Source organism: Acidocella sp. C78 (assembly GCF_907164655.1).
This window is the reverse complement of record NZ_CAJQZK010000071.1, coordinates 1-57,671: the sequence shown is the minus strand read 5'-3', so window position 1 is coordinate 57,671 and position 57,671 is coordinate 1. Positions and strand designations below refer to the sequence as shown.

Here is a 57,671-nt window from a genome sequence, read left to right as displayed (position 1 = left end):
CCGCTTCAACGTCTGACCCGGCCCGCGCCTGATGGCGCTGGTCTCGATCCTGCTGCCCTACGCGTTCGACGCCGCCTTCACCTATGAGGTGCGCGCGGGCGCGCCGGCGCCGGGTGCCGTGGTGACCGTGCCGCTCGGCCGGCGCATCGTGCATGGCGTGGTGTGGGACGACGCGCCGGAGCCGGACATCGCGCCGGGCCGGCTGAGGCCGGTTCAGGCGCTTGTCGCCACCCCTGCCCTGCCGGGAACGCTGCGCCGCTTCATCGACTGGGTCGCGCAGTACACGATGGCGCCGCGCGGCGAGGTGCTCGCCCTCGCCCTGAAAACCGGGCTGCTCGACCCGCCCGCCCCCCGCGCCGGCTGGGCGGCGGGCGCCGCACCGGCCGGGCGGATCACCGCGGCACGGCAGCGCGTGCTGGATGCGCTGGCGACACTCGACCGCCCGAGCACCGCCGAACTCGCCGCCGCCGCCGGCGTCGGCGCCGCCGTGGTGCGCGGCCTTGCCGATGCCGGGATGCTGCGCCCCGCGGCGCGGGAGCGGCCCGTTGCGGCGCCCGATCCCGACCACGCGCCGCCCGCGCTGTCGGCGGCGCAGGAGGACGCCGCATCCGCCCTGCGCGCCTCGGTCGCGGCGCGGCGGTTCGAGGTCACGCTGCTCGAAGGGGTGACCGGCGCGGGGAAGACCGAAGTGTTCTGCGAGGCCATCGCGGCCTGCCTGCGGGAGGGGCGGCAGGCGCTGGTGCTGGTGCCGGAAATCGCGCTTTCCGCCCAGTTCGCCGCGCGCTTCGCCGCCCGGTTCGGCGCGGCGCCGACGCTGTGGCATTCCGGCCTGACGCCGGCGACCCGCCGCGCCAGTTACCACGCGGTCGCGAGCGGCGCGGCGAGGCTGGTGCTCGGCGCCCGCTCGGCGCTGTTCCTCCCTTCGCCGATCCCGGGCTGATCGTGGTCGATGAGGAGCACGAGGCCGCCTACAAGCAGGAGGACGGCGTGACCTATCACGCGCGCGACATGGCGGTGGTGCGCGGGCGGATCGCCGGCTGCGCCGTCATCCTCGCCTCCGCCACGCCGAGCCTCGAATCGGCGGTGAACGCCGAAACCGGGCGCTACCGCCACATCACCCTCGCCGCCCGGCATGGCGGCGCGCGGCTGCCGGCGATCGAGGCGATCGACCTGCGCGCCGCCCCGCCGGCGCGCGGGCGATTTCTCTCTCCGGTGCTGGCCGAAGCGCTGGAGGCCACGCTGGACGGCGGCGGCCAGGCGATGCTGTTCCTCAACCGCCGCGGCTATGCGCCGCTCACCCTCTGCCGTGGCTGCGGGCACCGGCTCACCTGCCCGAACTGCACCGCCTGGCTCGTGGAACACCGCCGGCCGGGCCATCTGCTCTGCCATCATTGCGGCCACGCGGCGCAGGTGCCCGCCAAATGCCCCGAATGCGCGGCGGAGCAGAGTTTCGTTCCGATCGGCCCCGGCGTGGAGCGCATCGCCGAGGAAGTCGCCGAGCTGTTCCCCGCCGCCCGCACCATTCTGATGGCGAGCGACGCGATCACCACCGCCGAACAGGCCGAGGCGGCGCTGCGCGCGATCGTCGCCCACGAGATCGATCTCGTGATCGGCACGCAGATGATCGCCAAGGGCTGGCACTTTCCCGACCTCGTGCTGGTCGGCGTGGTCGATGCCGATCTCGGCCTTGGCGGCGGCGATCTGCGCGCCGGCGAGCGCAGCGCGCAGCTGCTGCACCAGGTCGCCGGCCGCGCCGGGCGCGGGCGGCTGCCCGGGCGGGTGCTGCTGCAGACCTACGCGCCGGAGCATCCGGTGATGCGCGCGCTGGTCGGCAACGATCTCGCCGGGTTCCGCCGCGCCGAGGCGGAGCTGCGCGCGCCGGGAAACTGGCCGCCCTTCGGCAGGCTCGCCGCGCTGATCGTCAGCGCCGACGAGGCCGGCATCGCGGATGCGGCCGCGGCCGCCCTCGCCCGCACCCAGCCGCAGGCGGGCGTGCAGGTGCTCGGTCCCGCGCCCGCGCCCTTCGCCATGCTGCGCGGCCGGCACCGCCGCCGCCTGCTGCTGCGCGCCGCGCGCGGGGTTGCGGTGCAGACGGTGCTGCGCGACTGGCTGGCCCGCGCCCGCGCCGGGGGGCTGCCCCGCGCCGCACGGGTCGATATCGACGTCGATCCGATCTCATTCCTGTGAGCGCATGCGTTGCGCGGCATGGGGTCGTATGCTACTGGCGCGCATCGCTTGAAAAAGCGCACGGAAAGGTGTGTCCGCATTCCGGCTGACGGGGCGTGGCGAATCAATCCGGGGTTGAAACGCAAGAACTGAGATCGAAGGCAGGGTCATACTGGTGTCGTCCGCCGTTTCCGCATCGCCGCAAGCCATTTCCCCCCAGCAGGATCGTGCGTCCGGCCTGTCCGTCCGCTATGCGCGGGCGCTGTACGAGCTGGCCGATGAACGCAAGGTTCTCGACGCCGTCGTCTCCGAAATGGCGGCGCTCGGCCAGCTCTTCGCCGAAGACCCGTCGCTGCGCCGCCTGATCGGCAGCCGCGCGATCGACATGCGCGAGGCCGGGCGGGCGATGGAGGCGGTGCTCGCCAGCCAGGGCGTATCCGACCTCGTCCGCAATTTCATCGGCACCGCCATCGCCAATCGCCGCCTTGCCGAGCTGCCGGCGCTGCTCGCGGGTTTCGCGGCCTATGTCGCCGGGAAGCGCGGCGTGGTCGCGGCCGACATCGCCTCGGCGCATCCGCTCACCGACACCCAGCGCGCCCAGCTCACCGCCCGCCTCGCCGAGGCCGGCTACGGGCGCGTCACCATCCGTGAAACGGTCGACCCCTCGCTGCTGGGCGGGTTGACCGTGCGGATCGGATCGAAGCTTTACGACACCAGTTTGAAATCGCGCCTGCAACGCCTGCGCCATGTGATGAAGGGAGCCGCCTGATATGGAGATCCGCCCCGCCGAAATCTCCGAGATCCTCAAGAAGCAGATCGCGAGCTTCGACACCGAGACGGATGTGGCCGAGACCGGCCAGGTCCTGTCCGTCGGTGACGGCATCGCGCGCGTGTTCGGCCTGGCCAATGTGATGGCCGGCGAGATGGTCGAGTTCCCGAACGCCGGCGTTCAGGGCATGGCGCTGAACCTCGAGAACGACAATGTCGGCGTCGTCGTGTTCGGCGACGACAAGGCGATCCGCGAGGGCGACACCGTCACCCGGACCCGCCGCATCGTCGACGTGCCGGTTGGCAAGGGGCTGCTCGGCCGCGTGGTCGACGCGCTTGGCAACCCGATCGACGGCAAGGGCCCGATCGAGGCGACCGAGCGCCGCCTGGTCGAGACCAAGGCGCCGGGCATCATTCCGCGCAAGTCGGTCCATGAGCCGATGCAGACCGGCATCAAGTCGATCGACGCGCTGATCCCGATCGGCCGCGGCCAGCGCGAGCTGGTCATCGGCGACCGCCAGACCGGCAAGACCGCGATCATCGTCGACACCTTCATCAACCAGAAGCCGCTGAACGCGCAGGATGACGAGAGCAAGAAGCTCTACTGCATCTATGTCGCGGTCGGGCAGAAGCGCTCCACCGTGGCGCAGCTGGTGCGGACGCTGGAGGAAAACGGCGCGATGGAATACTCCATCGTCATCGCCGCGACCGCCTCCGAGCCGGCGCCGATGCAGTTCCTCGCCCCCTATACGGGGTGCGCGATGGGCGAGTATTTCCGCGACAACGGGATGCACGCGCTGATCGTGTTCGACGATCTGTCGAAGCAGGCGGTGGCGTATCGCCAGATGTCGCTGCTGCTGCGCCGCCCGCCGGGACGCGAAGCCTATCCGGGCGACGTGTTCTACCTGCATTCGCGCCTGCTGGAGCGCGCGGCGAAGATGTCCGACGAGTTCGGCGCCGGCTCGCTGACCGCGCTGCCGGTCATCGAGACCCAGGCGGGCGACATTTCGGCCTATATTCCGACCAACGTGATCTCGATCACCGACGGGCAGATCTTCCTTGAGACCGAACTGTTCTTCAAGGGTATCCGCCCGGCGGTGAATGTCGGCAACTCGGTCTCGCGCGTCGGCTCCGCCGCGCAGATCAAGGCGATGAAGCAGGTCGCCGGCAAGATCAAGCTCGACCTCGCGCAGTATCGCGAGATGGCGGCCTTCGCGCAGTTCGCCTCGGATCTCGACGCCTCGACCCAGAAGCTGCTCGCCCGCGGCGCGCGCCTGACCGAGCTGCTGAAGCAGCCCCAGTTCAAGCCGCTGCCGGTCGAGGAGCAGGTCGTGTCGATCTTCGTTGGCACCCGCGGCTATCTCGACGAGGTGCCGGTGAACCGCATCGGCGATTTCGAGGCGCAGCTGATCTCGGAGATGAAGGCGCGCTCGCCGGAGATTCTCGACTCGATCCGCAACGATCGCGAGATCAAGAAGGAGACCGAGGCGAAGCTCATCGAGTTCGTCAAGTCCTTCGCGTCCAGCTTCGCGTAAGGGGCGCTCGGCACAGATGGCCAGCCTGAAAGCCCTCAGGAACCGGATCTCCAGCGTCAAGTCGACGCAGAAGATCACCAAGGCGATGAAGATGGTCGCCGCCGCCAAGCTGCGCCGCGCCCAGGCGCAGGCCGAGGCGGCGCGGCCCTACGCCACGAGGATGGCCGCGATGATGGGCGCCCTCGCCGAGGGCGCGGCGGACAACCCCAACGCGCCGGCGCTGCTCGTCGGCAACGGGGCGGACCGCACGCATCTCATCGTTGTCGTCACCGCCGATCGCGGCCTTGCCGGCCCGTTCAACTCCTCGATCAACCGCGCCGCCCGGGCGCGGGTGCGCAAGCTCGAGGCGGAGGGCAAGCGGGTCCGTCTGTTCACGGTGGGCCGCAAGGGGCGCGATTTCTTCCGCCGCGACATGCGCGAGAAGATCATCGGCGAGGCGAATTTCGTCGGCAAGAAGACGATCGAGTTCGCCGACGCCGAGGCGATCGCGCAGCAGATCGTCGCCGCGTTCGAGGGCGGCGCGTTCGATATCTGCACGCTGATGTTCAACCGCTTCGTCTCGGTGATGTCGCAGGTGCCGAGCGAAACGCCGCTGATCCCGGCGAGCGCCGGCCAGGCCGCGAACGACAATGCCGGGGCGGGCCAGCACGCCGGCTATTACGAGATCGAGCCGGATGACGGCACGCTGCTCGACCGTCTGCTGCCGCGCAATCTCGCGGTGCAGATCTACAGCGCGCTGCTCGAATCCGCCGCCGGCGAACAGGGCGCGCGCATGACCGCGATGGACAATGCGACGCGCAATGCGGGCGAGATGATCAACCGTCTCACGCTGAACTACAACCGCACCCGTCAGGCGAATATCACCAAGGAACTGATCGAGATCATTTCCGGCGCGGAAGCGCTCTGAGGTCTAGGGAATTACGCATATGGCAAAGAACGTTACCGGCCGCATCACGCAGATCATGGGCCCCGTGGTCGACGTGCAGTTCGAGGGCGAGCTGCCCTACATCCTCAACGCGCTGGAAACCAAGGTGGGCGACCGCCGGCTGGTGCTCGAAGTGGCGCAGGAAATCGGCGAGCGCACCGTTCGCTGCATCGCGATGGACAGCACCGACGGCCTCGCGCGCGGCGATGAGGTGCGCGACACCGGCGAGGCGATCGCCGTGCCGGTCGGCCCCGAAACCCTCGGCCGCATCCTCAACGTGATCGGCGAGCCGATCGACGAGCGCGGGCCGATTCCGACCACCCGCACCGCGCCGATCCACCGCCAGGCGCCGAGCTTCGACGAGCAGGCGACCTCGGCCGAGATCCTCGTCACCGGCATCAAGGTCGTCGACCTGCTCGCGCCGTACCTGAAGGGCGGCAAGATCGGCCTGTTCGGCGGCGCCGGCGTGGGCAAGACCGTGCTCATCCAGGAGCTGATCAACAACATCGCCAAGGGCCACGGCGGCGTTTCGGTGTTCGCCGGGGTTGGCGAGCGCACCCGCGAGGGCAACGACCTTTATCACGAGATGATCGATGCCGGCGTGATCAAGCTGGGCGACAACACCACCGAGGGCTCCAAGGTGGCGCTGGTCTATGGCCAGATGAACGAGCCGCCGGGGGCGCGCATGCGCGTCGGCCTCTCCGGCCTGACCATGGCGGAATATTTCCGCGACGAGGAAGGCCAGGACGTGCTGTTCTTCGTCGACAACATCTTCCGCTTCACCCAGGCGGGCGCCGAGGTTTCGGCGCTGCTCGGCCGCATTCCCTCCGCGGTGGGCTACCAGCCGACGCTCGCGACCGACATGGGCGCGCTGCAGGAGCGCATCACCTCGACCAAGAAGGGCTCGATCACCTCGGTCCAGGCCATCTACGTTCCCGCCGACGACCTCACCGACCCGGCGCCGGCGACCTCGTTCTCGCATCTTGACGCGACGACGACGCTGAACCGCGCCATCGCGGAAAAGGGCATCTATCCGGCGGTCGACCCGCTGGACAGCACCTCCCGCGCGCTCGACCCGCGCATCGTCGGCGAGGAGCACTACAACGTCGCCCGCGAGGTGCAGCGCATCCTGCAGAGCTACAAGTCGTTGCAGGACATCATCGCGATCCTGGGCATGGACGAGCTTTCGGAAGACGACAAGCTCACCGTCGCCCGCGCCCGCAAGATCGAGCGCTTCCTCTCGCAGCCGTTCCATGTCGCCGAAGTGTTCACCGGCTCGCCGGGCATTTTCGTCGCGGTGGAGGACACGGTGCGCAGCTTCAAGGCGATCTGCGCCGGCGAATACGACCACCTGCCGGAAGCGGCCTTCTACATGGTCGGCACCATCGAGGACGCGGTGAAGAAGGCCGAGTCCCTGAACGCGACGGCCTGATCCCATGACCGTCGCGCTCGAAATCATCAGCCCGGAGCGGCTCCTGCTCGCCCGCCCGGTCAGCATGGTGGTGATCCCCGGCACCGAGGGCGACCTCGGTGTCCTGCCGGGCCATTCGCAGATGATCACCTCGCTGCGCGGCGGCCTGATCGATCTCTACGAGGACGAGAAGCTGGTCGACCGGTTCTTCGTCTCCGGCGGCTTCGCCCAGATCACCGAGGAACGCTGCACCGTTCTCGCCGACGCGATCGTGAAGCTGGCCGAACTCGACCCGCTGAAGGCCGCTGACGAACTCGCGGCGGCCGAGGCGGCCTGGCGCGAGGCCGACGAGGCGGACGAGGCCGGCTGGCGCGCCGCCTCCGACCGGCTGATCACCGCGCAGGCGCGGGTCGACGCGCTCGCCGCCCAAAACGCCTGATTTCCCGCGCGCCCCGGTTTCCCGCCTGGCGGCGATCGGGTATCCTGTATTCACGTTCCTGAGACCGGCGCACGGTTTCAGGAACGGAAGACACCGACCCGCGCAGGAGTGCCGCGATGCCCGCCACCGCCCCGGTTCCGCACGACCGCCCCAACCGCTCCTGGCTCGAACGGCTCTGGTCGTCGATCGCCGAACACGGGCGGGTGTTCGTCAATCTTCCCAACGACGATCTTCCCTCGCGCGAGCGCGCCGAATTGCTGGCGGATGCGCTGCTCGGCGGCCGGGGCGAGGCCTCGGGCGCGGCACTCGCCGCAGCACTGCTCGGCGCGCTGCGCCGGCTCGCCCCGCATGACCGGCTGGTCTTCTGCGATTTTCTCGCCACCGGCTTCGAGCCCGATCCCGAACGCCTGCACCGCGCCGCCCGCGCCTATCTCGACACGCCGGACGCCGCCACCGCCGCCGCGCTGGCCACCGCCGCCGAGCCGCCGCGGCAGGAATTGCTGCGGCGGATGAACATGGCGCCCGGCGGCACCGGCGCGCTGGTGGACATGCGGCGGGAAGTGCTGGCCGCGCTGCCGAAGCAGCCGAGCCTCGCGCCGCTCGATTCGGATTTGCGGCATCTGTTCGCCTCGTGGTTCAACCGCGGCTTCCTCGAACTCCGCCGGATCGACTGGCGCACGCCGGCCTTCGTGCTGGAAAAGCTCATCGCCTATGAGGCGGTGCATGAGATCCAGGGCTGGGACGATCTGCGCCGCCGCCTCGCGCCGGATCGGCGCTGCTTCGCCTTCTTCCACCCGGCTTTGCCCGACGAGCCGCTGATCTTCGTCGAGGTCGCGCTGGTCAAGGGGCTGGCGGAAGCGATCGGGCCGCTGCTCGCCCCCGCAGCCGACGACGATGCGGCCGAGCACGCCCAGCAGGACGCCGCATCGCGGGCGAATACCGCGATCTTCTATTCGATCTCGAATTGCCAGGAAGGGTTGCGCGGCATTTCATTCGGCAATTTCCTGATCAAGCAGGTCGTCGCCGAGTTGCAGGCGGAACTGCCCAACCTGCGGAAATTCTCCACCCTGTCGCCGGTTCCGGGCCTGCGCCGGGCGATTCGCGCCGTGCTGGATTCGCCCCCTGCCCCGCTGCTCGCCAGCGAGGAACGCGAGGCGATCGGCCGCGCGATCGGCGCCGCTCCGATCGGCGATGCCACCGGCGAGGGCGACGCCAATCTGCTGAAATCGGTGCTGGAGGATCGGCCCTGGTGGACCGATTCCGGCCTTGCGGCGGCGCTGCGCGGACCGCTGCTGCGGCTCGCGGCGCTCTATCTCACTGGCGCCTGGCGCGAAAGCGGCATTCCGGCCGCCGGCCGCGCCGATCCGGTGGCGCGGTTCCATCTCGGCAACGGCGCGCGGCTCGAACGGATCAACTGGCTCGGCAACACCAGCAGCCGCGGCATTTCGGAATCCTTCGGCGTGATGGTGAATTACCTCTACGACCCGGATGCGATCGAGGCGCGCCACGAAGCCTATCTGCGTGACGGCACGGTGGCCCGGGCCACGGCGGTCGACCAGTTGCTGGCGCCGCCGAGCCAGTCCTGGCTCGCCCGCCGCACCCGCGGCCTGATCGCCGCCGAGGGGTAGGGGCGCATCCGGCCGGCCAACCGGATGGTGCTCTAGGCGTGGAGCGGCGAAATCGCCTATAGGGAGGCGATGTTCGATACGATGTCCATCGATTTCGCCGCCCTCGATCAGGCCATCGGCCGCGCGCATGCGCGGCTGTCGGCCGAGCAGCGGGCTGACGGCCACTATGTCTATGAGCTTGAGGCGGACGCGACGATCCCCGCGGAATATGTCCTGCTCGAACATTTCCTCGACCGGATCGACCCCGCGCTTGAGGCGCGGATCGGTGTGTTCCTGCGCGGCATCCAGGGAGATTCGCCGCAGAACCCCGGCGGCTGGCCGCTGTTTCATGACGGGGCGATGGATCTCTCGGCCAGCGTGAAGGCCTATTTCGCGCTGAAGGCGATCGGCGACGACCCCGAGGCGCCGCATATGCGCCGCGCCCGCGAGGCGATCCTCGCCCGTGGCGGGGCGGCGCGCACCAATGTCTTCACCCGCATCCAGCTCGCTTTGTTCGGCGCCGTGCCCTGGCGGGCCTGCCCGGTCATGCCGGTCGAGATCATGCTGCTGCCGGACTGGTTTCCGATCACGATCTGGAAGATCAGCTACTGGTCGCGCACCGTCATCGCACCGCTGCTGGTGCTGCTCACCGAGCGCCCGGTCGCCCGCAACCCGCGCAATGTGCGGATCGACGAGCTGTTCGTCACCCCGCCGGACGAGGTGACCGACTATATTCGCGGCCCCTATCGCTCGAACTGGGGCTATCTGTTCAAGGCGATCGATTCGGCGCTGCGCCCGCTGGAGCGGCATTTCCCCGCCCGCTCCCGCAAACGCGCGATCCAGGCGGCGATCGACTTCATCACCCCGCGCCTGAACGGCGAGGACGGGCTCGGCGCCATCTACCCGGCCATGGCCAACACGGTGATGATGTATCACACGCTCGGCTACAGCCCCGAGCATCCGGATTACGCGACGGCCTGGGCCTCGGTCCGCAAGCTGGTCACCGACGCGTCCTATCGATTCGAGGGGGCAAGCTACGTGCAGCCTTGCCTGTCGCCGGTCTGGGACACATCGCTCGCCGCCCACGCGCTGGCCGAGGCCGGCAGCGCCGGCGATGCGGACCTCGCCGCCGCCTGCGACTGGCTGATCCCCCGCCAGGTTCTCGACGTGAAGGGGGACTGGGCCTATCGCAAGCCGGACGCCCCGCCCGGCGGCTGGGCCTTCCAGTACAACAATGCCCATTACCCCGACGTGGACGACACCGCCGTGGTCGGCATGATCCTCGACCGCAACGGCGATCCCGCCCATCGCGAGGCGGTGGAACGCGCCCGGCAGTGGATTCTCGGCATGCAGAGCCGCTCCGGCGGCTGGGGCGCCTTCGATTCGGACAACGAGTTCCACTACCTGAACCACATTCCCTTCGCCGATCATGGCGCCCTGCTCGACCCGCCGACGGCGGATGTCACCGCGCGGTGCGTCTCCTTCCTCGCCCAGCTCGGCCATGAAGAGGACCGCCCGGCGATCGATCGCGGCGTCGGCTATCTGCGCCGCGAGCAGGAGAAGGACGGTTCCTGGTTCGGCCGCTGGGGCACCAATTACATCTATGGCACGTGGTCATCGCTCTGCGCGCTGAACGCCGCCGGCGTGCCGAGGGACGACCCGATGATGGTTCGCGCCGTCGAATGGCTGCTCGCCCGCCAGCGCGCCGATGGCGGCTGGGGCGAGGATTGCGAGTCCTATGCCCACGCGAAGCCTGGCGAATATCACGAGAGCCTGCCCTCGCAGACCGCCTGGGCGCTGCTCGGCCTGATGGCCGCCGGCTACGCGACGCACGAGGCCGTGGCCCGCGGCATCGCCTGGCTGCAATCGGTGCAGGAGGAGGACGGCTCCTGGACCGAACAGCCTTATAACGCGGTCGGGTTTCCGCGCGTGTTCTACCTGCGCTATCATGGCTATCCGCGGTTCTTTCCGCTGATGGCGATGGCGCGGTATCGCAACCTCGCCCGCGGCAACAGCCGGCAGGTGCAGTTCGGATTCTGAGCTGCCCGCCCGGCGCTTGCCCGCACTGCGCTTGCGCAACCTGCACTTGCCCATCCGGCGCTTGCCCGACTCAGCGCGGCCGTGGCAGGAGAAGAATCCACCGTGCGGATGTGGCGGAACGGTAGACGTAGCAGACTTAAAATCTGTTGTCCGACAGGACGTGGGGGTTCAAGTCCCCCCATCCGCACCAAAATAAGATAATAAAAACAATGCTTTATGCCGTTGTCCCAAAATCTTTTGACTTTGGGACTTATTTTATGGGACAATCTCGGGACACTGAGCGATTTCCGGGACACTGATAATGGCGACGATCACAAATCGGGACGGCAGATGGCAGGCTAAGATCAGGCGACAGGGCTACCCGCCACAGAGCCGTACTTTCATGCGCCAGGCAGACGCCGAGGCATGGGCGCGTAAGGTGGAGCGCGAAATGGACACCGGCGCTTGGCGGGACACCAGCGAAGCCGAGAGGGTAACACTCGGGGAAGGTCTATCACGCTGGCGTGATGAGGTGCTGCCTGATCTGGCTCCGAGCAGCCAGATCGCTGACGGCAATCGAATCTCGCTGCTCCTGCGGTATCCTATCGCCAAGATATCGCTGGCGCGGCTCAGGTCGGCTGACCTCGCGGATTTCATTCGGGAAAGGCGGGCCGAAGGCGTATCAGCAAATACCGTCCGGCTTGATCTTGCTCAGATAAGCCGAGTTTTTCGCACGGCCCAGGAATCCTGGGCAATGGAAGGCTTACCAAATCCTGTAAGAGCACTCGGACGGAGCAAGCCCCGCGTTTCAGGCGGACGAGAAAGGCGGCTGGGGCCTGGCGAAGAAGAACGGCTGCTGGAAGCGGCAGGCCCGGCGTTCAGTCAGGTCATCCGGTTCGCTTTGGCTACATGTGCCAGGCGCGGGGAGATCGCGGGACTGACATGGAAACATGTAAACATGTCAAATCGGACGATGCGGCTGGTCGATACAAAAAATGGAACGGACAGATCGGTGCCACTTTCAACAGCGGCGATGGCTGTCTTAGAAAATCTTCCACGGCACATCGACGGCTCTGTCTTTGGGATGACAGAGATGCAGATCACGAAGATCATGAGGCGTGTGACAAAAAATGCGGGCATCGACGGCCTGACTTTTCATGACCTCCGCCATGAGGCCATCTCACGTCTATTTGAGCGGACTAGGCTGACTGAGCGCCAAATCGCTCAAATCAGCGGTCATAAAACTGCGCAGATGCTGTGGCGTTATGCACATCTTCGGGTTGATGATCTGGTCGAGGCGATCGGGTAGAAGGCCGACACCGACGGCAAAACGTAATACTAATAATAAGCATTACTTGTTCTTGGCGGCCTCAGTGATAAACACGATTTTGCAGGCTGCTAGATGAAGGGCGTAGGCTGCGATGTAATCTGGTACGGCTTTTGGCTTTGCACCCTGACCATGAGAAGCGTCATTATCCCTGATCTTCGGCAAGCCACTTTGTAATGTCGCAACTAGCTGGTCGAAGCTATTGTCAAGATAATCAGGCCAAAGCCTATTTCCCTTGGCTACCTTGACCCGACTTGAACAGCGACCTGAAAATAGTCCAATGAAAACAGCCATGTATTGTGGGCGCGTGGTTTCTTAGCACCACACCCTGCGGCTTTCGGGAGGATTTGGATCAGGAAGCGGATGCGTCTCGCACGTTGGCTGGCAGGGCGACGCCGGCGGCCTTGAAGATCGGCCCGATCGAGTTGGTTGCTGGGGTGCGCAGGACGATCTGCTGCCCGCGCTTGCTGATGGTGACCTCCTGGAGGCGGTCGAGATCACGCAGGAGATCGGCCCATTCGACGCGCTTGCCGGCCCGGCGGAGTTTTTCGTCGAGCGCCTGGTGCAGGATCAGCGCGAGGAACGAGCAGAAGACGTGGCCGCGGATGGCGGCGTCGGAGGAATGGTAGATTGGCCGGGTGCGCATTGTCGCCTTCGCGACACGGAACAGCCGTTCGACATTCTGCAGGTCCCGGTAGCGGATCACCGCCTGCAGCGGTGAAATCCGGGCGTTGGAGCGCAGCACGAAGACGCCGTCGAAGCGGGCTTCCTCGGCGAGCTTGCCGGCGTCGATCTCGAACAGCTTGTGCTTGCGGCCGGGCTTTGCGTCACTGACCGGGCGCAGGAAGCGGCGATAGGCGGAGTTGCCGATCAGCGCCTTATCGCCGCGCGTCAGCTGACGATCGAGGGCGGCGACCACCTTGCGCCTGGTCTCGGCCTCTTCGATGGCCACCGCCTCGTTGCGGCAGACGATATAGCGCTTGCCCGCGACCTTGACCTCCTTGATGAAGAGCTGGGTCTCGTCGCCACCGGCGCGCTCGAGGCAGAGCGGGGTGTAGGGGCGCTCATCGGCCAGCACCACCTCGCCGCGGACGATGCGGTCGGTGCGTTCCCTTGCGCCGAGCACGTATTCCAGCCCGCGCTCCTCCAGCGCGGCGATCGTCGCGGCACTGATCATGCCGCGATCGGCGACGACGCAGACCCGGCCGATGCCGAAGCGCGACCGCAGGCGGTCGATCACCGGCACCAGCACCGAGACATCGGCGGTGTTTCCTGGCCACATCTCGGTGCAGATTGGCCTTCCGTCCTGATCGATCACCACGCCGAGGATCATCTGCGCGAGCTGTGGGCGGTAATCCTTGGAGTGGCCCCGCGCGCCCAGCGTCTCGCCGCCGGCACCTTCGAAATACAGCGAGGTGGTGTCCATGAACACGACCGAGAGGTCGGTGAACAGATCATGCCGTCGGGCGAAGAGACGCTCTTCCACCAGATCCTTCACCGTCCGTGGCGCAAAGGGCGTGGCATCCCCCTGTTCCTCGTCCGGCAGCTCTTCGCCGAGCCAGGCCATGGCGCGGTAGAGGTGATGCAGGCCGAGCTCCTCGGTGCCGGGAATGTCGTAATCCTCGAGCCATTTGTCGCAGGCGCGATCCGAGCCCGAGACCATGATCCGGTGGAGCACGGTGGCGAACACCGCGCGCTCGACCGGGAACTCGAACTGCCGCCCGGCCAGCAGCTCCTCGAACACAGCAGCGATCCCGCTCTCCTGCCACAGTCGGCCGAACAACAGCGGCGCGCCGATCCGCTTGCAGCTCAGCCCGTCCGGATTGCCTGCCGCCAGCTGGGCCAGGACCGAGGCACGGTCGGCATAGCGCGCGATCGAGGCGGCGAGGCGGTCGAGACCTCCATCGGCCAGGACGACTTCCTTCCGGCCCAGGTTCTTGATGATGCGCTGCTTGCTGCGCCCGTCCTCACGGACGCTCTCGACCAGATAAAGGTAGCTGTAGCCGTTGATTCGCTTCTCGCGCACGAACATGCCGAATTGGCAGCCGAAAACCAATCATAAATCAAGTTAAAAGAAGCAATTTACGCAATTATTTAGCACCACGTTTTTGCAAAATCCCGACGTGCCTACGAAAATCTCGAGTGAAATCAAAGATCTCAACTTACGATACCGTATCGTTCCGGGTTTGACTGTTTAAGTCGGGCTTGACAAGATCAGAGATTCGAGCCCCCTTGCTGTAATCCCATCCTTTTTGATCAAAAATAGCTTTAAACGTGCTTTCCAAAGCATTGGCGGCCATAGAAACAGCTTGGCGGTATTCTCCCGCCCGATAATATTGGTGGGCAGATAAGAACTCCTGCATCGGCCCATCAAAACCTCTGCTAGAAAGCAAAGCCAGGGCAGGTTTAACCACCTCGGCATGGACGAACTGGCTATCCACGCGAATAAGATTACCACCTTCGACCTGATATCCTACCCCAGCCTGTCGAAGCCGGTAGTTTATCTCGTTGATGGCATCTTCAGCGGAAACTGAAACACTCCATAGTTGTCGAAAAGACCTAAATTCGCCGCCTCCAGCAATCCGGATAGATTTGGCGATCAATTCAAGAAGGTCGAGCCATTCTTCAGTGGTGCAATTTCGCATAAAAAGCAAAATACGCTCGCCTGCGAAGCGTTCGTGGGCGAGGCGGTCCACACCCATCTCACGCCGGTATATGGTTTCGATTTGCAACCAAAATTCGTTGTCTTTGTCAAAATTTATCAGGTTGTCGCCGGACTTACCAACAAAGCCTATGGCTTGAAGTGCGATCTGCTCAGTTTGAACCCGGAGCTTTGGGGGGATGATGGTGTACTGATACACATCAGCCTGGCCCGACCTAGCCGCGTCGGCTTGACGCTTGGAGAACAAATCAACGATTAGCATGAACCGCCTCTGTTTCTGGTCTGATTATTTGGGTTTTCGAAAATTCAAAATCCAAATTAGATATAAAAAATTTACCAGTATTCCAACCCATGACAAGAACAGACTTTCATATTTGCAAACTGCGGCTCACGAAATACGGTCCCACCAAAAGCGACTGGCGGCCATTCACTCTCCCTATCTGTGAACCGCCGCGCCACCCGCATAATTAAAATCGAATGGAAATGTAGTGTCCCGCCAATTCGACAGAAAAAGTGGACATGACAAGCCCGACCATAATCCAAACTGTGGCAGCCACAGTCAGACTAAGGCCACCCGTAGAAACTCCTTCCATGGTTTTCAAAAGATTATGGTCGGCTTTGTCCCGTTCCGATTTTTCATTTTCTATCTTCTTTTTAAGGCCATCTTTTGCAATCTCAATTTCGCTTCTGACCTTATCGACATCTATGATCGACTGGTTGATCCAGTCCAGAAGTAGGTCTAGTCGATGATCGACAGACGCACCTACTGGGAAGCCTTTCCCCAGCACAGCTCGACCAGACGCCGTCGCACCTCCGAATGCTGCGCCCCCAGCCATAACGATAATGTCTCGGCGCCATCTCGGGTAATTTTTGACTCTACTGAGAAACGACCGCCACCCGCCAATTTGACCGAAACTGCTGCGGGTCTGGCGGACACCCCAAAATACAGATGCCACACCGATTATCTGCAAAACTCCACCACCAATTCGATATGCTGGCTCCATACCGTTAAGCCGGAAAATTACGCCCAATGTAATGGCCGGAGGAATGATAGTCGTCCATTCCCACTTAAAATTCGGGCCGAGAAAACGGAGCCAATCGATCACATAGCGGCGCAGGCACCTTAAAAATGATCGGAAGCTTAAATCTGAAGCCACTGTAGTCTCCGATATGGCCGTCTCACTCGAAGAAATCCTCGTCAATACGCTTGATGTGCAAAGTATCCTCGATCCGGCATCCGACATTATGTCTGATCATCAACATCGCTAGTTGATCGCCGTCGATCAGAACGATGCGCTTGCTCAAAAATTCGACTGTTTCACGAGCGGATGATGAGAAGCCTGATGTCGTGACAAAAATACCCTTAGTGGCGCGATGTCTGTCGAGACTGCCGAAAAAATCCCTGATCGAACCTGAGCCGACGTTATTTCCCGCCGCGTACCGCTTTGCCTGTATATAAACGCGGTCAAGCCCAAGAGCATCCTGGTCGATCACGCCGTCAATACCGTCATCGCCGCTTCGGCCTATGGCGCGTCCAGCATCCTCAACCGAACCACCGAAGCCCATGGCAAGTAACAGATCAACTATAACCCGCTCGAAAAATTCGGGATGGGATTTGCGTATCCGGTCAAGTAGGTCTTGTGCCAAAGCGGCATCGATTTGTTTATGTGCGGCCCGCATGATGTCGTCGGGAGTGCCTACTACTTCCGGCGCGGACATTGCGACTGGGATCGACTCAACCAATCCCATTGTTGGCCGCTCACGAAACTGGCGGAATTCGTCGAATTGATCGAGGAAAGTGTTGTCGATCGTCGCCGGATGGGCATCAAGTGCCTCTCGACCGCGTGCGGTGATACGAAAGTGCCCTCGCCGGGTTGCCTCCACGAGGCCAGCCTTTGCTAGATATGTCTTGGCCCAATGAACGCGATTTGCAAACAAAGTCTGCCGGCCTGATGGGAGGAGTTCGGTTCGCTCTGCCTCCGTCAAACCCAGATGGTCCGCAAGTTGATCTATGACGCCACGAATGGCGACCTCACCCCCATTTGAGATAGTCAAAACGGGCAGCATCAGCGATTGATAATCCGGTATCGGCATGCAACGAACATGCCGGAGGTATACCGGTTCGGCAAGGTCCAGATAACGTCGATAGTTAGATGATTATTTAGGCTGCCTTACTCGCCCTATGTGACGGCTTACTGCCCAGCACCTGCCTGAGCGTCCCCGCGCTGATCGAGATACCCAGCGCTTTCATCTCAGCGACGATTTCCTTGCGCGACCAGCCGGCAGCGACATACCGCCGAAGCTGATCAGCGTATGGCGCGAGAAGTTGTTTGCGCCCCCGGCGTTTTGGCTGCGCTGCTTTCAGCTTTTCATCAAGCAGAGCCATCGCAGCTTTGATATCATAATCCAGCATCTCACTCATGACAAAAGACTCCTTTTAAGGTCTTTATATTATATAGTGAGCGCTCAGCCATACGATCAAGATAATCATCAAATGCGGAAAACCCCATTTTCTCTGATAGCCCTCTGTGGCGGTCGGCTATCTATCCTGTTGTGCTACCTATAACTTTATATTTTTTTCTCACGCATGACGCACCTGTGGTGATTTTGGCTGACCTACATGCGCGGGATGACTATATAATGACTGGTGCCACCCCAAAGAATGTCATCCCGCTATGATTAGCTATTCACACATCTCTAGCGTCACCTACTATCTGGATTCGTCACGCCAGCCAGATCGCCAGATGGGCTATTATGCCGACGCTGCCAGCGAGCCACCTGGTAAATGGTGGTCGCCCGGAAATTGGCAGGCTGCCGATGGAGCCATTGTCGATCCCCTCGCGTTGGAAAGGCTGGCTGGATATCGCGATACCGAAACCGGGCGGACTCTACCAGGTCAGCGCGCTAGCGATGCTAGGGTGGCGACAGATTACAGCTTCAGCACGCCGAAAGCTTTATCCGCCCTATGGGCTGTGTCTGACGATGCCGGCAGAGCGAAGCTTGAAGCGCTGGTCGAGGACAGTGTGCGGAGCGCTTTGGAGATCATCCATGACAAAGGGATGATCGAAGCGCGCAGGGGAAAAGCGGGCAAAAAGCGCGAGGCAGTTGCAGCCCCCGTCGCAGCTATTTTTATGCACCATACCACGAGAGAGGGCGACCCCCAGCTACACGCCCATGTCGTCATGATGAACGTGGCGATGCGCGCTGATGGCACGGTCGGAGCGGTAAATAATGAACGGTTTTTGGACGTTCGAAAGTTGATGGATGCGGTGTATACGCGCGACCTCGCGCACAGCCTTGAACGCCTTGGAGTGCGGGTTGAGCCGTCACCAGAGCATGGTTTTAAGATCGTCGGACAGCCAGATGATTTGATTGACCTATGGAGCAAGCGCCGTCAGCAAATCGTCGCAGCGGCAGCAGACCGGGGAATCCAGACCAAAGATGACGCCAGACAGGCTCAGGCGATAGCTTTGCAGACACGCCAAAAGAAGTCTGACGTGCAGACACTTGATCAGCTTGAAGAGCGCTGGCTGAGCGAAAAGTGGGGTGCCGACAGGGCCTTGATGATCGCAATGACGGAAGGCTCGATGCCTGACAAAAAATACGATCCGTCATGGGCTGATCTCGATAAACCTGCCGTCAAAAGGACGGCGGATGAGGAAATCGCCGGTCAGGTGAAAGCCATGACGGCGGCATTAAAAGAACTGTCGGAGAGCCGGTCATGGTGGAGGCGCGACCAGCTAGGGGAGATGGTCATCCGGCACGGCACTGGTATCACATGCAGCGGGAATGAAGGCCGCATGATCAACATGCTGATCGAGAGGGGCGATCTCATTCAAGTAGAGCGCGATGGCAAGCGTTTGATGACCAGCAAGGCGATCTTGGAAGCCGAAAAGGCCATCGTCGGAATCACCAAAGAACGCGGGGTCGAGAAAGATTTCTTTAGTGCCAGAGCCATTGCGGCGGCTATGGCTGATGACCGGCTTTCTGATGAACAGCGCGGCGCGCTGGCTGATATGATCAGCGGTGGTGGTATCGTCGCTACTCAAGGCGGCGCGGGGGTAGGGAAAACTACCGCCAGTGCTGGTATAAAAAGAGCATGTGAAGCTGATAATAAACGCCTAATTCTTGCGTCGCCCGAGTGGCGAGCGGCAGGCGTTTTATCAAAAGAACTTGAGAGCCAAGAAAAATATAGCGTTGATAAAATAATATCTGGATTAAAATCAGGTAAAATATCAGTCGATAAAAATACAGTTATACTTATCGACGAAGCTGGGAAAATGCATCGCGATCAAGCCGCCGAACTTTTTAATTTAACCCGTGATAGCGGGGCCAAAATTATATTGGTAGGCGACACCCGCCAAATGTCAGCCGTGCGCGCTGGTGATCCGCTCGATCTGGTGGCGAAAGCGAATCCGGCATCGGAGATTCGCACGATCAGACGGCAGAGAGTTGACTGGATGAGGCAAGCTTCCATGGACGCTCAGAACGGCGACATGGATAAAATGCTTACAGCATATAAAACTCATGGCAAAATAAAAATTGACGATACAAAAATAAACGCCGTTGCCGAATTGACGATGGCATATAAAGACTGTGGTGGTGATGCAGTAGCGCTGGCAGCGACAAATTTTGACGTCTCTTGGATCAACGAAATGCTTCGAGAAACAGCGAGAGATATTGGAATTGTGACAGGACCGGATGTTTTTATTACTGCTATACCAAGGGGCAAAGGGGCAAAACCCGTGAAACTGGCTCTTGCTACTGGTGACAGGCTGATTTGTGGTTCAGCTTTGGAAATCGGCGGCAACCGGGTCGAGAATGGCACGATTTTCGAAAAAGTGTCGGTAAATGGTAAAAATATCAGCCTGACCACGGATGAGGGCAAGGTCTACCGGACATCGCTGGCTGATCTCGCAAAAGCTGGGCCGAAAAATACACCTCCGGCTATCCAGCATGCTTTTTGTTTGACCGATATGTCATCGCAAGGTTCGACCTGGAGCAGGACATTGTGGATGCCAACAGCAGAAACAGCGCGAGCAGCATACGTCGCCGCCACACGTCATAGAGATGATCTACAGATTTTTGTGGCGAAAGAGGCGATTAAAGATTTCGCTGATGACGAATTGAGCGTCGGACGTCGTGATGGGCTGATCGAACATGAAAGAGAAGATAAACGCAGCGACGATCAGATTCTAGAACAGCTAGGCCGAAGCCTTGCTCGCCAGGACGAACCGAGGAACGCGCTGGACGTCATAGGCATCAAACCGACAGAGATTCAGCCGCCTGTGAAAGAGGCTACCATCTCAAAGCAACAGGCGGGGGGGCAGCACACGAAAGATATGGGTCGGCCAAGTCCCATGGCGGCACAGTTTATCGATCATGCACGCCAGCCAGCGCCGGCGACAAGTCAGCAAAAAGAGGCTCTTGGGGCGGATGCTCATGGGCTTCCCGTGCAGACACAGGAGCCGGTGCAGGCGTCGAAGCCGGTAATAGCTCGACCAAAAATAAAGGTGAAAAAATCGCGGGGAGTCGGTCGAGAAATTGACTTCGGACCATCCCTATAATAATCGAAAAAAATATAACATCGCTATAATAAGATAAAATAAAAAATATAAGATAAAATTTAACTCTTAATTTTTATCTAATTTTTATTCGAGATATTTTTTATATTTTTATAATCCTTTTATATTTTCACGATTTTTATTTTTCAGCGGATATTTTTAATGGTCTTGGGCAAATAGCGCGTTTATATCCTCATCTTTTATCTCATCGCCCCGCGCCGGCTTATCATCCCCCGCCGTCTGATCTGGCTGATCACAGGAGGTGTCCCCCCCCGCCTGTTGCTTTGTCTGATCAGACTCAGATGAGATTGGTTCCCCCTCCCTATAGGAATCTATATAGCCTGGGGGAACCACTTCCGGTTCGGGGTCGGGCTGTGGCTCCGGGGCCGCAGGCCGATGATCATCGAGGTCGGCCACGCCATGGATATCTTCCCAATATACGCGCAGCCGTTCGATAATAGCCCGGTCTGTCATCACCGGCATATTTAGCCGGCGCATTTCCGATTGAATCAACCGTTTTGTTGGCTTCCTGCCGCTGTGCAGAATGATATCGAGCACCCTTTTGAATCTCTTATCAGCGGCTTCCTTCGCTTTTTCATTATGACCGTCGACTGTCCACGACCTGGGATTATCGCAATAGGTAACATCATCGATCCCATAATCGGTCAGATCGACCGGCAAACCTCCCCAGATTTCGACATTAAGCGGTTCGCCGTCATGCCGGACGGCTCTTGTGCGGCCTATCGCCTGGACGACTGTCTCACGATAGCGAGCAAGCACCCAGGCACGGATATTCTGATCTGCTGGCAGAGGCGCACGGCATAGAACATCAAAACCAGCGCCCTCATCGATCCAGACATTTTTTTCGCTTGCGTCATCCCCGGTCGGCCAGTGCGGCCATTTTTCAGGATCAGCGCCGGCACGGATCGCCGTCAGCCGAGCGGTCGAATATTCGGTGCGCCAGCCAGACGGCGACAGAATCGGCCCGCCCACAATCGCTAAATGCCGTCCGGACCATTCATCATGCGCTCGATCATCCAGTCCAAAATGTCCGATCTCTGCATGACATTCCGTCAGTTTATCAGACAATTTTTGATTTTGCTCAATATCCTCACGCCATGGCTTGTGCGTTATGATCGCCCGAGGTGCACGATTTTCTTTTAGAAAATCTGGAACGATATTACTTGCTATTTCTGTAATACGACTTTTCGACCTGTTTTCGTGGTCTTGCTGTTTACTGCTTTTGGCCTCGGAGCGGCCACGCCCAAAAAGAGTATTAGGATATCTTTTTACGGTTATCCTTTGTTTGACGTGTATCTCCTCGATATGTCCGCCGACAGCCTCGATGATCGACCGGGTTTCCAGCGGCAACGTCGCATCAAGGATAATCGCGGGATTCCCGTCAGCGATCCATTCACCGACTTGCGTCAGTGCGACGACATGCAACTCGCCCTCGGCGACATAACCGCCGCCATTCGATAGAGTATGCAAAATGGCACTGGCAGCGCGGTATGGGACAGCTTTCGGCGTCAGACCGTCCCATAACGGCTTTTCCCATGGCGCGGTCCCGCCCTGCCATGATCCCGCCGTCTTGTTTCTTATCTCTTTCATCTGGTCGCGCAGCCAGTCTGGCACAGGCCGTGTGCCCCCCTGTCCGGCAGCCCCGCCAAGATATTCCGCAAGGGCTTGGCACATCTCGACCGCGATCGTCATGCCGGCAATTTCGGTGGCGATCCTGTCAGCTTCCTTGTCCGTCAAATCCGGCGATTGGATTGCATGAAGCTGTAGCACTCTTTCAGCGGAAGCATCGCGCCATGCAGCAATGTTTTTCAGTGATACCGATATCTGTTCACCAAGCGGCACAGATTCGTCGATAATGACGAGCCTTTCGACATTATCAAAACCGCGATTCCACATCGCCATCGTCTCACTGAAACTCTGGGATGGTAGACCAATGACTTGCGCATGTAATGCCGTTTCTTGGTGATCAAGCCATAGACATGGTTTGACGTCTTTTATCTCATGCTCAGCAATTTTATGAGACCTGAACCAGCCTTTGATTTTTTCCCGCTTTTCATTTTTTTCATGATCAAAAATGCCTCGGCCTAGCCGATCCAGCGCCCTTTTCATGCCATGCTCGCAATGCGACCGGCACACCGTAGGCTGCGGCAGGTGGTGCATCTCAGAAATGCCGGCGACCAGCCCGTGCTTCCAACAGGTCCAAGGCTGTTGATCGCGCTGGCCTTTTTCTGGATTTTCTGGCGACCTACCATGGTAGTGCAGCAAGCCCGGCACAGCCTCGGCATACGCCGAGATTTGCTCATGATCGCGACATACGACAGCGACACCTAAGCCAGATTCGACCGCCATCGGGATCATCCTGCGGATGGCTGCGGTTTTCCCGGTTCCGGTGGTGATCTGTGCTGCCATCGGCGGCAGGTCCATCCTGACAATGCGGCGACCCTGACGATTTTCGTCAGACCGTTGTGCGAGGATTTGTATCCATCCGGTGTGAACCGCCTGCCGGTACGGCAAGGAGGCGTGCATAAGAGCGCTGCTACGAGCTGATTCATGGTAAGGGGCGGCGGGCGGATGGAGATTATCACGGGGGTAGAGCGCCGGCGCCGCTGGCGGGATGAGGACAAGCTTCGGATTGTGGCGGAGGCTGAGGCGCCGGGTGCGGTGTTTGCGCTGGTTGCGCGGCGGCACGCGATTTCGAGAGGGCAATTGTGGAAGTGGCGCGGTCAGGTTCGGCGTGGTGAGTTGGTGCCGGTGCCGATGGTACCGGAATTCATTCCGGTGCGGGTAATGGCGAGTGCGGCACTGTCGATGCCGCGGGCGGCAGGCAAGTCAGCTTCGGTGAACGACGCGAGCGTTGATCCGATGTCGCAGAGGCGAGCCACGCGATGCGATGCGAGCCGGATCGAGATCGTGCTGCCGGACGGGACGTGTGTTCGGGTTGATGATGGAGTTGGGGTTGCCGCCTTGCGTCGGGTGCTGACGGCGGTGCGGCGGTGATCCCGGTCTCGGCCGGTGTGCGGGTCTGGCTGGCGTCGGGGCATACGGATATGCGCCGCGGGATGAAGGGGCTCGCGTTGCAAGTGCAAGAAGGTCTGGGACGGGAGCCGTTCTGCGGGGATGTTTTTTTCTTTCGCGGACGCGGCGGGTCGCTGGTCAAGGCGATCTGGCACGACGGCGTGGGGATGTCGCTGTATTCGAAACGCCTTGATCGAGGGCGGTTTATCTGGCCGCAGACTGCGGACGGCGTTGTGTCCCTCACCGCTGGTCAGATCGGTTATCTTCTGGAGGGGATCGACTGGCGAAATCCACAACAAACCTGGCGGCCGCAAGCGGCCGGGTAGGCGCGAAGATTCTGGGGAAAATCCTGGTCCAGAGCGGATTTCTGTAGCGAAACCCTGGAAATTCGTGATTCTATACGGGGCATGGATCTCGATCCTTCGACCCTGCCGAATGATATCGCTGCGCTGAAGGCGATCATTCTGGGCGACCGTGCTCGGCGGTCCGATACCGCAGCGTATATCGCGCATCTGAAGCTGCAGATCGAGAAGCTCAAGCGTGCGCTCTACGGCCCCAAGGCGGAACGCACGGCGCGGCTGCTTGATCAGATGGAACTGGAACTCGAAGATCTCGAGACCACCGCGACCGAGGACGAACTCCGCGCCGAGCAGGTGGCCGCGAAGGCCAAAACCACGACTGTCGCCGGCTTCACTCGCAACCGCCCATCACGCCAACCCTTCCCCGAACACCTGCCACGCGAGCGGGTTGTGCTGCCAGGTCCGACCCAGTGCGCCTGCTGCGGTGGATCGCGGCTCGCCAAGCTCGGGGAGACGGTGACCGAGACACTGGAATCCATCCCCCGCCAATACAAGGTGATCCAGCATGTGCGGGAGAAATTCACCTGCCGCGATTGTGAGAAGATCAGCCAGGAACCAGCACCCTTCCACACCATTCCACGCGCTTTTGCCGGTCCCGGCCTGCTCGCGATGATCGCCTACGATAAATTCGGCCAGCATCAGCCGCTGAACCGTCAATCTGAACGGTTCGCACTGGAAGGCATCCACCTCAGCGTCTCGACCCTGGCCGATCTGATTGGTGCTACCTGCGTGGCGCTGGAGCCGGTGTTCAAGCACATCGAGACGATGGTGTTCGCGGGTGCGCGCCTGCATGGCGACGACACCACCGTGCCGGTGATGGCACGAGGGCAGACCGATACGGCGCGCGTGTGGGTTTATGTGCGTGATGATCGGCCGTTCGGCGGATCGGGTTCCCCCAGCGCGGTGTTCTACTATTCACGTGACCGCGCCGGCGTTCATCCGCAAACCCATCTCGCCGGATACCGCGGCATATTCCAGGCCGATGCCTATGGCGGCTACAACAAGCTCTACGAGTTGAACCGATCTCCTGGACCGATCATCGAGGCGGCGTGCTGGTCGCACGCCCGACGAAAATTCTTCGAGCTGGCCGATATCGCGCGGAACGCGAAGCGCAAGGCCCAGGGTAAGACCCCCGCCTTCGTGGCGCCGATGGCCTTGGCCGCGGTGCAGCGCATCGACGCGCTGTTCGAGATCGAGCGGGAGATCAACGGTCAGTCACCCGCTGAACGCCTGGCGGTGCGCCAGCAACTCGGCGCCCCGCTCGTCGCTGAACTCGAGATCTGGATGCGCGCCGAGCGCGCCAAACTCTCACGCCACAACGATGTGGCGAAGGCGATCGACTATATGCTGAACCGTTGGTCATCATTTACCCGGTTCCTGACCGACGGGCGGATTTGTCTCAGCAATAACGCGGCCGAACGTGCCCTACGCACCCTTGCTCTGGGCAGAAAATCCTGGCTATTCGCCGGCTCCGATCGCGGTGGTCAAAGGGCCGCCATGTTGTACAGCCTGATCACGACGGCAAAGATGAACAACGTCGACCCACAGGCATGGCTCGCCGACATCCTCGCGCGCATCGCCAGTCATCCAGTCGCCAGCATCGAGAAATTGATGCCATGGAACTGGACACCGCAATCCTGGGCCCTGGCCGCCTGATCGTGCAGACCAATAAAATCCACCACGTCTTCACGATTGACCGTGTCGCCAGGGACCTCGGCGAGGATGAGGAGTGGCTCGCGGACATCGCCAATGAGATGGAACCCGAAGACGGCCTGATCTGGGTTTACAACCTCAGCGACGGCGGCGTCATAGCCTTCACCGACTTTGGTATCGAAAATCTGCGCGAGCTCATCCTGATCCACCGAGATAGAGCCAAATAGACTCGTCCGCGGCTCTGACCGGATGGGTACGAGGATTTCAGCCTGTCTTTCAGAAAATAAAGACACATACTCTCGCAGAAGCCAGCCGATTCTTGATGAAGCTTTATCGACCGGCATGGTCTCGATTGGTAAACGACGAAGCCTGCCAGTGGATCGAAAGGCCCTATTTTTTGGTGGTGGCAGGGGCCTGGTGCCAAACCGCGACATGATGACCGGCGCGCTCATGCTGCACCTTTTTCATCATGAAAGTCGCGCTCCCACAGCCACCGGAAATTCACCAGCGATTCTAGGGCTTCATCGCCGGCATCACCGAAAGCCCGGTCAGCCGTAATCGCGGCGGCCCGCTCAAAGCCGCCCTCATTTTTTGATCTGAAAGAATGGCGGGGCGAAAGATATGTGAGTGCTTCGCGCACTTCATCTTCGACCGCACCGAAATACCTGAGCATGACGGCCATGAGCCAGTCGTGCTCTGATTTCCACAAAGGACCATAAGCACGGTAAGCGTGATGTTCTAGGCGCTGCCATGCCGCCGCAAGGTCATCCAGCGTGGCGATGTCGTCTGGATCGAGATCGACATGTCTGACCGATACAGCAGCCTTTTCGGCTATTTCAGCCATGACCTGCTCAACCAGTAAGGCGGTTTTTAGGCATGTCTCCCCGCTCCAAGAAAGGGGGGTCACACGAGGATATGACCCGTCATCAGCCCGATATTTTGGCTTGGCGTTCTGGAAACCTGGCAGACGGTAAGCGCCGGTAGCGCCCGGATCAGCCCGGAATATCGCGATTAGACGACGACGAACTTCGAGCCTGATCACATCATCGACATGATCGACGGCCAGCGCCGCCTGGCATTTTCCAGGGCTTGTCTGCTGCGTGTAGCAAGGCCGCCAGCCATGCTCGATCATGGACTCGATCGCACCTGGCTGTAGGTCATCTAGCTGGAAGATCGTCCTGCTAGCCGATCTCGGCCTTGCGATAGGCGACCAGCCCTGCGCCAAAGCTGAGAAACCGAAGCGGAGAAGGATATCTATGACATCGCCCGGTGTGATCACGTCAGGCAGACCGGCACGTTTGCTGATATTAAAGCCGCTGGCGCTTGTCGGGTCACGCAGCGTGACGGAATAGCCGTCAGCTTGCATACCGGCGTGGAAATGGCTGAAAGCGGCTTTGAGATCGTATATTTTTGTCATTTGGAGCCTCGTTTTTCTGAGGCCCGGCACGATGGAAAAACTTGAAACGGGTGGGGAAAATCGCTAAATATAAAGAAGAAGTTCTGCCAAGGGCTTTTCCGTATTTAGCGATTTTCCCGTCCCGGTGCTGCTTTTCGTAGCGCCGGGACTTTCTTTATGCAGCAGCCTGACGATTTTCGCGTGGCAGTCTAGGACGACCACGACCACGGCTTTGATATATCGGCCTCGCCTTTACTCCTTCAGCTTTGGCTGTGAGATATTCGCGAACGGTGATCATCGACCAAAAGTATTTGGTGCCATCCATATTAAGCGGCGGAGGCACAGACCCAGTCTCGATCCCGCCCCTATGTATGCGAATACGCAGTGCGGCAGGCGTGACACCGAGAATCGGCGCTAAATCAGTCAGTGATAGCAGTCTGAGGTCTGATAATTCAGAAGGAATAGCTTTCGACATTTTGGTGCTCATTGGCATGCGTCGGCCTGCGTCAGCCGTAGTCTCCATGCCTGTCCCGGCGCGCATCTCGCCGGTTAGATCAGGGTAGCGGTGGGATTCTGCCGCGCATGCCTGATCAAAACGTTTGCACCGACCCGTTCACCGGGACTTCTTCATTATGCCCACATCCTAGGTAGGGACATGAAATTGCACGATCAAGTTTTTTATGTCAGCGCGCGGCAACAAATTGTTTGGGACAAATCCGGGACAATGGGACGTTATATTCTGAAATAGGAAGACGAAGTATTATCGTTTAATCGTCTGTTTTATATGTGTTTTTTTGAAAAAGTTTTTATCAAAAAAGGCTAAAATTCAGACTTAAAATCTGTTGTCCGACAGGACGTGCGGGTTCAAGTCCCGCCATCCGCATTTGATAAACAGAGCATCATCCGATCAGATGACTCCATCTGATCGGATGATGCTCTATGATGTTGATATTCAGAGCATCTTTATCCGATCAGATGAGTCCATCTGATCGGATGATGCTCTATGATGTTGATATTCAGAGCATCTTTATCCGATCAGATGAGTCCATCTGATCGGATGATGCTCTGAGGCCGTCTCCCGAGGCGGCGGCGGCACCCGCCGCTTCGGGCTGGCTTACTCGGCCTGGGCCGAAGCCTCGCTGCGGGTGGCGCCCACGCGGGAGGCGAGCGATGCGGCCATGAACGCGTCGAGATCGCCGTTCAGCACCGCGTCCGGATTTCCGCTTTCCACATTGGTCCGCAGATCCTTGACGAGCTGGTAGGGGGCGAGAACGTAGGAGCGGATCTGGTGCCCCCAGCCGATATCGCGCTTCGCACTTTCCGACGCCGCGGCGACCTCCTCACGCTTTTGCAGTTCCATCTCGTAGAGGCGGGATTTCAGCATCTCCATCGCGGTGGCGCGGTTGCGATGCTGGCTGCGGTCGTTCTGGCAGGCGACGACGATGCCGGAGGGCACGTGGGTGATGCGGATCGCGCTCTCGGTCTTGTTGACGTGCTGGCCGCCGGCGCCGGAGGCGCGGAACGTGTCCACCCTCAGGTCGGCCGGGTTGATCTCGACCTCGATCGACTCATCGACGACCGGATAGACCCAGACGCTGGCGAAGCTGGTCTGCCGCCGCGCATTGGCATCGAAGGGCGAGATCCGCACCAGGCGATGCACACCGGCCTCGGTTTTCAGCCAGCCATAGGCGTTCATGCCCGAGACCTGGATGGTGGCGGACTTGATGCCCGCCTGCTCGCCCTCGGATTCCTCGAGCATCGTGACCTTGTAGCCGTGCTGCTCGGCCCAGCGCGTGTACATGCGCAGCAGCATCTCGGCCCAGTCCTGCGCCTCGGTGCCGCCGGCGCCGGCATTCACCTCGATATAGCAGTCATTGCCGTCGGCCTCGCCGGCGAGCAGGCTCTCGATCTCGCGGCGCTTGGCCTCTTCGGAGATGCGGCGCAGCGCCGCCTCGGCCTCGGCCAGCACCGATTGATCGCCTTCCGCCTCGGCCAGTTCGGCGAGGGTGAGCGCATCCTCGGTGTCGCGCTCGATCGTGTATACCGCCTCGGTCTGGGTCGCGAGGCGGTTGCGCTCGCGCAGCATCGCCTGGGCGGCGTCGGCCTTGTCCCACAGCGTCGGGTCTTCGGCGCGGGCGTTCAGTTCCTCGAGTTTGCGAAGGGCTGCATCCCAGTCAAAGATGCCTCCTCAGCAGGGCCACGCTTTGCGTGATCTGCTCGGCGAGCGATTGGGTTTCGGCAGACATGGTCTCTTCTCTTCCGGTTCTGTCGGGATGATTTCAGGCCTCGGTCAATACAGCGCGCCCAGCGATTTGTCGACGTTTCCCGGCGCCGCCGGGGTGGCGCCGCCCGGCGTCGGGCTGAAATCGCGCGCGCCGGACGCTGAGGACGCCGGCGTGATGGCGCCGCCGAGATCCAGCGGATCGTCGGCGACGAGCCCGGGATTGGACTGCGCGCCCGGCACCTGGCCCTGCTTGAAGGCCTCGCTCACGGTCTCGTTGCGGAAGGTCACATTCTGCAGCGACACGCCCTGCGGCGGGGTGAACGGGATGACCGGCTGGCCCTTGAGCGCGACCTTCATGTACTGGTTCCAGGCCGGGCCGCAGACATTGCCGCCGGTCTGGTTGTGACCGAGATCCTGCGGCTTGTCGAAGCCGATCCAGCAGCCCGTCACCATTTGCGGCACGAAGCCGATGAACCAGGCGTCGTTGAAATTGTTGGTCGTGCCGGTCTTGCCGGCGATCGGCCGGTTCAGCCCCTTCACCGCGGGCACGCCGGTGCCGTGCTCGGTCACGTTCCGCATCATCATGATGACCTGGTAGACGCTGTCCGGATCGGCGAGGCGGAGGCCGGGGCGGTTGAGGACGGGCGGCTGGCCGGCCGAGCCGTCCATGCAGTTCGCACAGGACTGGTCCGGCGCCTGATAGAGGATGTGCCCGTCCGGCGCGGTCACGCTGTCGATCAGCGAGGGCTGTACCTGGCGGCCGTATTCGTCGAGCGCGGCATAGCCGCGGACCATGCGCCAGAGCGTGGTGTCGAGCGCGCCGATCGCCGCCGGATAGATCAGCGGTGCGTGCTTGACCACGCGGAATTTCTCGAAATTGGCGATGACATTGGCGAGCCCGACCCGGCGCACCAGATGCAGCGTCGCGAGGTTGAGCGATTCCTGGAGTGCGTAGAAGACCGGCACGGGGCCCAGGAAATCGTTCTCGTAATTGCCCGGCCGGTAGACCTGCCCATCGGCGAGGCGCTGGACGAAGGGGGCGTCGAGAATGGTCGAATCGGGCTGCACGCCCGCCTGCATCGCGGTCAGGTAATCGAACGGCTTGACGCTGGAGCCGGGCTGGCGGTGCGCCTGGATCGCCCGGTTATAGGGGCTGAGGCGGTTGCTCCAGCCGCCGACCATGGCGAGCACGCGGCCGGTCTGCGGATCGAGGCTGAGCATCGCCCCTTCGACCTTGGGGATCTGTTCGAGCGAGACGGTGCCGCCCTTGTCGGGTTTCGGCGCGATCATGATCACATCGCCGGGCCGGAGCATCTGCGCCATGTCGCGCAGCAGCGGCCCGGGATGGCCGTGGATCATCGGCCGGCCCCACTGGATCGCGGCGAGGCTGAGCGTGCCGGTATGCGGGGTTTCCACCCCACCGCTGCCGAGCCAGCTGATCTTCGCGCGCAGGCGGGTTTCGCTGATGACGACGCCGAGCCGCCAGCGGCCGATCAGCCCCTTCGGCGTCGGCTGCCGCGACAGGGCCTGCGCCCAGTCGGATGCGACCGCATCGGGGTCGATCTGCGCGACGGGGCCGCGATAGACGCCGAACTGGTGATCGTAGGAGACCAGCCGGTCGCGCATCGCGCGGGTCGCCGCCGCCTGCAATGCGGGGTTGAGGCTGGTGCGGACGATCAGCCCGCCTTCCATCGCCATCTTGCGGCCGAACATGCGGACGAGCTGGGCATCGACCGCATCGACGAAATATCCCGCGCCCGGAATCGCCGCCGGGCCTGACGCGGCTTTCGGGATCAGGGGCGCGGCCAGCGCCTCGCGCGCCTGGGACGCGGTGATGAAACCGTCCGCCCGCATCTGCCCGATCACCCAGTTCCGCCGGTCGCGGGCACGCTGCGGATGCAGGAAGGGGTTGTAGTTGGTCGGCGCCTTCGGCAGGCCACCGAGCATCGCCGCTTCCGCGACGCTGAGCTGCGACACCGGCTTGTCGAAATAGGCCTGCGCGGCGGCGGCGACGCCCCAGCTATCCTGGCCGAGGAAGATCTCGTTCAAATAGAGCGTGAGGATCTGCTTCTTGCTCATCGCCCGGTTGACGCGGACGGCGAGGATCGCCTCCTTGATCTTGCGGGTGAAGTCGATCCGGTTGTCAAGCAGCATGTTCTTGACCACCTGCATGGTGATGGTCGAGGCGCCGAGCGGGCGCTCATGGCTGCCGAGGCGCGTCACGTCGACCACGCCGGCGCGGACGATGGCGAGCGGGTCGATTCCCGGCTCGGTCCAGAAATTCTTGTCCTCCGCGGCGATGAACGCATCCGCGACCAGCGGGGGATGCGGTCATACGGCACATAAATCCGGTGCTGGGTGCCGAGCGCGCCGATCAGGCGGAAATTGCCGGCATAGATCCGGGTTTCGAGCGGCGGCTCGTAGTGGCGCAGCCGGTCGACGCCGGGCAGGCCATTGCTGAAATACAGGAACAATCCGCCGCCGACGACCGCGCCGCCGACCACGCCGAGCAGCGCCAGCCGGTAGAGCCAGCGGACGATCAGCCCACCGGCAAATCCGGCCAGCCCGGGACGCTGCTTCTTCGGCGCGCCGCGCGCGGCCGCTTTCGGGGGCGCCTGGCGGCCACGGCGCCGGGATTCGGATTTCGATAGCCGCTCACCGGCTTTCAGAGGTCGGGACATGGCGGCTCCATAGCACCCAATCGGCCAGATCGCGAATAATCAGGACGCCACACCACCGTTAAATCTCGTCAACGCGGCGTTCGTGTTTCGGCGGTGCGGCGAGATGCGCGGCAGAAACACGCCAGCCTCGCCTTGCCTATCCCCTCACCCTTGGCTATACGGCGCGTGAGCGGAGTGTAGCTCAGCCTGGTAGAGCACTGTGTTCGGGACGCAGGGGCCGGAGGTTCGAATCCTCTCACTCCGACCATCAATCTGAAGGTTTGGCCGAAATTGCTACGGTGATTTTGTGACAAGTGGCCTTTGGCATTGACGTCATCTGTCACGGGTGGTCGCCAGGCGGGCATCGGGCATATTGATCCGATCAAATGACGTTCCAGCGCGCCGAAGGCGCCGTTTCGGCGCCTCTACACATCGCGCCGATCTTGTATTCCTCATCCCCCCCCTCCCCCGAGGCGATCGCGGTTCGCACTGAGGGCGGGGCAGACACCGCCGATTCGCGGCAGGCGAGGACCCGCCACCGGAGCGGGCGGACAGACCGGGCGTCGTCGCGGCGAGACGCAGGGGGACGAGACGCAGGACGCGGCGGAAAGCGGGCATGCGCACGTTCAACGCCGCCAGGCGAACCGCCGGATCGCGGCTTACGTCGCCAGCCATGCCCGATCATCGTTCAGGCACAGTTGCAGAAACGGCGCAGGCGCGCCGCCGAACTGCGATCTGATCAATTCCGGGTGATCCGCCAGCAGCCGACCGCGAAGCCCCCAATAGTCGATGAAGCTTGTCACGGAGAGATCACCCATGACCCACCAGCTATAGGCCTGGCTCGGCTCGGATGGCGGGTTGGCAAGGACCAGGCCGGAGCCGTTGATCGGCCGGTAGGGGCCGAACAGGGATGGCGCGACCATGCCATACAATCCGGTTGGCCCCACCGGCCCGCCCTGCTCGAACACGCTCGCCTGCGTCGACCAGAAGACATAGTATCGCCCGCCATATGCGACGGCATGAGGACGCTCGAGCTCGTTGCACACCCCATCCGCCGTGATCAATGGATTCAGCAGGGTCCAGCGTTTCATCGAGCGATCTTCCGATCGGGCGATGCCGATCATGCCATTGTTCTTGTGCGATGACGGCTTGTACGATGCGGCGAACAGCACGTATTCGCCGCCATCCGCCGGGTCGCGGAAATATCCCGGGTCGCGAAACGCCTTCAGCTCGCCGGGCGCGCCCTCCGCCTGATCGACAAGGGTGTAAATCCTGTCATCGCTGACGACGAATTCACGGGGCGCCGACCATTGGCGGATGCGAGGATACGCGCCCGACAAGTCGAGCGTTCCGCTGGTGCAGAAGAGCCTCTGCTCGACAGTCAGGCGCGCCTCGCCAGATCGGCCGGCGGCGGTGAAGAACAAGGTGACACAGCCGCTCTCCTCATCGAGGATTGCCGATCCGGACCAGTCGCGGCTGCCCGGCGCGAAGCCGTCCTCGAATACCGGGCCGCCATCGTGCCATGTTCCGTCACGCAGGATCAGCAGACGTATTCGGGCATGACCATGGCGCTCGATGGGATCGGGAAAGCGGGGGGCGGCCAACGCGAACCATAACGTCGCTCCCTCAAGCTTGACCGCCACACCATCGCGCCGGGCCAGCGGCCACATGTCCCACACATCCAGGCCGGGCAAAACCGGCACAACATCCTGCGCCCCGATGCAGGGCGGCACCATGTCCTCCCGCAGGGCGACGGCCGCGACATGCTCAGGACGCCATAGGCTCGGCCCGCGCGCCGTTTCGACTATTTCAGTAAAAGACATGTTGTCTCCATTCCAACGGCTCAGGGCAGGACACCCGGACGAACCAACATCGTGGCTCCTGCTGCAAGGAACATCAGCACGCCGCCGAGCAACAACGCGTCGGACGCGTGATTGTGGAAGAGCGTGCTGTAGACTGAAGTTTTTACTTGGGAATGACCTGAACGTGGCGGATAGCCTCGCGTAGCGCTGATTTCTTGCGAGCGTTTTGTGTCCATAAATGGGGCTTGCGGTGCGACTCGATCTGTGATTCGCTCGGGTTATGTTCATCGATGTGGTTCCGAATGGCCGATCGGCGCCGGCCGTGCTGTTGCGGGAGAGTTTCCGCGAGGGGCGGAAGGTTCACAAGCGTACCATCGCCAATCTGAGCCAGATGCCGCCCGCGTTGATCGATGGCCTACGAGCGCTGCTCGCGGGTGGCGCGGTGGTTGGTGGTGCCGATCAGGCGCTGGAGATCCGGCGTTCGCTGCCGCATGGTCATGTGGCGGCGGCACTCGGGATGATGCGCAAGCTCGGGATACCCCGCCTGCTGGGCCGGAGGGCGTCGCGCGAGCGCAGTCTCGCCCTGGCGCTGATCGCCGGCCGGGTGATCGCGCCGGGATCGAAGCTCTCGACCCTGCGCGGCCTGAACCCGGAGACCGCAACATCGAGCCTCGGGCAGATGCTTGATCTCGGTGTCATTGAAGAGCGCGAGATCTATGCGGCGCTGGACTGGCTGGGCACGCAGCAGGGGCGGATCGAACGGGAGTTTGCAAGGCGCCATCTGCGCGACGGCACGCTGGTGCTCTACGACGTCAGTTCATCCTACCTCGAAGGCCGGCATTGCGAACTGGCACACCACGGATACAGCCGGGATCACCGGCCCGATCGGCCGCAGATCGTCTATGGTCTGCTGTGCGATCGCGAGGGGCGGCCGATCGCAGTGGAAGTGTTCGAAGGCAACACCGCCGATCCGGCGACGATCGCCGCCCAGGTGGAGAAACTCAAGCGCCGGTTCCATCTCGAGCGCGTCGTCCTGGTGGGTGATCGCGGAATGATCACCACGGCGCGGATCCGCGAGACGATCAAGCCGGCGGGGCTGGACTGGATCAGCTGCCTGCGCGCGGGGCAGATCCAGGATCTTGCCGAGGGACCGCTGCAGATGTCGCTGTTCGACGAGCGCGATATCGCCGCGATCACGTCGCCCGATTATCCGGGCGAGCGGCTGATCGCCTGTCGCAACGCCGCCCTGGCGACCGAACGACGGCGCAAGCGCGAGGCGCTGCTCGTGGCCACCGAGACGGAACTGGCGCGGATCCGGGATGCGACACGGCGCAAACGCGCTCCTCTTCATGGCGAGGCCGCGATCGGGCTGGCGGTGGGGGCGGTGATCAACCAGCGCAAGATGGCCAAGCATTTCGATCTCACCATCACCGCCAGCCGCTTCGATTTCCAGCGCAACGCCGCCAGCATCGCGCGCGAGGCGGCCCTCGACGGCATCTATGTCATCCGCACCAGTGTGAGCGCGGACGTCATGAGCGAGACCGAAGCCGTGTCAGCCTACAAGGATCTCTCACGGGTGGAACGGGCGTTCCGGTCCCTCAAATCGGTCGATCTCGCGATCCGCCCGGTGCATCACTGGCTCTCGCCGCGGGTGCGTGCCCACGTCTTCCTCTGCATGATGGCCTATTACGTCGAATGGCATCTGCGCGACGCCCTCAAGCCCCTGCTGTTCCAGGATCACGACCGGCCAGGCGCGGAAACTGAACGCTCATCGCCGGTTGCCCCCGCATCGATATCCCCGGCCGCCGATCGCAAGCGCGGGCGACGCCGCAACGACCAGAACCTGCCGATTTCGAGCTTCACCGACCTGATGGCGCATCTCGCCACACAGACCCTCAACACCGCCTCCCTACCCAAGGCGCCGAACGCCACCTTCACCGCTCTGGCAAACCCCACGTCGCTGCAAACCACCGCCTTCGCCCTGATCGGGATCGACCCCATGCGTGTCCAGTAAGCGGCAAAATCAGATCTCGAAGTTCACCGATAAATACAGGGAATTTGCTTTCGAATCAGTGAAAACTTCAGAGTAGATCAGGGGCATGGTGATACTGAACAGGATCATCGGAATGACGATGAACATGTTGAAGATGCCCATGTAGACGCCCGTTCGGGCGGAGGGGATCGAATCTGTCAGCATGACATAGGGGTTTCCCATGATGCTTCCCCAGCCCAGGCCAACGCCGATGACGGCGACGAACAGCCAGTCACGATCATGGATCAGCGGGATGGCGAGCATCGTCAGACCCGCAGCGACCAGACACAGCGCATGAACCTTGTCAGGGCCGAATCGGCGGCTGACGGGCACCATCGCATAGGCAGCAGCGGCCGCGATCAGATTGTAGAATGCGCCAATGTCGCCATTGGTCAGAACCGCACTGCGAAATCCGTCGGATGCAACGATATTCGTATGATATACGGTTTCGGATATCGAATAGATGACGTAGCCCCAGTAGCAGCTCATCGCGTACCATTGGAACAGACTCATCATTCCCATGCGCCGCATCGGGGCGGGCATTTCCCGGATGGCGCTGAAGATTTCGCCGAGAGTCGACTGCTTCGGCTCGACCGGTGGAGCCGGCAATTCGGGGACGGCGAGGACCGACCAGAGAATGGTGGAAATCGAGACCACCGCCCCGATCACGAACACGACATGGGTAACAACCGGTATCCCATTCGCGGCCACCGCGTTTCGGCCGACGCCAAGCGCCACCAGGACGGCCGGCGCCGCATAGGCCAGGGTTTGCGCGAGACCCGTGAAGGAACTTTGAGTGAGAAAGCCCAATTCGCGCTGGCCCGCCGACAGGCGGTCGGAAACGTAGGCGCGATACGGCTCCATCGTGACATTGTTGGCAGCGACCAAAATCCAGAGCAGCGCCGCGGCCACGCCGATCGATCCGCTATAGGGCATCGCGAACAGGCACAGGCTGCACGCCAGAGCACCCGCAATGAAATACGGCACACGGCGCCCCCATCTGGTGCGCGTCCGATCGGAGAGCGCGCCGATGACAGGCTGCACGAGCAAGCCCGTTACCGGCCCCGCGAGATTGAGCAGCGGCAGGACCGCCTGGCTGGCGCCGAGATAACTGTAAATCGGTCCCATATTTCCCTGCTGCAATCCAAAACTGAACTGCAGACCGAAAAAGCCGAGATTCATCAATAAAATTCGCCAAAATGACAGAATTGGCTTTGGCTTCTCGTGTTGTGCGATTTCGGTCACCACTCTCGTTCCACCCGCTGCGCCCCTTCCTTCCTGTTAGTCTATGACATAAACACTCGACGCTTGCAATCGATTGCACTAGGGTTTGTTCTGTTGGGGGAAATGAGAAACGCCATGGAAGAAACGCACGAGATCGTTGTTGCCGATATCGGCGGCACACATGCGCGCTTCGCGCGCGCGCAACTGTGCGCACGGGGGGTTGCATCGGTTTCATCGCCGGTCACGCTGCGGACGAGCGATTTCGCATCGCTTGATCTCTGCTGGAAGGAATTTGCCAACCGTCAGGATACGCCGCTGCCGAAGGACGCGAGCATCGCCGTCGCCTCGCCGGTGTCGGCGGATGTCATGAAATTGACTAACAGCTCCTGGCTGATCCGCCGCGCGCATCTGCGCGACGAGCTTGGCCTTGAGACTGTTATTCTTCTCAACGATTTTTCAGCCATCGGCCATGCTGTTGCACACCTGCCGCAAGAGGGATTTTCGCATCTCTCAGGCCCGCCGAGGCCCCTTCCGGAAAGCGGGGTGATCAGCGTTATCGGTCCGGGGACGGGGCTTGGCGTGTCGTGTATTCTTCGCAAAGACGGCCACAGCTTCATCATCGGCAGCGAGGGAGGGCATATCGATTTTGCGCCGCTCGACCTGTTCGAGGATTTTCTGCTGACAAGGCTCCGCAGCCGATATCCCCGCGTCTCCGTCGAGCGCGTTGTGTCGGGGCCGGGACTGTCGAACATCTATCAATCCCTCGCCGAGATGGAACGGTGTCCGGTGCGGTTTGCCGATGATCGGCGTCTCTGGACCACGGCACTGAGCGGCACCGACAGACTGGCCTCCGAGGCGCTGGCGCGGTTCTGCCGATGCCTCGGGGCTGTCGCGGGTGATCTCGCACTGGCGCACGGGGCGGCGGCGGTCGTCATCGCCGGCGGGGTCGGCGCGCGCCTTGCCGATTATCTGCCGAAATCGGGGTTCGCCGCGCGCTTTGCCGCGAAAGGGCGGTTTGAACCAATCATGGCGGATATGCCTGTGAAGCTTCTCATCCACCCGCAGCCGGGGCTGTATGGCGCCGCGATGGCCTATCTAGAGCATCATCCGATCAGATGGAGTCATCTGATCGGATAAAATGGATCGGAAAGTGCTCTGGTGTCCCGAACCTGAAATCCACCGGATTTCAGATTCGGGACACTATTGAACGTCAAGCCATAGTTTCGCCAGCGTTCCGGCATCGTCGTGGCTGTCGATCGCGCGCCACATCGCCTGGGCTTTGGCTGGCTCACCGGCTTCCTTGAACGCGATCCCCATCTCAAGCTCGGCCTGGGCGGGTTGAGACAGCCGACCTGAGCGGATCGCCTCTGCCATGAGACGCAGGCCCGCTTTGTCGCCGCCCTCGACACTGTTCCATCCGATGTAGAACAACGCCTGTTCATCGTGAGACTTCCGGGCTTGCGCGACTGCCGCGGCCTGCCCCGCGCCCTGGTCGGCGACACGCTTCTTGACCAGGGCCATGAGGCGCTTCTGACGGTCCAGATCGGCGCCGGCGCCCATCACCCCACTGGCGAAACCGTGGGTGATGATGGCCAGCGCCTCGTTGTTCAGCCCCGCCTGCAACGCCTCCTGGGTTGCAAGCATATAGGCGGGTTCGGTTGCCGGAACCCCTGCGGCCTGCTGCAGCCTGAAGAAATCGAGCGCCAGGCGGTCGGCATAAACCGGCCTGGTCCGCAAGACGCCGAGCAACTGCGTCCAGTTCGCCTGCGTGGGATAGGCCTGCACCATCAGGGACAGGGCGCGGACATACCCGTCATTGTCCCTGGTCGTGGCATAGCAATAGGCGACCATCTGCAAATCGGTGAGTGAGCCATGCGGCCCGACCGCCTGGCTGAGCGGCGCGCACTCGTTCAACTTGAAATAGGATTGCAGCAATAATTGGTGATAGCGCGGGTCCCTGGACAGATGCGTCTTGATGACACCTGCGGCATGGGCGTAGTCGCCGGCCGCGTAGTAGGAACTCGCCTCCGCCTCGGCGACGACCGTGAGCCTTGGGCCTGACAATTGGCCGCTGGCCAGGAGCCCCGCATAGTCGGCGGCGGCGGCGGCATGGTCGCCGCGGGCCGCATCGATCGCGGCGCGTATCTGCAGGATCGTGAAGCTTTCCTCTGCCGTCTTCCCTGACACTGCCTCGGCTTTTGCCACATCACCGAGCGCCGCGGCGTAGCGGTGCGCGCTCAGGGCCTGCTCGGCGGCCCGCAGCGGGATGGCAATTTGCGGGCGAAGCGCCGCATATGCTGGCGCGGCCATCAGCATGGCGATGCCCAGCGCGAGAGTCCTGCGAAGCGCCTTCATTCACCTCTCCTATTGCGCAAACTGTTCGTTTCCAACGATACCGATCTTGGTCACGTCGTCACGCTCGGCGATCGCCATGACGGCGATGACATCACCGTAGCTCGCGAGCTTGTTCGGGTTGACGTGAACCTCCGGCTGGTCGGAAGCGGCGGCGATCTGCTTGAATTTTGCGTCCAGCGCCGTGAGGTTCGGCACTAACACACCGTTCCAGTAGATCGTTCCGTCGAAATCGATGTCCACCTGAACGACCGGCGGCGGAGAGGTGGGCGGCGGCGGGGCCCCGTTGGGCAGGTTCAGATTGACGGAATGCAACTGGATGGGAATCGTGATGATCAGCATGATCAGCAACACCAGCATCACATCGATCAACGGCGTGGTGTTGATGTCCACCATTTCTTCGGGCTCGTCGCCCGAGCCGAGATTCATCGCCATGGCTAGCTCCCCGCGTTAGGTTCTGGACTCAACTGATCCAAGATGTGACGGCGAGGACGAGGCAGATACCTGCGAGGAAATTTCGTGCGGTTTTGTCGTAGCGTGTGGCGATGGCGCGCCAGTCCTTGAGCCTGCAGAAGGCGCGTTCGATGAGATTGCGCTTTCTGTAGGCGACGGGGTCGAAGGGCGGAATGGCGCGGCGGTTGGGCATGGGCGAGATCACGGGCCTGGTGCCTTGGCGGGTGAGGAAGGCGCGCAGGTCATCGGCGTCGTAGGCTTTGTCGGCGATCAGCTCTTCTGGCCCGACTTGAACAGCGACCTGAAAATAGTCCAATGAAAACAGCCATGTATTGTGGGCGCGTGGTTTCTTAGCACCACACCCTGCGGCTTTCGGGAGGATTTGGATCAGGAAGCGGATGCGTCTCGCACGTTGGCTGGCAGGGCGACGCCGGCGGCCTTGAAGATCGGCCCGATCGAGTTGGTTGCTGGGGTGCGCAGGACGATCTGCTGCCCGCGCTTGCTGATGGTGACCTCCTGGAGGCGGTCGAGATCACGCAGGAGATCGGCCCATTCGACGCGCTTGCCGGCCCGGCGGAGTTTTTCGTCGAGCGCCTGGTGCAGGATCAGCGCGAGGAACGAGCAGAAGACGTGGCCGCGGATGGCGGCGTCGGAGGAATGGTAGATTGGCCGGGTGCGCATTGTCGCCTTCGCGACACGGAACAGCCGTTCGACATTCTGCAGGTCCCGGTAGCGGATCACCGCCTGCAGCGGTGAAATCCGGGCGTTGGAGCGCAGCACGAAGACGCCGTCGAAGCGGGCTTCCTCGGCGAGCTTGCCGGCGTCGATCTCGAACAGCTTGTGCTTGCGGCCGGGCTTTGCGTCACTGACCGGGCGCAGGAAGCGGCGATAGGCGGAGTTGCCGATCAGCGCCTTATCGCCGCGCGTCAGCTGACGATCGAGGGCGGCGACCACCTTGCGCCTGGTCTCGGCCTCTTCGATGGCCACCGCCTCGTTGCGGCAGACGATATAGCGCTTGCCCGCGACCTTGACCTCCTTGATGAAGAGCTGGGTCTCGTCGCCACCGGCGCGCTCGAGGCAGAGCGGGGTGTAGGGGCGCTCATCGGCCAGCACCACCTCGCGGACGATGCGGTCGGTGCGTTCCCTTGCGCCGAGCACGTATTCCAGCCCGCGCTCCTCCAGCGCGGCGATCGTCGCGGCACTGATCATGCCGCGATCGGCGACGACGCAGACCCGGCCGATGCCGAAGCGCGACCGCAGGCGGTCGATCACCGGCACCAGCACCGAGACATCGGCGGTGTTTCCTGGCCACATCTCGGTGCAGATTGGCCTTCCGTCCTGATCGATCACCACGCCGAGGATCATCTGCGCGAGCTGTGGGCGGTAATCCTTGGAGTGGCCCCGCGCGCCCAGCGTCTCGCCGCCGGCACCTTCGAAATACAGCGAGGTGGTGTCCATGAACACGACCGAGAGGTCGGTGAACAGATCATGCCGTCGGGCGAAGAGACGCTCTTCCACCAGATCCTTCACCGTCCGTGGCGCAAAGGGCGTGGCATCCCCCTGTTCCTCGTCCGGCAGCTCTTCGCCGAGCCAGGCCATGGCGCGGTAGAGGTGATGCAGGCCGAGCTCCTCGGTGCCGGGAATGTCGTAATCCTCGAGCCATTTGTCGCAGGCGCGATCCGAGCCCGAGACCATGATCCGGTGGAGCACGGTGGCGAACACCGCGCGCTCGACCGGGAACTCGAACTGCCGCCCGGCCAGCAGCTCCTCGAACACAGCAGCGATCCCGCTCTCCTGCCACAGTCGGCCGAACAACAGCGGCGCGCCGATCCGCTTGCAGCTCAGCCCGTCCGGATTGCCTGCCGCCAGCTGGGCCAGGACCGAGGCACGGTCGGCATAGCGCGCGATCGAGGCGGCGAGGCGGTCGAGACCTCCATCGGCCAGGACGACTTCCTTCCGGCCCAGGTTCTTGATGATGCGCTGCTTGCTGCGCCCGTCCTCACGGACGCTCTCGACCAGATAAAGGTAGCTGTAGCCGTTGATTCGCTTCTCGCGCACGAACATGCCGAATTGGCAGCCGAAAACCAATCATAAATCAAGTTAAAAGAAGCAATTTACGCAATTATTTAGCACCACGTTTTTGCAAAATCCCGACGTGCCTACGAAAATCTCGAGTGAAATCAAAGATCTCAACTTACGATACCGTATCGTTCCGGGTTTGACTGTTTAAGTCGGGTCTGGTGGCGGTATTGTGGGCAGAAGCGCCCTGGCGCCGCTGATGTCGGAGGCCTGTCCCGGCGTCAGGAGGAGTGCGGCGATGCGCCCCTGCTCATCCGCGACGGCGTGGATCTTGGTCGTCCGTCCACCCTCGACCGGCCGATAGCCTGGCTTTGCGCCCCCCTTTACCGCCCGCGGCCGCGCGATGTGCCCGAACCGAGGTGCTGTCCACCATGGCGATGCGCGGCGGATACGCGCAGGCGACCAGGGCCGCAAAGATCTCCTGCCAGAGGCCACGCTGGCTCCAGCGGTTGAACCGGTTGAACACCGTGGTTCGTGGCCCATAGGCCTCAGGAAGCGCTCGCCATCGCAAGCCCTCGCGAAAGCGATGCAGGATGCCGCTCAGCACCCGGCGGTCATCAACCCGAGGCTTGCCGCCAAGCTTCGGCAGCAATGGTTCGATCGCAGCCCATTGCGTGTCGTTCAGCCAGAAAAGTTCCGCCATGTTCCAAGTCCTCCAAACAGACTTGAATCAGACGCTCCGTAGTCATGGCAATAGGTACAGAACCTAGAGCCAGTGGGGTCGGTCACGAAATTCACCTTCGTGATTCCCACCTGCTGGCAGATAAACAAGACCTGCCCGACCGATTTGTATTGCGCATTTCTATCGCCACGGATCACGATGGCCGGCTGTGGATTTTCGCGCGCGATTTTGATCATGTCCCGACGCAGCGTCGCCACATCGGGGATCAGTTGCTGGTTCCAGTAAATCCCGCCCTTGCGATCGACCGAAATGTTGATGTTTTCCGGCCTGGTTTGCAGCGGCTGATTTTTTTCATGCGGGAGCTGAACGGGAATGGTGTGCGTGACCACCGGAATGGTGATGAGAAAGATGATCAGCAGCACCAGCATCACGTCAACGAGGGGGGTGGTGTTGATGGTGGAGACGAGGTCGTCGTCTCCATCACCGCCAAGCTGCATTGCCATGGCTGTTACGCCACCTGCTCGGCGGCATCGCTGCTCAGCAGCACGAAGAGCATCTTTTTGGCGAATTTGCGCACGAGATCCATCGACCTCTTGTTGCGGCGCACGAGGAAATTGTACCCAAGCACGGCCGGAACCGCGACCGCGAGACCGATGGCGGTCATGATCAGCGCCTCGCCCACGGGGCCGGCCACCTTGTCGATGCTCGCCTGGCCGGCGATGCCGATAGCGGTGAGCGCGTGATAGATGCCCCAGACCGTGCCGAAAAGCCCGACGAACGGCGCTGTCGAGCCGACCGTGCCCAGCAGCGCCAGCCCGTCTTGCAGGCGGCTTTGCACACCGGCCACGCCATCCTCGATCGACGAGGTCGCGAAGCTGTGCAGATCGATTTTACCAAGCAGGCCCGGATGTTTCTCGAGCGACTCGATGCCGGTCTGGGCGACGTAGTGAAAGGCCGTGCCTTTCCTCATTGTCGCGGTCGCGACGCGGACGGAGCCGGCATTCCAGAAGCCCGCATCGACCGCCTTCGCGTCGCGAAACAGTCGCGATTGGGCGATCCCCTTGGTGATCAGCACGTACCAGCTGCTCATCGACATCACGACCAGGATGAGCAAGGTGCCGCGCGCGACAAAATCACCATGGGCCCACAATGCACCGAGCCCATAAGGATTTGCTATGCTGATGATTCGGGGCTGGCGGGCGGGCGGCGGTGCTACGGGCGGCGCGGCCTGGGCGCCATTGGCAGTGGCGGCAGAGGACGCAGGCGCGGGCGTGCTGGCTGCCGCCGGCGCGGCGGCGGCAGAGGACGCAGGTGCGGGCGTATTGGCTGCCGCAGGCGCGGCAGCGGCAGGCGCGGGAGACGGGCTGGGCGCGGAGCTTTGGGCGTGTGCCACGGACAGCCCGGAGCAGAGGAGAAACATCGCCGCAAGTCGGAAAAGATTCTGTTTGTTTGACATCGTCGTCACCTAAACTTGACTGTTAAAATAAGGTCCGGACACGCCGGGGATCAATTCGCCCTGAATTCAAAGGGGGCTCGCACCAGAACAGTCTTCCCCTGGCCGTGACAGGACAGCATGCTGACGCCTTGCAGGGCGAGCCGGTTGACGCCCGGGAAAGTCGAGGACACGACGTGGGGATTCGCGACCGCGCCGCTGGCCTCAACCGAGAACTCGACGACCACGCTTGCACTGTTGATCCCCTCCGAGTCGGATAGTCTCTGGAATGCGTTGGAAAGTGCCTGAGCAACGCGCACGATATTGGGGCAGACCACGCCGATGCTGACAGGATGTGGCTTGGCGGGCGCGGGCTTGGCGGGGACGGGCTTGAGCGCGGTGGGAGCCGTCGGCCTGGTGGAAGACGTTACGGCAAACACCGGCTTTTGCCGCGGCGGTTGTTGAATCTGGACAATCGGCGGCGGGATGTAGGGTGGCGGCGGCGCGCTCAATACGGGCGGGGGCGGGGGCGGCGGCGCTACCGGCGGCGGCGGCGGAGCAGAGGCTTTCACAATCTTGATTTCCAGAGGCTTCCTGAGCAGATCGACCGCGCTCGTGGCCAGGCCCGAGACAAGGGCATAGACGAGGAAGACATGCAGCACGATGACGATGCCAATGCCAATCGCCTTGTTTCGGTTCATTGGAACGTTGTCGCCAAACTCCATAGTCAATCTCTCCCGGGAGATCGCCCGCAGGGGCCTGATTTTATAAAAACCGCGGCGCGCGGCACCGGCCGGCCCATTCCGGCTTTGGACAAGGGACAGTCACAAAGAGAGGCCAGGCCGCTCGCGAACCTGGCCAGTTTGAAACAACAGTTCAGGTTAGAAATTGTAGCGAACCGAAGCCTGGACCGTTCGCCCATTGAACGCGCGGGCTGCCGCAGCCGTCGCGCCGCTGATATTGTCCAGCTCCGAATAGGCAATCGCGTTGGTCACGTTGCTCGCGGTGAGCATCGCTGTGAGCTTGGGGGTCACGTGATAGGTCGCGAACAGGTTGAGCAGCGCATAGCCCGGCATGACGATGGTGTTCTGATCATTGCCGTAGGACGAGGTTGTTCCGATGACATTGCCGCCGACCGTGAGTTTCCGATACGTGTAGGATGGCGAAATCTGGAAGATCCAGTCGGCCTGGCGCTGTGGCGTCATGCCGAGCGCCCCCGTCTCGTTGGTCGAGGTGATGCGCGCATGGGTGTAGGTCGCGCCAGCCCGGACCTGGAAGCCGCGATAGACATAGCCCAGTTCGATCTCCGCGCCGTATGAGTGGTATTTGTTGGCGGATGCGACCTGTGTGGTCACGTCGTAATTCGACTCCGACGTGTAGGCATCGAACAGCGTGACGAAGGCGTTGAGGTTTCTGTAGCGCCCCTTAACACCGCCTTCATATTGCTTGACTTCATTGATCGGGATCGGGGCCGAACCGTTGAGGTCATTCTGGCCGGGATTGATGATGCGGTCCGCGTTGAAGGAAACGCCATCGCTGATCCGGCCGAAGACTGCGAGGTTGTGGTTGAACTCGTAGTTCGACCCGACCGAGTAGGAGGTGTGCCGAACCGAATAATTCACGTTGTACTGGTTGGCGGCCAGATACCGATACGAACCGTTGCTGAGCACGGCTCCATTGAAATAGCCGCTTGCGTTCTGGATGTCTTCACGGACGCTCGCATCACTGGTCAGCTTGCCGAACGACCAGCCGAGATCGAGATAGGGCGAGGTCGTCACGTACGAGACGTGATAGGTCCGATCGCAACATCCGCCAAAGCCGCTGCCGATGCCGCCGATCGATGTCGTCGAGTTGAGGAGCGCGGCATTCCCCTGATCGATCCCCATCAGATAGGAATTGAAGTTCCACACCAGATCGAGGTTCTGGTTCGCGACGTAAAGTCCGGCCGTGGGCGTGAAGGTGCCGAGCGATCCCGCATCGAGGCTCCTCGACACTTTGAGGTCGTTGGCGATGTTGCCCAGATTGTTGAGGCGGGTGTCAAACGCCACCGTGGAGTAGGCCGTGCCGGTGTAGGTTTGCCCGACATTGGGGCCGGTGACCCATGTGGCGCCGGTAACGACCGAGCCGTTATTCGCCGGATAGATGCCCATGAACCCGCCGCGGATCGCCGCATAACGGAAATTGTCCTTGACGTTTATGCCATTCTCAAATGTCTTCGACAGTTGAAATCCGATCGACGCATCCTTTGCCTGGAAGCCGGAGTTGAAATTGGTCGCGGAATAGCCGTTGTTGGAGTTCAGCGTGACGTCCTGACCCAGATTCGGCGAGTAGAAGCTGAATGTCCGAGGGTCGATGCCCGGGATCGCACGGATCGATCCGTTGATGGTGGTCACCGGCACCGGCAGGGCGGTTGGCCCCTGATCGTCAAGATAGCCGAAATTGACCCGGATATAGCCGCCCTTGATGTCATGCGTGAAATTGCCATGGATCTGGCCGCCATGGGAAATGCCATCCACCGCATTCCGCGATCCGCCCTGCCCGTAATGATAGAAGCCGGCGATCTCGAAGCGGTTGTTGGCGTTGATCGGGCCGCCATACCCGACTTAAACAGTCAAACCCGGAACGATACGGTATCGTAAGTTGAGATCTTTGATTTCACTCGAGATTTTCGTAGGCACGTCGGGATTTTGCAAAAACGTGGTGCTAAATAATTGCGTAAATTGCTTCTTTTAACTTGATTTATGATTGGTTTTCGGCTGCCAATTCGGCATGTTCGTGCGCGAGAAGCGAATCAACGGCTACAGCTACCTTTATCTGGTCGAGAGCGTCCGTGAGGACGGGCGCAGCAAGCAGCGCATCATCAAGAACCTGGGCCGGAAGGAAGTCGTCCTGGCCGATGGAGGTCTCGACCGCCTCGCCGCCTCGATCGCGCGCTATGCCGACCGTGCCTCGGTCCTGGCCCAGCTGGCGGCAGGCAATCCGGACGGGCTGAGCTGCAAGCGGATCGGCGCGCCGCTGTTGTTCGGCCGACTGTGGCAGGAGAGCGGGATCGCTGCTGTGTTCGAGGAGCTGCTGGCCGGGCGGCAGTTCGAGTTCCCGGTCGAGCGCGCGGTGTTCGCCACCGTGCTCCACCGGATCATGGTCTCGGGCTCGGATCGCGCCTGCGACAAATGGCTCGAGGATTACGACATTCCCGGCACCGAGGAGCTCGGCCTGCATCACCTCTACCGCGCCATGGCCTGGCTCGGCGAAGAGCTGCCGGACGAGGAACAGGGGGATGCCACGCCCTTTGCGCCACGGACGGTGAAGGATCTGGTGGAAGAGCGTCTCTTCGCCCGACGGCATGATCTGTTCACCGACCTCTCGGTCGTGTTCATGGACACCACCTCGCTGTATTTCGAAGGTGCCGGCGGCGAGACGCTGGGCGCGCGGGGCCACTCCAAGGATTACCGCCCACAGCTCGCGCAGATGATCCTCGGCGTGGTGATCGATCAGGACGGAAGGCCAATCTGCACCGAGATGTGGCCAGGAAACACCGCCGATGTCTCGGTGCTGGTGCCGGTGATCGACCGCCTGCGGTCGCGCTTCGGCATCGGCCGGGTCTGCGTCGTCGCCGATCGCGGCATGATCAGTGCCGCGACGATCGCCGCGCTGGAGGAGCGCGGGCTGGAATACGTGCTCGGCGCAAGGGAACGCACCGACCGCATCGTCCGCGGCGAGGTGGTGCTGGCCGATGAGCGCCCCTACACCCCGCTCTGCCTCGAGCGCGCCGGTGGCGACGAGACCCAGCTCTTCATCAAGGAGGTCAAGGTCGCGGGCAAGCGCTATATCGTCTGCCGCAACGAGGCGGTGGCCATCGAAGAGGCCGAGACCAGGCGCAAGGTGGTCGCCGCCCTCGATCGTCAGCTGACGCGCGGCGATAAGGCGCTGATCGGCAACTCCGCCTATCGCCGCTTCCTGCGCCCGGTCAGTGACGCAAAGCCCGGCCGCAAGCACAAGCTGTTCGAGATCGACGCCGGCAAGCTCGCCGAGGAAGCCCGCTTCGACGGCGTCTTCGTGCTGCGCTCCAACGCCCGGATTTCACCGCTGCAGGCGGTGATCCGCTACCGGGACCTGCAGAATGTCGAACGGCTGTTCCGTGTCGCGAAGGCGACAATGCGCACCCGGCCAATCTACCATTCCTCCGACGCCGCCATCCGCGGCCACGTCTTCTGCTCGTTCCTCGCGCTGATCCTGCACCAGGCGCTCGACGAAAAACTCCGCCGGGCCGGCAAGCGCGTCGAATGGGCCGATCTCCTGCGTGATCTCGACCGCCTCCAGGAGGTCACCATCAGCAAGCGCGGGCAGCAGATCGTCCTGCGCACCCCAGCAACCAACTCGATCGGGCCGATCTTCAAGGCCGCCGGCGTCGCCCTGCCAGCCAACGTGCGAGACGCATCCGCTTCCTGATCCAAATCCTCCCGAAAGCCGCAGGGTGTGGTGCTAAGAAACCACGCGCCCACAATACATGGCTGTTTTCATTGGACTATTTTCAGGTCGCTGTTCAAGTCGGGCCTGAGTGCAATCAGGTTTTCGCCAGTTTTCCCCGCCGCCGCCGCGGGCGGGGCGCGATACTGGCGCCGCAGGACGCGCGTATGATCAGACGCACCGGCACGACGCTGGAGCGCACGTCCTCTCCCGCCATCCGCTTGAACAGCTTGTTCACCATCAGGCGGGCCCCGGCCGCCAGATCCTGATGCACGGTGGTCAAGGCGGGGGTGTAGGAAGCGGCCAGCATCAGGTCATCGAACCCCACGACCGCGGCGTCGCGCGGGACATTCAGGCCATGACGATCGAAAATGTTGATCGCGGCGCCCGCCAGCTGGTCCGAGGCGGCGAAGACCGCATCGAAGGGCGTCCCCTTGGCCAGAAATTCGCCGATCGCCGCGTGGCTGCCAGCTTTCCTGAACGTCACGCGGCACTCGAGGGCAGGGTCCCAGCTCACACCGGCCCCGGCCAGGGCCTCATGGTAGCCTTCGAAACGCGCGGCGATCTCTGGCAATTCCCGGTCGCCGAAAAAGGCGATCCGCCGATGGCCGCGTTCGAGCAGGTGCTCGACCGCCATGCGCCCCCCGGCGCGGTTGTCGGACCCGACGGTGATGTAGGCGTCATCGCCCATATCGGCGCCCCAGACCACCAGCGGCTTGTAACGCTGGCCCAGCGCCTTGATCTGCGCGTGCTGAGTGCTCTGCCCGATGAGCAGGATGCCATCGCTCCGCCGCTCGATCACCAGATTGGCGAGGCCGTTCGGTTCGCCGGCGCCGATCTTGCGCAGCAGGAGGTCATAGCCGCGATCGGCCAGTTCGTCGGCCAGGAATCCCAGCATCTCGAGGAAAAACGGATCGGATATTCCCTGATCGACTTCATGATGCAGCGGAACGGCGACGGTAATGGTGCCGGTTCTTTGCAGCCGCAGGTTGCGGGCCGTGTGGTCGACCGTATAGCCGACAGCTTCGGCGATTTCCCGAATTCTCTCCCGTGTCGCCTGGCTGATGAGCGTGCTGCCCCGCAACGCCCGGGAAACGGTCGCCTCGGAGACGCCGGCTAGGCGGGCGATATCAGACATTTTTCTTGACACGTGAGCGATACCCTATCCCGTTGTCTCACATACGAGCGTGGCGGGCGCTGCCAACCACACCCGACGCCGCGGGGCGCCCGGCCGGACGCCGATCCGGAACGGGCGCGCCCCTCGCGCATGGACCTTGGCGTCAATAGCACCGCGGCGTGCGCGATGTCGAAATGCCGCACGCCGATGGGCCAGCGTCGCCCGGATACCGGGCCGTGGTGATCGGGGTATTGGCGTCGCAGAGCCTGGCGAAGCCGGCCGTGGCGCATGCGGGGGGCACGCGCCGCCGATCGATGCGTTTCCGGAAATTCGGGTCCTCCGTGGGGGCGGCGCGGTCAGCTCAGCAGGGCTGCGAGCAGGGAATCGAGCCGCTTGCGGCCCTCATAGGTCGCCGCGACGCGCGCTGCCGTGATGTCGAGATAGCCGGCCTCGATCGCCCGCGCCGTCATGTCGGGGTCGAGCAGGCTGACGAGATCGCGGCCGGTTCGCGCCGCGTAGGCGTCGCGGTCGATTCCCTCGGCGAGACGCAACCCCATCAGCAGCGCCTCGCGGGCCCGGTCATCGGCGCCGATCGCGATCTCCTCGGTGCTGCCATGACCTGCCGCCTCGACCCGCGCGGCCCATTCCTCCGGCGCGCGGTGCCGCCGGGTTGCCAGCAGTGTCGTGCCCAGGCTGATCCGCCCATGCGCGCCGGCACCGATGCCGGCATAGTCGCGGTAGCGCCAGTAGGCGAGGTTGTGGCGCGATTCCTCGCCGGGCTTCGCGTAGTTGGAGATCTCGTAGGGGGCGAGGCCGAAGCGGGCCGCTTCCTCGGCGGTGGCGTCGTAGAGCGCGGCGGCGTCGTCATCCTCGGGGAGCGCGAAATCGCCGCGGGCATGGGCGGTGGCGAAGCGGGTGCCGGGCTCGATGGTGAGCTGGTAGAGCGAGAGATGATCGAGCCCGACGGCGAGGGCGGCGCCGAGTTCGGCGCGCCAGGCGGCGAGCGTCTGGCCGGGCCGGGCATAGATCAGGTCGAAGGACAGGCGCGGGAAGATGGCGCGGCCGAGTTCGACCGCGGCCAGCGCCTCGGCGGCGCCATGCTCGCGGCCGAGAAAGCGCAGCGCGTCGTCGTTCAGGCTCTGCACGCCGATCGAGACGCGGTTCACCCCGGCCGCGCGATAGGCGCGGAACCGCCCGGCCTCGATGCTGGTGGGGTTGGCCTCGAGCGTGATTTCGAGATCGGGGGCGGGGGCGAACAGGCGGCAGGCCCGCCCGATCAGTGCGGCGACGCTTTCGGGCGCCATCAGGCTCGGCGTGCCGCCGCCGAAGAAGATCGAGGTCAGGCGGCGCGGGCCGAGGCGGGCGGCCTCGTAGTCAAGCTCGGCGAGGAGTGCGGCGACGATCCGCGGCTCCGGGATGCGCTCGCGGACATGGGAGTTGAAGTCGCAATAGGGGCATTTTGCCTTGCAGAAAGGCCAGTGGATATAAAGGGCGAGCGGGGTCATGCGGGGTGGTTTAGCATGTCTTGCGCGGAAGGAAGATCTGGGCCATACGGCGCGGGTCGGCACGCTTTCGAGCGAGGATGCCGATAATTCGCACACGAAGCGCCTTATCCAGCGCGCTGGTTCCGGTGCCGCAAGGCTCGGCTTCGTGGAGGTTCAACCGGATGGCGGCCCGCGCGGTCGCCCCAGACAAGGATACCAGATCATGGCGATGCCAGACGTTTCCCTGCGTCAGCTCCTCGAAGCCGGCGTGCATTTCGGCCACAATACCCGCCGCTGGAACCCGCGCATGTCGCCGTTCCTGTTCGGCGTGCGCAACCAGGTTCACATCATCGACCTGCAGCAGACGGTGCCGATGCTCGAGCGCGCGCTGCGCGAGATCCGCAACGTGACCGCCGGCGGCGGGCGGGTGTTGTTCGTCGGCACCAAGCGGGCCGCGGCCGAGCATGTGGCCGATGCGGCGAAGCGCTGCGGGCAGTATTATGTGAACCACCGCTGGCTCGGCGGCATGCTGACCAACTGGAAGACCATCACCAACTCGATCCGCAAGCTGCGGCAGATGGAAGAGACGCTCGCCGGCGAGGGCCAGGGCCTGACCAAGAAGGAAATGCTGAACCTGATGCGCGAGCGCGAGAAGCTCGACCGCGCGCTGGGCGGCATCAAGGAAATGGGCGGCCTGCCGGACATCCTGTTCATCATCGACACCAACAAGGAGAAGCTCGCGGTCGAGGAAGCCAACAAGCTCGGCATTCCGGTCGTCGCGGTGCTCGACTCGAACTCGAACCCCGAGGGCGTCACCTATCCGATCCCGGGCAATGACGACGCGATCCGCGCCATCACGCTGTATTGCGACCTGGTCGCCAACGCGGTGCTCGACGGGATCAGCGCCGAGATGGCCGCTTCCGGCGCCGATATCGGCGCGCTGGAGGAGCTGCCGGCCGAGGCGGTGGCGGACGAGGACGCCGAGGCGCAGGCCTGAGCCGCAGGCGGGACGAATTCCGGGCCCGCCGCGCGGCGGGCCCGGCCCTGTTCATTTTCTGAGGAGAACTCCCATGGCCGAAATCACCGGCGCGATGGTCAAGGATCTGCGTGAAAAGACCGGCGCGGGCATGATGGACTGCAAGAAGGCGCTGACCGAGAGCGGCGGCGACATGGAGGCCGCGATCGACTGGCTGCGCAAGAAGGGTCTTGCCGCGGCGGCCAAGAAGTCTGGCCGGACGGCGGCGGAAGGCCTGGTCGGCGTTGCGCATGAGGGCAACAAGGCGGCGATGGTCGAGGTGAATGCCGAGACCGACTTCGTGGCCCGCAACGAAGCGTTCCAGAATTTCGTCGAGACCGCGGCGAAGCTGGCACTCACCGTGGGCGAGGATGCCGAGGCGCTGAAGGCGGCCACCTATCCGGGCACGTCGCACAGCGTTGCCGACGAGCTGGTCAGCCTGGTCGCGACCGTCGGCGAGAACATGTCGATCCGCCGGGTTGCGGTTGTCGAGGTGAAGGACGGCGTCGCGGCCTCCTACGTGCATGGCGCGTTGAAGCCGGGGCTCGGCAAGATTGGCGTTCTGGTGGCGCTCGAGGGCAATGCCAGCGAGGCGCTGGCGACGCTGGGCCGGCAGATCGGCATGCATGTCGCGGCGACGCGGCCGGACGCGCTGAGCATCGCCGAGGTCGATCCGGCGGCGCTGGAACGCGAGAAGGCGGTGCTGGCCGAGCAGGCACGCGCCTCCGGCAAGCCGGAAGCGATCATCGAGAAGATGGTCGAGGGCCGGGTGAAGAAGTTCTACGAGGATGTGGTGCTGCTGGAGCAGACCTGGGTGCACGACGGCGAAAGCAAGGTGCAGAAGATCGTCCAGGGCGCGGGGGCGACGCTGACCCGTTTCGTTCGGTTCACCCTGGGCGAGGGGATCGAGAAGGAAGCCACGGACTTTGCGGCGGAAGTCGCGGCGGCGGCGGGGGTCTGACCCTTCGCTGCGATCCGCCGCGCGGCGATGCGCGGCGGGAGTGGGATGTCGAGGACGGCGGCGCGGCGATCGCGCCGCCGTTTTCATGTCCGGCCGCCGGGGTGGGCAAGAGCGGGTTGCGCCGCCCTGCCCTGCCCTGCCCTGCGTCGCTCAGACCAGCGCGGGCAGTGGCGGCGATGCGGCGGGCGGGCGGGCGGGCGCGGTGGCGGCGGGAGCGGCGAGGGTTCGGAAGCCGGCGACGCGGTCGGCCAGGCGGCCGATTTCCTCGCGCAGGGAATGGGTGGCGGCGGAGGTTTGCTCGACCATCGCGGCGTTCTGCTGCACGGCAACGCTGACCTCGCCGGCAGCGGCATTCAGCTCGGCGAGGCTGCCGGCCTGCTCGGCGGCGGCGGTGGCCATTTCGCCGACCAGGCCGTGCAGGTCGGTGACATGGCTCAGGATGGTATCGAGCGCCGTGCCGGTTTCACCAACGAGACGCACGCCGGCATCCACCTGTTCGGAGGAGCGGGCGATGAGCTGCTTGATCGATTTCGCGGCCTCGGCCGAACGGTGGGCAAGGGCGCGGACCTCGGTGGCGACGACGGCGAAGCCGCGCCCGGCCTCGCCCGCACGGGCGGCCTCGACCCCGGCGTTCAGCGCCAGCAGGTTGGTCTGGAACGCCACCTCGTCGATCAGGCCGATGATCTGGTCGATCTCGCGGGATGACGCCTCGATCCGGTTCATTGCCGCCACCGCCTCGCCGACGACGGCGTGGGATTTGCGCGCGGCAGCGCTGGTGGCATCGACCGCCTTGGCGGCGCGGGCGGCATTGGCGGCGGTTTTGCCAAGGCCGGTGGTCACGCTGCCGAGCAGGGTGCTGACCTGTTCGAGGGAGGTGGCCTGACGCTCGGTGCGGCCGGAGAGATCGCCGGCGGCGGTGGCGATTTCGGTGACGCCGAGATTGATCTCGTCGGTGCTGCGGCGCACGCCGGCGATGCTTTCCGACAGGCGGCTCGCGGCCGTGTTGAAATCGACGCGCAGCCGGTCGAGCGAGGGGATCAGTTCATGGCCGATCGCGACGGAGAGATCGCCGTTGGACAGGCGCGCCAGCGCATCGCCGACCAGCCCGACCTCGCGCATGCGGGCGGTGAGATCGACCGCGAACTTGACGACCTGGATCACCTTGCCCTCGGTATTGTAGACCGGATTGTAGGTGGCCTGGAGCCAGACGGACCGGCCGCCCTTGCCGATGCGCTCGAACTCGGCGGAGAAGAACTCGCCCTTGCGCAGCCGCTCCCAGAAGGCGGCGTAGGCCGGGCTCGCGGCATAGGACCGGGTGGCGAACATGGCATGCCGGCGGCCGACGACCTCGTCGCGCGCATAGCCCATCGTGGCCAGGAAGTTGCCGTTGGCATCGAGAATGGTGCCGTCGAGCGTGAAGGTGATGACGGCCTGCGAGCGGCCGATCGCGTTGATCAGGCCCTCATTGGTGGCGGCGGCGGTGGTTTCGGCGGTGATGTCGAGCGCGGCGGCGGCGATCCGCACCACGCGGCCGCTTCGGTCGCGCACCGGGGTATAGACGGCGCGCAGCCACAGCTCGTTGCCGGCCTTGCCGAGGCGGCGGAACACGCCGGAACTGGCGGCGCCGGCGGCAAGGCCGCGCCAGAAGGCGGCATAGGCCGCGCTGTCGCGCTCGGCAGGGGCGACGAGCAGGCGGTGATGGCGGCCGGCAAGCTCGGCGAGGTTGTAGCCGGTGAGGCGAAGGAAGCGCTCGTTGGCATCGAGGATCGTGCCGTCCGGCGTGAAACTGGCGAGACCGAAGGATTCGCCAAGAGATTTCATGTTTCGATATTTGTCTATAAAATGACTTAAACGAAAAACCATGGCGCGGGACGGTCCCTGTCTGCAATCCTCTTCGTGTCTATTTGAGAATTGTGCACACTTGATTAACGGAACCACGGCGGAAGACCGGCGTTTTTCGCGGGTCGGCATCCGGGACGGCGCGGATATCATGGTGTCTGATTTCATTTTCATTGCCGTTTGGACGGGATTTTTTTGCGGGCAATAAAAATTGACGATTTGTCAGCGAGTCCGGCCGAGACCGCGCGCCGCCGCGACGAGCAGGGCGAGAAGGCCGAGAGACGCGGCGACCCAGGCGAGGCGGCTGTAGCGCGGCGCGAAGGTGAAGCGCAGACGGTTGATCCCCTGGTGCAGGGGGACGGACTGGAACACCTCGCCCGTGCGGGTGAGCGGGATTGGCGCCGCGTTGTCGGTGGCGCGCCAGCCGGCGGCGTAAAGCTCGCGGCGGGTCAGGCGCGCGGGCGCCGCACAGGTGGCGATGACATGATCGGTGCCGGGCGATGACAGGGAACAGGCCGGGTCGGTCGTGTAGAACGGCGCGGCGTTGGTCAGGCGCCAGATGCTGAGCAGATGGTCCGACCAGGCGCGGACCAGGTAGGGCGACCGGGGAGCACTGAACACGAGGCGCGGGGTGTGGAGGGGGACCGGCTTGCCGTCGGGCCCGGTGATCGCGACGGCGGCGGGGTTGTGGGTGATGTAGGCCCAGACGGCATCCGGGCTGGTGCCGCCGCGATGGGCGAAGGTGATGGTGTAGGCCTCGCCCTGCCGCAGATGGACGGGGTGGTCGAGCTTCACGGTGAAGGGGCCGTTATCCGGCGAGCCCTGCATCGGCGCGTGGCCGGAGGCGCAGGCGGCGCCGGGCGCGCCGGGGCAGATCGTGATGGTTCCGGTGCCGTTGGCGGCGTTGCCATAGGTGCCGTGGAGAATGCCGATCCGGGTGAAGGCGGGGAGCCTGGCAAGGGCGGCGGAGGCGGTGCCGCGGAAGGTCATCGCATGGCCCGGCGCGAGGGGAATGCCCAAGGCATTGGCGCTGATCGGCGGGAAGGCGACGGTGGACGCGGGGATGAAGGACGGGGGGGCGATCAGGTAGCGGATGGCAAGGGCGGCATAGGCCGGCTCGCGGCGCAGGAATTCATCGCGGGCGTAGGTGGGGGTGAGCGGGGCGAAAAGCGGCTGGAACAATGCGGGAGGCAGACGCCCGCCGAATTCGGGGGCGAGATGGTCATGGATGTAGCGGGCGAAGGAGAGGTCGGCCGGGAAATATTCGTAGTTGATGTCGGGATAGCCGAAATAGGCGGAATAATTGGCGAGGATCGGGCTGAGCGTGTAGGCGCGGGCCGGGGTGAGGTGGGTGCGGAGATAGGCGAGCGCCGCCGTATCGAGCGTGCCGGCGCGGTGATTGCCGAGCCGGGGGACGAGGAACAGGGCGATGGCGTTGGTGGCGAGCAGCGCGACGAAGGCGAGGCGCCGGGCCTCGCCGCGCAGGGCGTAGAGCGCGAGGGCGGCCAGCAGGAGACTGGCGGCGGCGGCGGCGAGGGCGGCGCGATACCAGGCATGCTGGATGATGGCGGCAGCGGCGGCGAGGCGCCAGGGCAGCAGCGACGGCGCGGCGAGCACGCCGGCCGCGAGCAGCAGGACGAGGGCGGCCAGCAGCGGCAGGGCCCGGGGCAGCGGGGCGGAGCGGGCGGCGTCGATCCCGCAGGCGGCGAGGGTGGCGATGGGCAGCAGCCAGATGGGGGTGGCGTAGCGCCAGAAATAGACCTTGCCGAGGCCGGGGATGAGGTTGCTGGCGGCGATGATGGGGTGGATGCCGAACAGGCGGGCGAGGCAGCCCAGCGTCCAGACGCCGAGGAACAGGGCGAGGCCGCGATCGCGCGCCGCGATCAGCCCGGACAGGGCGGCGAGGATGGGCAGCAGGCCGATGGAGCGGCCGGTCGCGTCGGCGAGGCCGAACAGCGGGTCGCTGCCGATCCAGTCATTCAGGGGGCCGAAGACATAGGGCACGAGGAGGCCGGCGATGCCCCGCGCGGGGATCGATTGCTGGCCGAAATTATGGCCGCCGAGCTGGCCGCTGGCGAGCAGTGCATCGGCGAAGGCGACGAGCTGGGGCGCGGCGATGGCGAGGCCGCAGAGGCCACCGGCGGCGACGCGGAGGGCGAAGGCTGCCCGGTGCGGGGCGCGGACGAGGCGGAAGGCGGCCCAGGCGAGGGCGAAGAGCCCGTTGAGATACGCGGCTTCGGGGAAGCCGGCGAAGATCGAGAAGGCGATGCCGAGCGCGACCAGGATGACGGCGCGGTGGGGGTGCGCCGGGTCTCGCGCATCCTCGATGCCGTGCAACGTGATGGGCAGGAAGGGCATCGCGCAGAGTTCGCCGATATGCGGCGGGTAGGCGAAGACGGAGTTGAAGGCGAAGAGCAGCGCGCCGGCGAGGGCGGCGAGGCGGCCGAGGGACAGCCGGCGGAACAGGGCGTAGGTCGCGAGGCCGAGCATGGCCTGCATGAGGGTTTGCAGCCAGACGACGCCTGTGGGCAGGGCGAGGAGCAGGACGAAGGGCAGGAAGAAGGCGGCGGGCTGGATTTCGCCGGCGAGCGGCAGGCCGATGCCGTTATCGGGGTTCCACCAGGGCAGGCGCAAATGGAGCCAGTCTTGCGCGGCGAGATGGCCGAGGGCCTGGGTGGTCCAGCCGATATTGGGATCGCCGAACGACTGGCCGTGGATCAGGCCGGGGAGGACGCCGGTCGCCGCACCGGAGCTTGTCCAGATCGGGTTCAGGCTGACGCCGAACAGCCAGGCGGGCAGCAGACCGAGCAGCGGGGCCAGCGCGAGGATCAGCGGCGGGACGAGAGGATGGCGGTCGAGCCAGTCGGGGGGCGCGAGGGGGGACGTTCCGGTCATGCGCAGGGCAGTTACGGTAACTTCGTGGTATCTTCAATCCACAGCGATGGCGCGGGGCGCAAGGGGGGATGGCGTGGATCAGCCCCCTGCCCCGCGGCGCGCCGGGCGGGTTGGCCGGATTCCGCTTCGGGTGGGGCTGGTGACGG

44 protein-coding genes, 2 tRNA genes and 2 pseudogenes (1 of these 48 running past the window's edge) are annotated in these 57,671 nt (G+C 63.2%); 22 read left to right on the top strand and 26 right to left on the bottom strand.

All coding sequences use genetic code 11. The features are described from left to right. The 11 genes and pseudogenes from ychF to ACIDOCELLA78_RS88690 form a co-directional block, all read left to right on the top strand. Nucleotides 1-16, top strand: partial view of a redox-regulated ATPase YchF gene (gene ychF / locus ACIDOCELLA78_RS88740; RefSeq protein ID WP_201728660.1) — the final stretch only. It extends 1,079 nt beyond the left edge of the window; only the last 16 of its 1,095 coding nucleotides appear in the window; its start codon lies beyond the left edge, outside the window; it ends in the stop codon at nt 14-16. Nucleotides 17-31: 15 nt separating this feature from the next. Then, nucleotides 32-2,187, top strand: a pseudogene (locus ACIDOCELLA78_RS88735) (primosomal protein N'). Between the two features lie 154 nt (nt 2,188-2,341). Next, a complete protein-coding gene (locus tag ACIDOCELLA78_RS88730) occupies nt 2,342-2,935 on the top strand; it encodes a F0F1 ATP synthase subunit delta (RefSeq protein ID WP_201728659.1) in 594 nt (197 codons plus the stop codon). A 1-nt stretch (nt 2,936) separates the two neighbouring features. Continuing rightward, a complete protein-coding gene (gene atpA / locus ACIDOCELLA78_RS88725; protein ID WP_201728658.1) occupies nt 2,937-4,469 on the top strand; it encodes a F0F1 ATP synthase subunit alpha in 1,533 nt (510 codons plus the stop codon). A gap of 16 nt (nt 4,470-4,485) precedes the next feature. After that, a complete protein-coding gene (locus ACIDOCELLA78_RS88720) occupies nt 4,486-5,376 on the top strand; it encodes a F0F1 ATP synthase subunit gamma (protein WP_201728657.1) in 891 nt (296 codons plus the stop codon). 19 nt (nt 5,377-5,395) lie between these two features. After that, the gene (atpD, locus tag ACIDOCELLA78_RS88715; RefSeq protein ID WP_201728656.1) at nt 5,396-6,826 is read left to right on the top strand and encodes a F0F1 ATP synthase subunit beta; all 1,431 of its coding nucleotides are present in this window, start codon (nt 5,396-5,398) and stop codon (nt 6,824-6,826) included. 4 nt (nt 6,827-6,830) lie between these two features. Continuing rightward, nucleotides 6,831-7,244, top strand: coding sequence for an ATP synthase F1 subunit epsilon (gene atpC / locus ACIDOCELLA78_RS88710; protein WP_201728655.1), 414 nt, complete (start codon nt 6,831-6,833; stop codon nt 7,242-7,244). A 116-nt stretch (nt 7,245-7,360) separates the two neighbouring features. After that, entirely contained in the window at nt 7,361-8,872 is a 1,512-nt protein-coding gene (locus tag ACIDOCELLA78_RS88705; protein WP_201728654.1) for a malonyl-CoA decarboxylase, read from the top strand. A 69-nt stretch (nt 8,873-8,941) separates the two neighbouring features. Then, nucleotides 8,942-10,891, top strand: a complete 1,950-nt coding sequence (gene shc, locus ACIDOCELLA78_RS88700) for a squalene--hopene cyclase (protein WP_201728653.1) — start codon at nt 8,942-8,944, stop codon at nt 10,889-10,891. Between the two features lie 104 nt (nt 10,892-10,995). Then, a tRNA-Leu gene (locus ACIDOCELLA78_RS88695) sits at nt 10,996-11,081 on the top strand. A gap of 111 nt (nt 11,082-11,192) precedes the next feature. Next, complete coding sequence (locus ACIDOCELLA78_RS88690) at nt 11,193-12,179, top strand: site-specific integrase (protein WP_214006282.1); 987 nt, start codon at nt 11,193-11,195, stop codon at nt 12,177-12,179. A 42-nt stretch (nt 12,180-12,221) separates the two neighbouring features. Here ACIDOCELLA78_RS88690 and ACIDOCELLA78_RS88685 read toward each other — a convergent pair whose 3' ends face one another. From ACIDOCELLA78_RS88685 to ACIDOCELLA78_RS88660, 6 genes are all read right to left on the bottom strand, one after another. Further along, on the bottom strand, nt 12,222-12,491 hold the full coding sequence (locus ACIDOCELLA78_RS88685) for a DUF7014 domain-containing protein (protein ID WP_374223253.1): 270 nt from the start codon (nt 12,489-12,491) through the stop codon (nt 12,222-12,224). 58 nt (nt 12,492-12,549) lie between these two features. Further along, a complete protein-coding gene (locus ACIDOCELLA78_RS88680; RefSeq protein ID WP_201728633.1) occupies nt 12,550-14,229 on the bottom strand; it encodes an IS1634 family transposase in 1,680 nt (559 codons plus the stop codon). A 130-nt stretch (nt 14,230-14,359) separates the two neighbouring features. After that, nucleotides 14,360-15,121, bottom strand: a complete 762-nt coding sequence (locus ACIDOCELLA78_RS88675) for an STM4504/CBY_0614 family protein (protein WP_201728651.1) — start codon at nt 15,119-15,121, stop codon at nt 14,360-14,362. 205 nt (nt 15,122-15,326) lie between these two features. Continuing rightward, nucleotides 15,327-16,016 (bottom strand): hypothetical protein, encoded by a 690-nt coding sequence (locus ACIDOCELLA78_RS88670; protein WP_201728650.1) that lies wholly within the window; start codon nt 16,014-16,016, stop codon nt 15,327-15,329. A 22-nt stretch (nt 16,017-16,038) separates the two neighbouring features. Next, nucleotides 16,039-16,953 carry a restriction endonuclease gene (locus tag ACIDOCELLA78_RS88665; protein ID WP_201728649.1) on the bottom strand — a complete coding sequence of 305 codons (915 nt, stop codon included), beginning with the start codon at nt 16,951-16,953 and terminating at the stop codon, nt 16,039-16,041. 67 nt (nt 16,954-17,020) lie between these two features. Next, a complete protein-coding gene (locus ACIDOCELLA78_RS88660; protein ID WP_201728648.1) occupies nt 17,021-17,281 on the bottom strand; it encodes a hypothetical protein in 261 nt (86 codons plus the stop codon). A 253-nt stretch (nt 17,282-17,534) separates the two neighbouring features. Here ACIDOCELLA78_RS88660 and mobF point away from each other — a divergent pair, with 253 nt between their 5' ends. After that, a complete protein-coding gene (gene mobF / locus ACIDOCELLA78_RS88655; protein ID WP_201728647.1) occupies nt 17,535-20,426 on the top strand; it encodes a MobF family relaxase in 2,892 nt (963 codons plus the stop codon). 156 nt (nt 20,427-20,582) lie between these two features. On the opposite strand, the gene ACIDOCELLA78_RS88650 is transcribed toward mobF, so the two are convergent. Next, nucleotides 20,583-22,868, bottom strand: coding sequence for a hypothetical protein (locus ACIDOCELLA78_RS88650; protein WP_201728646.1), 2,286 nt, complete (start codon nt 22,866-22,868; stop codon nt 20,583-20,585). A 147-nt stretch (nt 22,869-23,015) separates the two neighbouring features. Here ACIDOCELLA78_RS88650 and tnpA point away from each other — a divergent pair, with 147 nt between their 5' ends. The 4 genes from tnpA to ACIDOCELLA78_RS88630 all read left to right on the top strand — a co-directional run bounded on the left by tnpA (nt 23,016) and on the right by ACIDOCELLA78_RS88630 (nt 25,698). Further along, nucleotides 23,016-23,441 carry an IS66-like element accessory protein TnpA gene (gene tnpA, locus ACIDOCELLA78_RS88645; protein WP_201727520.1) on the top strand — a complete coding sequence of 142 codons (426 nt, stop codon included), beginning with the start codon at nt 23,016-23,018 and terminating at the stop codon, nt 23,439-23,441. Beyond that, entirely contained in the window at nt 23,438-23,785 is a 348-nt protein-coding gene (gene tnpB, locus ACIDOCELLA78_RS88640) for an IS66 family insertion sequence element accessory protein TnpB (RefSeq protein ID WP_201727519.1), read from the top strand. The genes tnpA and tnpB overlap by 4 nt, the downstream gene beginning before the upstream one ends. An 81-nt stretch (nt 23,786-23,866) precedes the next feature. Next, nucleotides 23,867-25,474 carry an IS66 family transposase gene (tnpC, locus tag ACIDOCELLA78_RS88635; protein WP_201727518.1) on the top strand — a complete coding sequence of 536 codons (1,608 nt, stop codon included), beginning with the start codon at nt 23,867-23,869 and terminating at the stop codon, nt 25,472-25,474. Next, the gene (locus ACIDOCELLA78_RS88630) at nt 25,435-25,698 is read left to right on the top strand and encodes a hypothetical protein (protein WP_249674923.1); all 264 of its coding nucleotides are present in this window, start codon (nt 25,435-25,437) and stop codon (nt 25,696-25,698) included. Before tnpC ends, ACIDOCELLA78_RS88630 begins: the two co-directional genes overlap by 40 nt. Before the next feature lie 221 nt (nt 25,699-25,919). Here ACIDOCELLA78_RS88630 and ACIDOCELLA78_RS88625 read toward each other — a convergent pair whose 3' ends face one another. From ACIDOCELLA78_RS88625 to ACIDOCELLA78_RS88610, 4 genes are all read right to left on the bottom strand, one after another. Continuing rightward, a complete protein-coding gene (locus tag ACIDOCELLA78_RS88625; RefSeq protein ID WP_201728645.1) occupies nt 25,920-26,888 on the bottom strand; it encodes a DNA-primase RepB domain-containing protein in 969 nt (322 codons plus the stop codon). Nucleotides 26,889-27,981: 1,093 nt separating this feature from the next. Continuing rightward, a protein-coding gene (gene prfB, locus ACIDOCELLA78_RS88620) for a peptide chain release factor 2 (protein ID WP_201728644.1) occupies nt 27,982-29,113 on the bottom strand; the annotation gives its coding sequence in 2 pieces (ribosomal slippage) (nt 27,982-29,043 and nt 29,045-29,113; 1,131 coding nt in all). Between the two features lie 44 nt (nt 29,114-29,157). Then, the gene (locus ACIDOCELLA78_RS88615) at nt 29,158-31,392 is read right to left on the bottom strand and encodes a penicillin-binding protein 1A (RefSeq protein WP_249675793.1); all 2,235 of its coding nucleotides are present in this window, start codon (nt 31,390-31,392) and stop codon (nt 29,158-29,160) included. Then, nucleotides 31,311-31,772: a hypothetical protein gene (locus ACIDOCELLA78_RS88610; protein WP_249675759.1), complete on the bottom strand. Its 462-nt coding sequence runs from the start codon at nt 31,770-31,772 to the stop codon at nt 31,311-31,313. Before ACIDOCELLA78_RS88610 ends, ACIDOCELLA78_RS88615 begins: the two co-directional genes overlap by 82 nt. 170 nt (nt 31,773-31,942) lie before the next feature. Here ACIDOCELLA78_RS88610 and ACIDOCELLA78_RS88605 point away from each other — a divergent pair. Continuing rightward, nucleotides 31,943-32,019: transfer RNA gene (locus tag ACIDOCELLA78_RS88605), tRNA-Pro, on the top strand. Between the two features lie 391 nt (nt 32,020-32,410). Here the strand turns inward: ACIDOCELLA78_RS88605 and ACIDOCELLA78_RS88600 are convergent. Continuing rightward, nucleotides 32,411-33,574, bottom strand: a complete 1,164-nt coding sequence (locus ACIDOCELLA78_RS88600) for a glycoside hydrolase family 68 protein (RefSeq protein ID WP_201728643.1) — start codon at nt 33,572-33,574, stop codon at nt 32,411-32,413. Between the two features lie 259 nt (nt 33,575-33,833). Between ACIDOCELLA78_RS88600 and ACIDOCELLA78_RS88595 the strand changes: the two genes are divergently transcribed. Then, a complete protein-coding gene (locus tag ACIDOCELLA78_RS88595) occupies nt 33,834-35,567 on the top strand; it encodes an IS1634 family transposase (RefSeq protein ID WP_201727483.1) in 1,734 nt (577 codons plus the stop codon). 9 nt (nt 35,568-35,576) lie between these two features. Here ACIDOCELLA78_RS88595 and ACIDOCELLA78_RS88590 read toward each other — a convergent pair whose 3' ends face one another. After that, complete coding sequence (locus ACIDOCELLA78_RS88590; protein WP_201728642.1) at nt 35,577-36,830, bottom strand: MFS transporter; 1,254 nt, start codon at nt 36,828-36,830, stop codon at nt 35,577-35,579. Nucleotides 36,831-36,944: 114 nt separating this feature from the next. Here ACIDOCELLA78_RS88590 and glk point away from each other — a divergent pair, with 114 nt between their 5' ends. After that, nucleotides 36,945-37,946, top strand: a complete 1,002-nt coding sequence (gene glk, locus ACIDOCELLA78_RS88585) for a glucokinase (protein ID WP_201728641.1) — start codon at nt 36,945-36,947, stop codon at nt 37,944-37,946. Nucleotides 37,947-38,009: 63 nt separating this feature from the next. Here glk and ACIDOCELLA78_RS88580 read toward each other — a convergent pair whose 3' ends face one another. The 9 genes and pseudogenes from ACIDOCELLA78_RS88580 to ACIDOCELLA78_RS88540 all read right to left on the bottom strand — a co-directional run bounded on the left by ACIDOCELLA78_RS88580 (nt 38,010) and on the right by ACIDOCELLA78_RS88540 (nt 46,263). Next, entirely contained in the window at nt 38,010-39,164 is a 1,155-nt protein-coding gene (locus ACIDOCELLA78_RS88580) for a hypothetical protein (protein ID WP_201728640.1), read from the bottom strand. A 9-nt stretch (nt 39,165-39,173) separates the two neighbouring features. Further along, nucleotides 39,174-39,596, bottom strand: a complete 423-nt coding sequence (locus tag ACIDOCELLA78_RS88575; protein WP_201728639.1) for a biopolymer transporter ExbD — start codon at nt 39,594-39,596, stop codon at nt 39,174-39,176. A gap of 28 nt (nt 39,597-39,624) precedes the next feature. After that, the gene (locus ACIDOCELLA78_RS88570) at nt 39,625-39,930 is read right to left on the bottom strand and encodes a transposase (protein WP_201728638.1); all 306 of its coding nucleotides are present in this window, start codon (nt 39,928-39,930) and stop codon (nt 39,625-39,627) included. Nucleotides 39,931-40,001: 71 nt separating this feature from the next. After that, on the bottom strand, nt 40,002-41,678 hold the full coding sequence (locus ACIDOCELLA78_RS88565) for an IS1634 family transposase (protein ID WP_201727475.1): 1,677 nt from the start codon (nt 41,676-41,678) through the stop codon (nt 40,002-40,004). Between the two features lie 265 nt (nt 41,679-41,943). After that, complete coding sequence (locus tag ACIDOCELLA78_RS88560; protein ID WP_201728637.1) at nt 41,944-42,336, bottom strand: IS5 family transposase; 393 nt, start codon at nt 42,334-42,336, stop codon at nt 41,944-41,946. 77 nt (nt 42,337-42,413) lie between these two features. Then, nucleotides 42,414-42,818, bottom strand: a pseudogene (locus ACIDOCELLA78_RS88555) (ExbD/TolR family protein); the annotation flags it as partial. A gap of 5 nt (nt 42,819-42,823) precedes the next feature. Beyond that, nucleotides 42,824-43,771, bottom strand: coding sequence for a MotA/TolQ/ExbB proton channel family protein (locus ACIDOCELLA78_RS88550; RefSeq protein ID WP_283770831.1), 948 nt, complete (start codon nt 43,769-43,771; stop codon nt 42,824-42,826). 50 nt (nt 43,772-43,821) lie between these two features. Beyond that, nucleotides 43,822-44,448: a hypothetical protein gene (locus tag ACIDOCELLA78_RS88545; protein ID WP_214006281.1), complete on the bottom strand. Its 627-nt coding sequence runs from the start codon at nt 44,446-44,448 to the stop codon at nt 43,822-43,824. Between the two features lie 180 nt (nt 44,449-44,628). Next, nucleotides 44,629-46,263 carry a TonB-dependent receptor domain-containing protein gene (locus ACIDOCELLA78_RS88540; RefSeq protein ID WP_201728634.1) on the bottom strand — a complete coding sequence of 545 codons (1,635 nt, stop codon included), beginning with the start codon at nt 46,261-46,263 and terminating at the stop codon, nt 44,629-44,631. Between the two features lie 253 nt (nt 46,264-46,516). Here ACIDOCELLA78_RS88540 and ACIDOCELLA78_RS88535 point away from each other — a divergent pair, with 253 nt between their 5' ends. Continuing rightward, nucleotides 46,517-48,196: an IS1634 family transposase gene (locus ACIDOCELLA78_RS88535; protein WP_201728633.1), complete on the top strand. Its 1,680-nt coding sequence runs from the start codon at nt 46,517-46,519 to the stop codon at nt 48,194-48,196. Nucleotides 48,197-48,311: 115 nt separating this feature from the next. On the opposite strand, the gene ACIDOCELLA78_RS88530 is transcribed toward ACIDOCELLA78_RS88535, so the two are convergent. Then, a complete protein-coding gene (locus tag ACIDOCELLA78_RS88530; RefSeq protein ID WP_201728632.1) occupies nt 48,312-49,352 on the bottom strand; it encodes a LacI family DNA-binding transcriptional regulator in 1,041 nt (346 codons plus the stop codon). Between the two features lie 335 nt (nt 49,353-49,687). Next, complete coding sequence (gene hemW / locus ACIDOCELLA78_RS88525) at nt 49,688-50,836, bottom strand: radical SAM family heme chaperone HemW (RefSeq protein ID WP_201728631.1); 1,149 nt, start codon at nt 50,834-50,836, stop codon at nt 49,688-49,690. A 202-nt stretch (nt 50,837-51,038) separates the two neighbouring features. Between hemW and rpsB the strand changes: the two genes are divergently transcribed. Continuing rightward, a complete protein-coding gene (gene rpsB, locus ACIDOCELLA78_RS88520; RefSeq protein ID WP_201728630.1) occupies nt 51,039-51,812 on the top strand; it encodes a 30S ribosomal protein S2 in 774 nt (257 codons plus the stop codon). Between the two features lie 73 nt (nt 51,813-51,885). Then, nucleotides 51,886-52,791 (top strand): translation elongation factor Ts, encoded by a 906-nt coding sequence (tsf, locus tag ACIDOCELLA78_RS88515; RefSeq protein WP_201728629.1) that lies wholly within the window; start codon nt 51,886-51,888, stop codon nt 52,789-52,791. Between the two features lie 150 nt (nt 52,792-52,941). On the opposite strand, the gene ACIDOCELLA78_RS88510 is transcribed toward tsf, so the two are convergent. Then, the gene (locus ACIDOCELLA78_RS88510; RefSeq protein WP_201728628.1) at nt 52,942-54,612 is read right to left on the bottom strand and encodes a methyl-accepting chemotaxis protein; all 1,671 of its coding nucleotides are present in this window, start codon (nt 54,610-54,612) and stop codon (nt 52,942-52,944) included. Between the two features lie 240 nt (nt 54,613-54,852). Next, on the bottom strand, nt 54,853-57,525 hold the full coding sequence (locus tag ACIDOCELLA78_RS88505; RefSeq protein WP_201728627.1) for a hypothetical protein: 2,673 nt from the start codon (nt 57,523-57,525) through the stop codon (nt 54,853-54,855). Between the last annotated feature and the right edge of the window lie 146 nt (nt 57,526-57,671).

Excerpts from the sequence above, each read along its gene's own strand:
- atpA (WP_201728658.1), top strand. The coding sequence starts at position 2,937 with ATGGAGATCCGCCCCGCCGAAATCTCCGAGATCCTCAAGAAGCAGATC.
- ACIDOCELLA78_RS88720 (WP_201728657.1), top strand. The coding sequence starts at position 4,486 with ATGGCCAGCCTGAAAGCCCTCAGGAACCGGATCTCCAGCGTCAAGTCG.
- atpD (WP_201728656.1), top strand. The coding sequence starts at position 5,396 with ATGGCAAAGAACGTTACCGGCCGCATCACGCAGATCATGGGCCCCGTG.
- atpC (WP_201728655.1), top strand. The coding sequence starts at position 6,831 with ATGACCGTCGCGCTCGAAATCATCAGCCCGGAGCGGCTCCTGCTCGCC.
- ACIDOCELLA78_RS88705 (WP_201728654.1), top strand. The coding sequence starts at position 7,361 with ATGCCCGCCACCGCCCCGGTTCCGCACGACCGCCCCAACCGCTCCTGG.
- shc (WP_201728653.1), top strand. The coding sequence starts at position 8,942 with ATGTTCGATACGATGTCCATCGATTTCGCCGCCCTCGATCAGGCCATC.
- ACIDOCELLA78_RS88690 (WP_214006282.1), top strand. The coding sequence starts at position 11,193 with ATGGCGACGATCACAAATCGGGACGGCAGATGGCAGGCTAAGATCAGG.
- ACIDOCELLA78_RS88685 (WP_374223253.1), bottom strand. The coding sequence starts at position 12,491 with ATGGCTGTTTTCATTGGACTATTTTCAGGTCGCTGTTCAAGTCGGGTC.
- ACIDOCELLA78_RS88680 (WP_201728633.1), bottom strand. The coding sequence starts at position 14,229 with ATGTTCGTGCGCGAGAAGCGAATCAACGGCTACAGCTACCTTTATCTG.
- ACIDOCELLA78_RS88675 (WP_201728651.1), bottom strand. The coding sequence starts at position 15,121 with ATGCTAATCGTTGATTTGTTCTCCAAGCGTCAAGCCGACGCGGCTAGG.
- ACIDOCELLA78_RS88665 (WP_201728649.1), bottom strand. The coding sequence starts at position 16,953 with ATGCCGATACCGGATTATCAATCGCTGATGCTGCCCGTTTTGACTATC.
- ACIDOCELLA78_RS88660 (WP_201728648.1), bottom strand. The coding sequence starts at position 17,281 with ATGAGTGAGATGCTGGATTATGATATCAAAGCTGCGATGGCTCTGCTT.
- mobF (WP_201728647.1), top strand. The coding sequence starts at position 17,535 with ATGATTAGCTATTCACACATCTCTAGCGTCACCTACTATCTGGATTCG.
- ACIDOCELLA78_RS88650 (WP_201728646.1), bottom strand. The coding sequence starts at position 22,868 with ATGGACCTGCCGCCGATGGCAGCACAGATCACCACCGGAACCGGGAAA.
- tnpA (WP_201727520.1), top strand. The coding sequence starts at position 23,016 with ATGGAGATTATCACGGGGGTAGAGCGCCGGCGCCGCTGGCGGGATGAG.
- tnpC (WP_201727518.1), top strand. The coding sequence starts at position 23,867 with ATGGATCTCGATCCTTCGACCCTGCCGAATGATATCGCTGCGCTGAAG.
- ACIDOCELLA78_RS88630 (WP_249674923.1), top strand. The coding sequence starts at position 25,435 with ATGGAACTGGACACCGCAATCCTGGGCCCTGGCCGCCTGATCGTGCAG.
- ACIDOCELLA78_RS88625 (WP_201728645.1), bottom strand. The coding sequence starts at position 26,888 with ATGACAAAAATATACGATCTCAAAGCCGCTTTCAGCCATTTCCACGCC.
- ACIDOCELLA78_RS88610 (WP_249675759.1), bottom strand. The coding sequence starts at position 31,772 with ATGTCCCGACCTCTGAAAGCCGGTGAGCGGCTATCGAAATCCGAATCC.
- ACIDOCELLA78_RS88600 (WP_201728643.1), bottom strand. The coding sequence starts at position 33,574 with ATGTCTTTTACTGAAATAGTCGAAACGGCGCGCGGGCCGAGCCTATGG.
- ACIDOCELLA78_RS88595 (WP_201727483.1), top strand. The coding sequence starts at position 33,834 with ATGTTCATCGATGTGGTTCCGAATGGCCGATCGGCGCCGGCCGTGCTG.
- glk (WP_201728641.1), top strand. The coding sequence starts at position 36,945 with ATGGAAGAAACGCACGAGATCGTTGTTGCCGATATCGGCGGCACACAT.
- ACIDOCELLA78_RS88580 (WP_201728640.1), bottom strand. The coding sequence starts at position 39,164 with ATGAAGGCGCTTCGCAGGACTCTCGCGCTGGGCATCGCCATGCTGATG.
- ACIDOCELLA78_RS88575 (WP_201728639.1), bottom strand. The coding sequence starts at position 39,596 with ATGGCGATGAATCTCGGCTCGGGCGACGAGCCCGAAGAAATGGTGGAC.
- ACIDOCELLA78_RS88565 (WP_201727475.1), bottom strand. The coding sequence starts at position 41,678 with ATGTTCGTGCGCGAGAAGCGAATCAACGGCTACAGCTACCTTTATCTG.
- ACIDOCELLA78_RS88560 (WP_201728637.1), bottom strand. The coding sequence starts at position 42,336 with ATGGCGGAACTTTTCTGGCTGAACGACACGCAATGGGCTGCGATCGAA.
- ACIDOCELLA78_RS88550 (WP_283770831.1), bottom strand. The coding sequence starts at position 43,771 with ATGTCAAACAAACAGAATCTTTTCCGACTTGCGGCGATGTTTCTCCTC.
- ACIDOCELLA78_RS88545 (WP_214006281.1), bottom strand. The coding sequence starts at position 44,448 with ATGAACCGAAACAAGGCGATTGGCATTGGCATCGTCATCGTGCTGCAT.
- ACIDOCELLA78_RS88535 (WP_201728633.1), top strand. The coding sequence starts at position 46,517 with ATGTTCGTGCGCGAGAAGCGAATCAACGGCTACAGCTACCTTTATCTG.
- ACIDOCELLA78_RS88530 (WP_201728632.1), bottom strand. The coding sequence starts at position 49,352 with ATGTCTGATATCGCCCGCCTAGCCGGCGTCTCCGAGGCGACCGTTTCC.
- hemW (WP_201728631.1), bottom strand. The coding sequence starts at position 50,836 with ATGACCCCGCTCGCCCTTTATATCCACTGGCCTTTCTGCAAGGCAAAA.
- rpsB (WP_201728630.1), top strand. The coding sequence starts at position 51,039 with ATGGCGATGCCAGACGTTTCCCTGCGTCAGCTCCTCGAAGCCGGCGTG.
- tsf (WP_201728629.1), top strand. The coding sequence starts at position 51,886 with ATGGCCGAAATCACCGGCGCGATGGTCAAGGATCTGCGTGAAAAGACC.
- ACIDOCELLA78_RS88510 (WP_201728628.1), bottom strand. The coding sequence starts at position 54,612 with ATGAAATCTCTTGGCGAATCCTTCGGTCTCGCCAGTTTCACGCCGGAC.
- ACIDOCELLA78_RS88505 (WP_201728627.1), bottom strand. The coding sequence starts at position 57,525 with ATGACCGGAACGTCCCCCCTCGCGCCCCCCGACTGGCTCGACCGCCAT.